Genomic DNA, 57,671 nt, shown 5'->3' on the forward strand with positions numbered 1-57,671 from the left:
CCTCAGTTTTGCTATTAACCTTATTGTTCCCACATCCCGCTAATGATCCTACAACCAAAGTTGACATCATAGCCATAGCAATAATTTTTTTAATTTTTACCATTTTTCTTCCCCCTTAATATTATAATGAAGATTTTAAAACTATTCATATATTATTTGACAAGCAAACGGTTTATGCAACCGTTTGCTTGTCCTTATTTTACTATTACTTTACTTATATGTCAAACACTTTTTTTAAATCTTTTTCTTTATATATATATTGCTAATAACCCATAATATCTTTCCATTTTCATTGATTGTATTATAGAACTTACACATCTTTTGTTATATAATAATAGTGTTATATTATTAGCGCCTATAAACATCTACTCTTATTTATTTAGTTACCATTAATGCAAACGCATGCACCATATTACAAATGATTATAACACAATGAATACGACTCATTTACAAGTATTTATTTTACTATTACTTTACATAATATTATGCAAGCTAAAATAAACCTACGAGGAGATTAAACTAATGAAAGATTTTGCATTTATATCTGATTTTGATGGAACACTTACTAAGAAAGATTTTTATAAGATATTATCAGAAGCCTACTTAAAAGAAGAATTTTTACCAATATTGGAATCATGGAAAAATGGAGAAATGAAAGATAGAGAATATTTAAGCTATGTTTTTAACAATGTAAAAAGAAATGAATCTGAAATTGATGAAGATATTTTAAATATTCCCTTTGACCCTTTTGCTAAAGAATTTATTGAAAAGGTCAAAGCTGCCGGCGGAGACTTTATTGTAATAAGTGCAGGCACAAGTTATTACATAGATAAAATATTAGCCAAATATAATATAGAAGGAGTAGATGTTTACTCCAACAAAGGAATTTATAAGGATAATGGAATTTACTTTGATTTAGATGAAAACGATGAATTTTATTCAGATCGATATGGCATAGATAAATTAATTGTGGTTGAAAAACTAAAAAAGAATTATAAAAAGATATTCTATGCTGGTGATAGTGGACCTGATCTTAAACCTGCATTAGTATCAGATGTAGTTTTTGCTAAGGGAAACCTTCCGGAACTGTTGAAAAAAGAAAATAAAGAATTTATAGAATTCAAGGATTTTTCAGAGATTTGGAATAAATTAAAAAAACATTTATAAGGAGGTAAAAATATGAAAGCAAACACTCACAGGATAAGTATTCCTACAATTCTAGAAGTAGGAAAAGGAAATATTAGTAACGTAGGAAACTTACTTAAAAAATCTATGTTTCAAAAGGTTTCAATATATTTCGGCGAAGGTATAGAGGATTTATTTGGAGATTCCATAAGATACTCTTTAAAAGAAGCCAATATTGAGATTTCAAATACAGAAACTATATCAGATATAAGCTTTGAAAAAATCAGTATAAAAGCTTTTGAAATACCCCACGATGTTGAGGCACTAATTGGAATCGGTGGTGGAAAAGCTATAGACGCAGTAAAATATATGAGCTTTTTAAAAAAAATGCCTTTCATTAGCATTCCAACTTCAACCTCTAATGACGGTTTTTCAAGCCCAGGTGCATCCCTTTTAGTTAGTGGAAAACGTATGTCCCTTTTAGCTAAAACGCCTTATGGCATAATTGTAGATATTGATGTAATTAAAGGAGCACCTGAAAAATTTATATACTCTGGAATTGGAGATTTAGTATCAAACATCACTGCTCTCTATGACTGGAAATTTGAAGAAGATCACGGGAAAGCAATTATGGATGACTTTGCAACCATGATTTCCAAGAAAGCTGTAAATAGTTTTGTACGGACTGAATTCAAGACTATAATGGATGATTTATTTTTAAAAGAGCTAGTTGATTCATTAACTTTAAATGGTATCGCTATGGAAATAGCAGGGGATAGTTCCCCTGCCTCAGGCTCTGAGCATCTAATTTCCCATGCTTTAGATAAAATTCTAGAGTTCCCACAGCTTCATGGCATACAAGTTGGTATGGCAACCTATATTATGTCTAAGATACAAAACCACAGATTTGAAAGAATCTCAAAGGTATTAAATGAAACAGGTTTTTTTGACTATGTTAAAACACTAAAAATGAAAAAAGAAGATTTTAAAAAGGCTATAGATATTGCACCTTCAATAAAACCTAGCAGGTACACTTATATTCATGTTAAAGAAAATAGGGAACTTGCAAAAAAATTTATTGATGAGGATGAAACATTAAATTCTATTTTAATATAAACAAAAGAGAAATTAATTTACTAATTAATTTCTCTTTTGCTTTTCTTTAAACAATACACCAAACAGAGTATGAATTCCCATTAACTGTGAAAATACCGTTACCATCATCAGCTATTTTGATTTTTCCTGGAACATTGCAAGTTATATCTATAAATATCTTACCCGAAAATTTTTCTCCAACAAACATCTTCTTAGAACCACCATTATATAAATTAGAAATTAAGGAAGCTAATCCATTTTCTCTTGTCCATCCAACAACATGTGCATCATCAAAATAATCATGCTGCCACCCATAAGCAAAATCTTTTCTAGCCTTTAATAACTTATCTAATTTATCTTTTAATGGAGCTATATTATTACTTGGCAAGCCATAATAATCCCCAAAGAAAACACAAGGTATCCCTTCTTGTCTTGTTAAAATGAAAGTATATGCTTGCAGTTTAAATGAATTGTCTACCCAAGACTCAAGAGATTGTCCAGGTTGAGTATCATGGTTATCCACAAATGTAACTGAATTTTGAGGATAACAACTTATTAAGGTATTTGACATTAACCCCCTTAAATCATAGTTTTCTTTTCCATTTGCTGCTGAACAAAAGTTATAATGAAGTGGTACATCAAAAACATTAAATATATGGTGAGTATTCTCAACATACTTTTTTAAAACTTTTAAATCACCACTCCAATATTCTCCTACTGTAAAAATCTCTTTTTTTGTAATCCTTCTTATATCATTGATCCACTTTGTAAAAAATTCATACTTTATATGTTTTATTGCATCTAACCTAAATCCATCAAGATTTGCTATCTCACTGTACCATAATCCCCACTTTAAGAGCTCTTCATATACTACAGGTGAACTAAAATCTAGATCTGTAAGCATAAGATAATCATAGTTTCCATTTTGTGTATCCACATCTGAATTCCAGCACTTACCATTCGAAGCAAACTCATATATGGCACTTTCTTTTTTATTCTCATCCCAATCTACCCCATCAAAATGTTCGGAGTTCCATTTAAAATCAGAGTACTTATTATTTCTTCCGGGGAAGGTAAACACAGTCCATGCCTTTATATCATATTCTTCAGATATTTTATTATTTCGATTTGTTGGCTCCACTTTAACTACCTTTACCCATTCAGTGGCATCTGCTCCCCCCTTTTGATTAACAACTATATCTGCTAATATCTGAATGTGGTTTTTGTGAGCCTCTGCTATTGCTTCTATGTATTGATCTTTTGTTCCATATTTAGTTCTAACGCTTCCCTTTTGATCAAATTCTCCAAGATCATATAAGTCATAAACACCATATCCCGTATCGTTAATGCCACCTGCACCTTTATAGGCTGGTGGTAACCAAAGTGTATTTATACCTACATCCCTTAATGCTTTACTTTGTTCTTTTAAAAAATTCCAGTGTTTACCATCTGTTGGCAGGTACCATTCGAAAAATTGCATTATAGTTCTATTCATATAAATCCACTCCTCTTATTTGTCACTTGGCAATATAAATGTTAATTTTAATATTTACACTTCTATATTATATAACTTTTTTCACAAAAAATTTATAGTAGCCAATTTATATATATATATATAAATTGGCTACTAAGCAAACCCTAATTCGATTTTCATTTTACTAATATTAATCTTTCCTTTCCATTGCAGTTCTACCAATTACACTAACACTGATCTTAAATTATTTTTGTTGACTATAATTGAAACAATTTGGATAATGTACTTATTTATTGAATCTTGAATCTTAAATCTTGAATCTTAAATCTTAAATCTTAAATCTTAAATCTTAAATCTTAAATCTTAAATCTTAAATCTTTTCAAACCCTTATAACTTCTTAAATCAAAAATTATTTTATAACCTAGATTATGAATTAGGATTTGCGGGAAGAATTATCTTCTTCTTGTATATATAATAACATAGAAAAACAATGTTGTAAAGATATATTTTGAATATTCAGATAATATTTTTATGTACTTTAAGAATCAATTATTCCCTTTAATTTCTGGAGTAAAAAGTTACTTTTACCCTCTGAGACAAATCCCATTATTTTAACTATATGAAGGGGTTCTTCACCTGCAGTAGACCACATAAGTTTCTCTTCAAAAAGCTTTTCAATAACATCTCCCAGCATTATGCCAAGCCCCGTAATACAATACACCCTCTTTTTCGGGTTCTTACAACCAGAATGGATAGTACAAATATCACAAGCTGTGCAGTGTCCTGCATTTAAGAAATCTATATCATATAAATCTGAAACTTTGTACCCTAAGGTATTCATAAAGCTGTAGAGTATTTTTTGAATCAGGTCCGTTTTACCTTGTACCGACGGAGCATCAACCTGTGATGTTTTGATTTTGCAAAACAATAATATAAATGTTTTATCTTTTAAAGCATCAGATGCTATAGGCGAAAACGGAGGGCACCCACCATTGGTATTGTAGTTTGTACATCCTTCCTTACACCACTGTCTTACCTTATCTATGTTTAAGGATAAGTCACTATAATTAAATGAATCATATTTAATCTCTAAATTGTAGTTATTATTTTCATATGAATAGTTTTTTGAAGTAGTTTGCATTGTACACCTCTTAAGTTTTATATTTAATAACTTATTATAACATAGCCTAGGACATGATAAAAAAATATTTAACATGACTATTTCGTAAAAAAGGAACAGTCATTAACAATTGATTTAATCATCAATTTATATTAGAATGTAATTAATAGCTTGTATTGCTTATATAAATAAGTAAAAGCAAGTAACTAGGAGGACATAAATGGTTAAAAGCATAATTTTCGATATTGGAAACGTATTATTACAATTTAAACCTCTAGATTACCTTAAAGCGATTTTTAATGATGATAAAATTGAAACCCTTGTTTACAAAGAAGTTTTTCAAAGTAATGAGTGGATTAATCTGGATAGAGGAATATTAACTCAAGACGATGCTATAAAGGCAATATCACAAAGGAATCCTAATTACAAAGTACATATTAAGAAATGCATGGATAACTGGATTGACATACTTACACCTATTGAAGGTACAGTACATATTGTAAATAAACTTAAAACAAATGGTTATAAATTATATCTCCTTTCAAATTTTCATTCCTTAGCCTTTGAAAATATTTATTCAAAGTATGATTTCTTTAAAAATTTTGATGGCGGAGTAATATCCTATAAAGAAAACCTTCTAAAGCCTGAAACCGAGATATACACTAAACTTCTAGATACCTATGGTTTAAAGGCAAAAGAATGTTTATTTATTGATGACACCTTATTAAATACACAGGCTGCAGATAGACTTGGTTTTAATACCATCCATTTTGACAATTGTGAAACACTAAAAAAAGACTTAAATAAATTTATTTAATGATGCCACCCCCATAAAAATTGGGAAAACATACTATATTAATAAATAGAAAGGACGGTACCTTAAATGAGACAATTAAAATTTAAAGCTTGGGAAAGTAGCAAACATCAGATGCATAAACTACAAGGTATGACTTTTGATGCAAAAAGTTCCATTCCGGCTGACCTAAAGCTTCCTGGTTTACCTTGGAGACCCATTCAAGAATATGAATTGCTACAATGGGTATATTTATCCGATAAAAATGGAGTTGACGTATACGAAGGCGATTATATTAAGATTTCATCCACTGTATACAATGTAGTTTGGGATGAGTGCATAGTGAATTTTATACTTCAAGAATTAGAAAACACTTCAACTCGTAGTATTATTGATGTAACACTGGGAGATATAGTTGGCAATAAATTTGAAAATGAAGATTTAAACAATAAATAATAAATCTACCACTGCTTGTTTTGATTATGCTATTTTATCCATAGATTTAATTGTATTTTTATTTATTAGCAGTGGTTTACATTTAATAATCCTGAATTCATCTTGTATGTCTAATGCATCAAATAAATCTTCCGTGTACTCTACAGGAAAATGTTATAAATAAACAAAAAAACTTATAACTAAAGTGTTATTACCTTCTTAATATATCCAACAAGTTCGTCTTCATTATCAAATGAATTTTCATAGGTCACCTTACTCCTCTCTATTACAAAAGCAGTTATACCTAAATCAATTGCAGTTCTTAACTTTTCTTCTGTACCACCTTGCACCCCACTATCTTTTAAAATAATTGCCTTAGCTTCATATTCTTTAATAAAACTACAATTTAAATCATAGCTAGTGGGGCCTTTAATTGCTATGATGTCCTCAACTGCAAGTCCTAGGGAAAAGTATTCCACCATAACTTCTATGGATGGAAGCACCCTATGAACTATTCTATTTTCTATGCCAAGGTCCATAAGTTTTTTTATATTTCTACTTCCTGTAGTGTTTAGTATGGTTCCTTTGATATTTGTAAGCGCTTCTAAAAGCTGTTCATACCCGCAAATTCTAACTATTTCCTTATGATTCACAAATTTATCAATAACAGAAGGTCTCTCATATCTAATATAATCAAGATTGTGTTCTGTACATAAATCCATTAGTGTCCTTGTAATTTGAGTTGCATACGGGTGTGAAGCATCCACTACTACACTTATATTATTTTCTTTAAAAGCTTTAGCTAGGCTTACTTTATCTAGTGGAGCCGTATTTAAAACCTTATATTTATAATCCTTTAAAAGTTCTCCCCCATAAGAGGTGGCGGTTGAAATAAAAATATCTTCTGTAAAACTATTTAGTAGAGATAATATTTTTTTACCTTCCGAGGTTCCCAAAAATAATGCTATCATATTACTCAGTGCCTGCAGAGGAATATCCTCTAGGAGTTATAAATTTACCATTTTTACTATAGCTTTGACTATTTCCTATAATAACTATGGAAAACATATCAACTACACTTTCATCAAAAGTACCTAATGTGAATATCCTAACTTCTTGTCCATCTCTTAGTGCATTTTTAACTACAGCTACTGGGGTTGTTTGTTTCCTATGTTCAGCAACTAAATCTATACATTCTCTTAAATACTGTGGTCTTCCCATACTCCTTGGATTATATAATGAAATTACAAAATCTCCTTCTGCTGCAAGTGAAACTCTCTTTTTTATTAAATCATAAGGAGTCATAAGATCGCTTAAACTAATATTACAATTATCATGCATTAGAGGAGCTCCAACCACTGATGCAGCTGCAGAAGACGCTGTAACTCCAGGAATTACTTCAACTTCCACATTGTCTATTGCATTTAACTGAAGTATTAATCCAGCCATGCCATATATACCTGCATCTCCTGTGCTTATTATGGAAACAATCTTATTTTCTGCCTCTTTTAATGCATGAGTGCATCTTACTTCTTCACCTTTCATACCAGTGGAATAAAGCTCTTTACCCTCTAAAAGTGGTTTCATAAAATCAATATATTTATTGTAACCTACTACAACTTGGCTTTCTTCTATAGCCTTAATTGCCTTTAATGTCATATGTTCAAGCCCACCTGGTCCTATGCCTATTACGTATAATTTCCCCACGTTATCCCTCCATATATTATTGCTATTTATTTTGTATTTCGCCTATGCAAATTGTCATGCCCTTGCAAGCTATCTTTTCTGTTAGGAGCGTACCCTTACTTAGTTCAACACAAGGTTCACAAACTGCTCGAACTCCAATAGTTTTTTCTACGAAATCACTTCCAGTATAATTGTGCTGAACTTTTTTAATTTCTTCTAACCTCCATATATTAAGTTCACTTTCAAAATATTTATTAAGTTCCAAAATAGCAACTTCATTTCTTTTTACCACTACAGTAGTTACAATTTTAATGGATCTAATATCTACATTATAATGATTTAATATGCTTAAAACACACTCTCTCATTTTAACTACCGAGAAGTTTTTTTTACATCCTATTCCAAGCACTATATTTCTTCTTATTAATTTCAGACTTTCCTTGAATCCTTCTGTAACTTTAAGATTCTTTTTATTAGTAACATATACAAGCCCTTCTGCCACTTCAGTACTTGCTTCATACCCCTTCGGAATAGCAATTTCGCTAGCTTCATCTATAAAGGCTATTTTGCCTCCAGCTACAAGCTTTGCTGCAATAATTTTTGCATTTTTCAAATCATCTATGACTAAATGGTTGTCTCTTGCAATGATATCTGGTGCTATAAGTCCAAGGTTATCCGTAGCCGTTGTAATTACAGGCAAAGCCTTTATACACTTTGCCACCTTTAAAGTGAGCTCATTTGCTCCCCCTAAATGCCCACTAACTAAGCTAATAACAAAAGAACCTGTTGAATCAATTACTAACACTGCTGGATCTGTAGCCTTGCTTTTCAAATATGGAGCTATAGCCCTAACTGCGATACCAGTAGAACTTATGAATATAATAGCTTCATAATCTTCCATGAGCTTCTTTGTTATATCACCTAAATTGAAATCAGATATATGATTTTTGGAAAAAGGGGTTATATTGAAAACCTCACTTAACCTTTCACTAATTTCATCTCCTTGATTTGTAACACTGACAACAGCAATATTCATATAGCCCTCACTATTTTCCTTCCCTAAACATATGAGTAAAACTTTTATCATAAAGTAGACTTTTCTCATATTCGCAATCTATGAAGTCTCCAACTAATATTTGTGCACACTTAGTTATATTTGCAGCCTTTACCTTTTCAGAAATATCATCTAAAGTTCCTATTATGCATCTCTCATCTTCCCATGTTGCTCTTTCTACCACAGCCACTGGAACATTTCTCCCATAACCGCGTCTAAGTTTTTCTACCACCTTGTCTATCATTCCTATGGATAAAAATATAGCCATAGAAGCTCCTATTTTAGCTAAATTCTCTAAATTTTCTCTTTCAGGCACTGGAGTTCTGCCTTCTACTCTAGTAAGTATAACTGTCTGCGTTACACCTGGCAGAGTGAACTCTTTTTTAATTGCTGAAGCAGCAGCGGAAAAAGAACTTACTCCAGGAATAACTTTAAAATCTATATTTAACTTATCTAGTTCATCCATTTGTTCTTTTATTGCTCCATAAATAGCTGGGTCTCCAGTATGAAGACGAACTACCATCTTGCCCGTATCTTCAGCCTTTTTCATAACTAGTAGTACATCCTCAAGTGTCATTGATGCTGAGTTATGCACTATAACGCCTTCCTTGCAAAATTCGATATGTTTATTAGTAACTAAGGACCCTGCATATACAACAACATCGCATTTAGTTAAAATATCTCTTCCTTTAACCGTTATTAAATCCACATCTCCAGGACCTGCTCCAATAAAATAAACCATAATTATTCCTCCACTCAATATCTATATTGTATTTAATTATTTTCTATTTGCTATAATCAATGACATATACTCTCTACTTTTTAGTATATCCTCTTTATTTCTTATAACCTCTTGGCCTTCTCGACCAGCTTTTTTCACATATACATAATCAAAGCCTTTTTCCTCAAGCACATTTATAACCTCTTCTTCTACTTTATAAACCTTCATAATAACTAAGAATTTTTCAGCTCCTATATTATGAATATTGCTTGCAGGCATAATAAGAAGCGGCTCATCTCCAATAACAAGAGGCTGCTTTGCAAGGCTTGCACAGGCACAAAATGAAGTAATTCCTGGAATAGTTTCAGTGTCAAATCCCTGCTCCTCTATATATTTTAAAAGGTAAATATATGTACTGTAAACAAAAGGATCGCCTATTGTTAGGAAGGCTACATTCTTTCCCTCTTTAAGTTTTTCCTCTATTGCTTTAAATGCTTCATATATCTTTTGTTCCTGTTCTTCTCCACCCATAGGAAAGTGTTTAATCATTATTTCAGAATCTTCTCTAATGTAATCCTCTGCCGTCTTATGTGCTATACTTTTCCCACCCTTTTTAGCACTAGGTGCAACAATTACATCACACATCTCTATAATTCTAACGGCCTTTAATGTTAAAAGTTCCTTGTCCCCTGGTCCAATCCCTACGCCATATAATTTGCCCATTTATTTCCTCCTAACTATTTTTCAGCTGTTACTATAAATATTGGATTGTTTGCAAAAAGCATAAAACTTTCTCCCTTTGTTTTGCTTATAGAAACTTGAGTGCAGCTTACAACAAAACCAATTTCTTTTAGCACTCTCATAGCAGTATATAAATTATCTATAGTTATAAAATTTAAAACCATTGTACCCTTTGCTTTTAGTTTTAAACTATACTCTCTAATTATTTTCTCAAGATTTCCGCCACTTCCTCCAATAAATATTGAATCAAAGCATCCGTTAATTTTACTTATAACCTCTAATGCCTCACCCTCTATAATAGTTAAGTTATCAGCTTTAAATTTTTCCACATTTTTATATAATACCTCTAATGCTTCCAAATCTTTTTCTATTCCCACAACTTTACCTTTACCACATTGTCTACTCATTTCTATTGTGACGGATCCACTGCCCGCTCCAATATCTAAGGCTAAGCTATCTTCCTTTAAATGAAGTTTTGCAACACTTAAAATTCTTACCTCTTGCTTAGTCATAGGGCAATTTCCTCTTATAAATTCATCATCTCTAATATAGTCCATTATTTTCACCTATAGCCTTTCAATTATGACCACGCATAAATCACTAAATTTAGTATCTATAAATTCTTCTGGCATTCCAACTGTTATTTTTTCATCAGGATAAGATAAATTTTCACCAATGTATACCATGGTTTTAATATTAGAATCGCTTAAGGATTTACAGATAACCTGTGGTGTATTTTTTTTATCAGTAAGCCAAATTGAAGTATTATTTTCTTTAACCCGCTGTATAAAATCTTCCTCTCTCCCATGAAGACTTGAGAGGTAACTGCCTTGCCAAGATTTATTTAATTTAGAAATTAAATATTGAAAGGAGCTAATACCAGGCACTACTTCAACGTTCCCACTATAACTCCTATTTATAAAATCTGTTATACCATAAAAAGAAGGATCTCCAGAAGCTACAATACTTATATACTTATCCATATTTTCTTCTGCATAAGATATAACTTCCGCAAGGCTCTTAACTATTTTCTTTTTTTCATAATCAAAGTCTATGCTTTTAAGAGCTCTTTCAAAGCCTAAAATAACGTCTGAATCCTTTAGTACCTGAACTGCTTTGGGTAAAATATAATCACTACTACCTGGTCCAAGACCAACTATAAAAAGCATGCTATCCTTCCTCTCTTAAGTCGCATATAGTACTCTAGGTGTGGTTGTTCCGACGAACATTGTTACTTCAGCTAGCACTTGTCCATAGCAGTATTGTCCCATTCTATTTTTAGCTTTTTTTGCTATTTCCTCGTATATCTCATTGTACCTATTACCTAAAAGCTTAACTGCGCCTTCAGTGGTTTTTTCTGCGTAAGTCTTTTGCACAAGTTCCCTAGGAGCACCTGCAAGTGCAAGTTCTAAGGCAATAACCTCTAATCTAACATCACAAGTCCTACTATGAGTATTAAAGCAACCAGCTGATATTTTGCTAAGCTTTCCTATATGACCAACTAATAAAACGCTATTAACCTCTTTCTCCATACAACTGTTTAGTGCAACCCCAATAAAGTTAGATATCATAACAATTTTATTCTTATTATGACCTAGTCTTATAGCCATTTCCTCACCTATATTACCAAACACAAATATTAAATCCACATGCCCAGAAGCAACCTTTTGGCAGATTTCAAGATGTATGGAATCTTTAATTGACTCCTCAGACATAGGGGTCACTATTCCCGTAGTACCTAGTATAGATAACCCTCCAATGATATTTAGCCGTGGATTAAAGGTTCTTTTAGCAACTTCTTCACCTCTAGGAACGGATATTGTTATTTCTACTCCCATTTTCTCTGGAAGCACACTTTTAACTTCTTTTTCTATCATAAGTCTAGGTACAGGATTTATAGCAGGTTCTCCATTTTTAACGTACAAACCTTCACCTCTTACTACCCCTACACCCTTGCCACCTTTTAACGTATATCCACCTTGTTTCTTTTCCGCTCTTGCCCATATTTCTAACCCATGGGTAACATCTGGATCATCTCCACCATCTTTTATAATGCAACACTCAACATAGTTCTCAAAAATATTGATTTTTTCTATAGTAAGCAAAAGTTCTATGCCTTTTGGTGTATCTATTTTAACTTCTTTAATGCCCACATTGTTGTACAACATATAAGTAGCGGCTTTTGCTGCAGCAGCAGCGCAAGAGCCTGTGGTATATCCGCATCTTAACTTTTTACCATTGCTGTTAACAAATATATTTAACATAACACAATCCCTCGCTTTAAACAGTACTCCACTGTTTTCTACCTCTTAATTAACATATAAAGAAGAGCATTTACTATGGACGCTGCAACTGAACTACCACCCTTACGGCCTCTTATGGTTATCATTGGTATTTCTAGTTTTTCTATTTCAATTTTTGACTCCTTTGCACCTACAAAGCCAATTGGAGCTGCCACAATAAATTTTGCTTTTGATTTACCCTGCATTATAAGCTCATTAAGCTTAAATAGTGCTGTTGGAGCATTTCCAAAGACAAAAAATTCAACACCTTCCTCCACTGCTTTTTCAAGGGCTGCCATAGATCTTGTAATTCTCTTTTCCAAAGCAATTTTTGCAACTTCTTCATTACTCACATAACAAACAACCTTACAATTTAATTCTGATAATGCTTTTTTATTTATACCTGCAAAAGCCATATTTGTATCAGTATAAATCGTAGCTCCATTTTTAAGAATTTTAAGGGCTGCATCTATTGCTCCTTCTCTTATGTAAACTAAGTCTTGATATTCAAAGTCTGCAGTTGTATGAATTACCCTCTTAATAATTTTTAATTCTTTTTCTAAAAAGTTATGAGTCTTCATTTCACTGCCTATTATTTCAAAACTTTTATTCTCAATATCCATGGGAACTTTAATATAATCTTTCATTTTATATCACCCTTAGTTATTTATTTTTAAATAAGAAATTTTCGAAAAACTCCATACAACCGAAAAAGTGAATATGTGCATACACAGCTTTGGTATTATTTTTAATATAACCACACTGCCACTCTTTAATAGCATCATTGTACATAGTTTTAGTTAGTTTAAATTCTTTTTTCTCATCAAGCTCTACATAGGATTTATGAAATTCATGACAGTTTATTTCCATATTCTTCTCTCCATTTTGAACATTAAGTTTTGCATATCCAAAGTTCTGAAGTTTTTTTGTCATATGTGACTCTCCACTAAAGAAACCAACTGTAGGAATTCCATCTATAGCTTCACTAAGATACATCAGCCCTCCACATTCGCAGTAGCAGCTCAGTCCGTTTAAAAGCGCAGTTTTAATGCTTAAAAGCATAGATCTATTGAGACTGAGCTCTTTTGCAAATACCTCAGGGTACCCTCCTCCAATATATAAAAAATCAATATCTTCAGGAAGTTTACTATCCACTAAGGGACTAAAGTAAATAATTTCTCCTAGCTCTCCTAGTAACTCTAAATTTTCTCTGTAATAAAAACTAAACGCATTATCTATTGCTACCGCTATTTTCATACCTTTGTTATGAACATGAAATTTATCCTCATATCCATTATTGTCTTTAAAACATTTTATTAATTGATCTAAATCAACGCTTTCTTCCATAAGTTGGCTACAAAGTGTAACTTTATAATCTAAATCTTTAATTTCACTACTTTGCACAAGTCCTAAATGTCTACTCTTTAAACTAAGCCTTTCATCTTTTGGTACATAACCAAACACCACTATATTACAGTATTTTTCTATAGAACATTTTAAAAGTTTGAAATAGCTTTCACTTATATTATTTAAAATAACTCCAACTATATTTGCATCCTCAAAATTCATAATTCCATTAATTTCAGCACATAGTGTTGCACACTGAGCCTTTGGAGATATTATTAACACAATTGGAAGATTTAAAGTTTTTGCTAAATGAGCTGTAGAGTACTCTGTGGTTATACCTTTACCATCATAAATCCCCATAACTCCTTCAATAACACCAAGTGATTTTTCACTTGAATCTTTGATTCCCCTGGTAAAGCTTGCCTTAACCCCTTCTTCTCCCATTAAAAATAAATCTAAATTTCTTGAAGGCTTAGCAGTAACATGACTATGAAATGCTGTATCAATATAATCAGGACCAACCTTATAGCCTTGAACCGAGTATCCTTTATTAATAAGAGCCTTCATAAGCCCAAGAGTTATTGTGGTCTTTCCACCTCCACTGCTATTTGAAGATATAACTATTGTTTTCATTTACTCACCTTTTTTGTTTTTCCAAGGCCTTCGTATTTATCTTCTATAACGTCTTTAATATGTTCTAAATATATTTCTTGAAATTTTGGAATTTCTCCTAGCCCATGCAAATATATATTAACTTTGATTCCACTATCTTGTAGAACCGTTTTCCAGGAATCCTTTTCATCACTTGCCATGTCATTTTTAGCATGATCTCCTGCAACGAGCATTAGAGGACTTAAATTAACTTCCTCTATTTTATCACTCTTAAGTTTTCTAATAACATCTTGGAGGGTTGGGTATCCTTCCACTGTTCCTAGATAAACGTTTTTATACCCATGATCATTGAATACACTTTGAAGACATGAGTAGCAAGCATTAGCATGATGTATTGTTCCATGCCCCATAAAAACCACAGCTTTATCTTTAGGTATAATCTGATCTATTGAATCCACTAAAATCCCATAATCATCAGGTCTTCCCTCTTCTTCACCTTTATAATACAAGGCTGGTCTGCCTAGTCTTATATTTTGAAAGGCATTTCTATTTTTAAACCTATGTACTACCCCTTTAACATAATCGTACTCGACGCCAGGTATTAGATGCAGTGGCTGAACTATAACCTCTGAATATCCCTGCTTCATTAACTTAGTCAAAGCTTCTTCTGGTGTATCGCAGGTAATTCCATCTCTCTCTTTAAGAACTTTTATTACCATATGAGATGTAAATGCGTATCTAACATCATAATCAGTAAAGGTTTCCCTTACTCTTTCCTGAATTCTTTCAATAGTTACACTCCTAGTATCTGCGTATGTTGTTCCAAAACTTACTACTAATATTGCACTTTTCATTTTTCACCCCTGCTATATTAAAATTTCCGCATAACATCCAAGAATTTCTCAATATCATCCTTGGTATGCTTTACACTTAAAAATAGTGATTCAAATTGTGAAGGAGCAATATATATTCCATTACTTATCATATGTTTAAAGAATTTCGCGAAAAGCGCAGTATCACATTTTTTTGCATTCTCATAACTTTTAACTTCGCAAAGCTTCGTAAAGAATATTGTAACCATGGATCCACATCTATTTACAACTATAGGAAGATTTTTTTCCACTGCTATTTTTTCTACACCAGTTTGAATCATAGCACCTAAGTCCTCAAGTTTTTCATAGTAACCAGGATTATCATAAAGGTCCTTTAGCGCTGCATATCCAGCTGCCATAACTACAGGATTTCCAGACATAGTTCCTGCTTGATACACTGGTCCCATAGGTGATAGCATTTCCATGATTTCTCTTCTTCCACCGTAAGCCCCACAAGGCAATCCTCCACCCATAATTTTTGCATAAGTTACAAGGTCAGGCACTATTCCATATAAACTGGCTGCGCCCTTATAAGCAACTCTAAAACCACTCATCACTTCGTCAAAAATTAGTAAACTTCCATTTTCCTTACAAATCTTATTTAACTCTTCTAAAAATGCTTTGCTAGCTGGTATAACTCCCATGTTTCCTGCTACCGGTTCAATTATTACGCAAGCAATATCATTTCCATACTTTTTAAAGATATTTTTAACACTTTCAATGTGGTTGTACTCTGCAACAAGAGTGTTTTTAATACTGTCTTCTGGCACCCCTGCACTTCCTGGTATCCCCTCAGTTAGAACACCTGAACCAGCACTTACTAAAAATCCATCAAAATGTCCATGATAACACCCAGCAAATTTAATTATTTTATTTCTTCCTGTATATCCTCTTGCAAGCTTAACTGCGCTCATGGTAGCCTCAGTTCCAGAGTTAACCATTCTTACCATGTCCAGTCCATCTAAAGTGGTGCACATATGTTTTGCAAGCTTTAGTTCAAGATTAGTAGGAGAACCAAAAGCTATGGCCTCCTCACAGGTTTCTTTAATTGCTTTTACAATGATTTCATTACAATGTCCCATCATCATAGGACCCCAAGCACAAACAAAATCTATATATTTGTTTCCATCCTCATCATATATGTAGGCACCCTTCCCGCTTTTGATTACAGGAGGATTTATATCCACATCTCTAAATGCCCTAACAGGACTGTTTACTCCACCAGGCATATATTTTTTCGACTCATTAAATATATCTAAATTACTCATTTGTATCCTCCCTAAGCCATTTGCTAGCTTCTAATGCATAATATGTGATAATCATATCCGCTCCTGCCCTTTTAATAGAAAGCAACATCTCTAGTGCAATAGCTTTTTCATTGATGAGTCCAAGCTTTGCACCTGCTTTAACCAAAGCATATTCACCACTAACGCTATAAGCAGCTATTGGAACATCACTTCTATCTCTAGCCCATCTTATAACATCTAAATAAGATAGTGCTGGTTTGATCATTACAATATCTGCGCCCTCTTCAATATCATATTGAATTTCTGTCATAGCTTCTCTAATGTTTGCAGGATCCATTTGGTAGGTTTTCCTATCTCCAAATTGTGGCGCTGAATTAGCTGCTTCTCTAAATGGGCCATAAAAAGCTGAGCAATATTTTGCGCTATAGCTCATAATAGGAATGCTATCATAACCATTTTTGTCAAGTAAATTTCTTATAGCTAGAACTCTGCCATCCATCATATCAGAAGGAGCTATCATATCCGCTCCAGCAACTGCGTGAGATAATGCAATCTCTGCAAGATACTTTAGTGATTTATCATTATTAACACCGCCCTTTTCAACAATTCCACAATGACCGTGACTTGTGTATTGACACATACACACATCTGTAATAACTAATAAATTACTTGTAATTTCCTTTATAACTCTAACAGCCCTTTGAACTATTCCATCAGAATCAAAAGCTGAAGAAGCTATTTCATCCTTATGCTCTGGTATTCCAAAAACCATTACTCCTCTAACTTTGCAATTCACTATCTCTTCTATAACCTCATGCAATCTATCCAATGAATAATGATAGCATCCAGGAAGGGAAGATATTTCTTCTTTTATATTTTCACCCTCAACTGCAAATATTGGATAAATAAAATCATTTGATGAAATTACTGTTTCTCTAACTAAATCTCTTGTAGCACTTTTACCTCTTAATCTTCTATTTCTATTAAACATATTAACCTCCTAATTTAACTCTAAAATTTTGCTTATAATTCCGTCTTCGCTATACTCCTTGCAAACAAATGGATTTATTCCATTTAGTTCTAATTCCTTAGCTGTTATAGGCCCAATTGCCACAGATTTTTTCTGCACTATAGCATCAAGTCCTACAAATTTAATCATATTTTTCACTGTGGAAGGGCTTGTAAATATAACTATATCCACATTTCCAAATGCATTTACATCTGTTAGTTGTCCACAGATTGGCTCATAAATATGAACCTTATCAACAATTGCACCATATTCCCTTAATTTATCAGAAAGATAAGCTCTAGAATGTTTTGAACATGGAATCAAAATTTTATCTTTTGGTTTAACCTTAGCACACAGTTTATCGAACAAATCCTCAGCTACAAACTCTTCTGCAATAGTATCTGGATTTATTCCTCTATTCTTTAAGCATCTTTCAGTTGCAGATCCAATCACTGCAATTTCCCCTTTTAAGCTTCTTATGTCAAGGTTGTTTCCCTTCATGTAATCAAAAAATATATTTACAGCGTTTACACTTGTAAATATTATGTGCTCATACTCACCTAACTTATTTTTTACACTATCAAGCTGAGTGTCACTGCTTTTTATTTTAATAGAATTTATCTCAGTTACTTCCGCACCCAAATCCACAAGTCTTTCATTTATAGATTTTGATTGTTCCACAGAACGAGTAGTACATATGTTAAGCCCAAATAGAGGCATTTTTTCATACCAATTCAAGTTTTCGCCTAGTGTGACTACCTCTCCAACAACTATAATACAAGGTGATGTAAATAATGCTTCCTTTACTTTTGATGCAATGTCCTCTAACGTCCCTACAACTTTTTTTTGTTTTGCTGTTGTTCCCCTCATTACTACTGCACAAGGAGTTTCTATAGATTTTCCTGAATTTATTAAATTCCTAGTAATACCGTAAAGATGATTTAGGCCCATTAGGAAAATTAAAGTACCATTAAGACTAGATACACCTTCCCAGTTGATATTTAACTTTTCTGCACTCATGCCTGTAAATACATGAAATCCTTGAGAAAGTCCTCTATGAGTAACTGGAATTCCAGCATAACTTAGCACGGAAATAGCAGAGGTAACTCCTGGGATAACTTCAAAATCAATTCCTTCTTTGCAAAGTCTTAACGCTTCTTCTCCTCCACGTCCAAATACATACGGGTCTCCACCTTTTACTCTTCCTACTATATAACCTTCCTTTGCAAGGGTTACTAACATTTCATTTATCTCATCTTGGCTTTTATAATGACACCCTGGCTCTTTACCACAATAGAAAACTTTACAACCCTCATCTAAATGTTTTAATGCATTTGCACCTGCCAGTCTGTCATACATTACCGCCGTACATTTTTTTAATACACGAACCGCTTTAAGCGTCATTAATTCTGGATCTCCAGGACCTGCACCTATTAGATATACTTTTCCCATATTTATCTCCTTTTCTTTTAATCTCTAGTTTACTGCTTAAACTAGAGATTTTATCCTAGTAAAATTTTTTCAGCTAACTCTTTGCCCAGCTCTAAATACCTTTCACTAGGCCCCGTTATATCTTTTTTCACAAGTTTTGCGTTTAAACCAAAAACCCCAACAATATGCATTATGTCTCCTTCGAGTTCTGCATAGGCAGCAATGGAAGAATCACACCCAGCTTCTAATCTTCTCATAAAACTTCTTTCTGCCTCCACGCAAATTCTTACCTCTCGGCAATCAAGACCTCTAAATATTTCTGCATGTGGGCTATTTGAAACAACTTCAACGCATAGAGCACCTTGTCCAACAGCTGGAACAACTTCACGCGGATCAAAATAATTTGTAATAACATTTTCTATATTTAACCTCTTCAGTCCCGCTGAAGCAAGTATTATTCCATCTAATCCTTCTCTTTCTATCTTATCTATTCTAGTTAAAACATCTCCCCTTATAGGAACCGTAACTATATCAGGCCTTAAAAGCTTAATTTGAGCAGATCTTCCATTGCTACTTGTCCCAATTTTAGCCCCATTTTTAAGTTCAAAAAAACTTATACCCTTTGGCGAAATAAACACGTCACGCACATCTTCTCTTGTAGGAGTAGCCGCTATTTCAAAAGCTTCATTTATCTCACACGGCACATCCTTCATACTGTGAACTGCAGCATCTGCCCTTCCTTCCATAAGGGAAAGCTCTATGTCCTTAACAAAAATCCCCTTGCCACCTATGTCATTAAGGGCAATGTCAAATCTTTTATCTCCCTCAGTTTCAACAATTAATTTTTCAGAGCATATATTGTATTTTTCCACAACTAAATTCATAATCCACTCTGCTTGAAAAAGGGCTAACTTACTCTTTCTTGTAGCAATTTTTAAATTCAAAATCTTCCCCTCCATAAAACATATTTAAAACACTTTCATGAACTCCCTTAGAATAAAAGAACATAAAATCTTCAGAACAAACAAAATCCATAAATTCATTTTTGTGTTCTAGTTTCTTTACTTTTTCTCTTAAATCGCTTACATACTCAGTAAAATCATCATAATCATTAAGTTTGTCTTCAATAGAATTTGCAATTAAAATTGAGGCTTTTGGATTTCCTGCCTTTGTATGAATACTAAATGATAAATTTTTCATTTGTCTTTGTATAGGATTTATAAAAAGTCCATCTTTAAAATTAGAACAATCTAAATATAATTTGTAATTTTTTTCACAATCCCCTTTAATATTTGCATTGTATGCCTTATCATCCACTGCAATTACAACTAAATGCATATGGTCTATATAACTTTTCTTATAAACGGCTTTTATTAACTCAACATTATAGAAGTTTCTTAAGTCATTAAAATTAGGATTAAATTCTTTTGATACCACCGTAACATTACATCCTTTTTCAGCAAAACTCTTACACTTTATAAAACCCGCTCTTCCGCCTCCAATAATTACTACTGAAATTTTATTAGAAAGAAGTGATATAAATGTATAATCTAATTCTTCGGATAAAATATCCTTTCTACTATTCTTAGACATTCATCAGCCCTTCCCTTCAATTGTTCTTCTTTAAGAACCTCAATTGCTCTATTAATGTAGGCATCAGAAGTACTTTTAAGTAGTGTCATAGCAAGTTTCTCATTGTCTTTTGAGTGTTGTTTATGCTTAAAACTCTCATATCTAGAATAATAAATCATTTCCCCTGATTTTAAAAGCTTCTTTATGTGAGGGCCTATTTCTCTAAGTTCCTGCCACTCTATGAAATCACCTACATATTTTTCAATTATATATTTGTTATTTTGCATTAGTTCACTTCTTTTTTTTCTATTTTCATCATCAATAGCGCTTATTTTATCTATATCATAAACCACAATGTTAGTCATAGTTAACACCTGCTGCTCCACATCTCTTGGAAGCGCAAGATCATATATTATAAGTTTTTTATCTGGAAGATCACTTTTTAATACCACAGGGTGAGGTGCTGAGGTACAACATATAATGCATTCTGCCTCACTATAATAATTATTTTTCGCATCAAAGCTTATTATTTTCACCCTGCTATCTATCACTTTAACATTTTCAACATTTCTTACTGCAATATAAAGCACGTCAAAATCACTGCTCAAAATATAATTTAAAGTTAATGCTCCTACATCCCCAAAGCCAAGAAGCATAAATCTTCGTATTCCACTATTTATAGCTTGCTTCACTACAATTGATGAAGATGATACTGGAATTTTATAAATTTTAGATTTATCCCTAAATTTTTTACCGCAAGTAATGGCAATCTGAAATAATTTCTGCAAATCACCATTCACTCCATGAACCTTTTCAGAGCCTTCACTTGCACGCTTAACTTGTCCTAAAATTTGGTCTTCTCCTAAAATTTTAGAATGGAACCCACAAACTACTTCCATCAAATGTTCGTAGGCTCTTTTCTCTTTGATGTGAAATGTATATTTTATAAGTTTTAAATCCCAATTTAAAATTCTAAAAATTTCTTCTACTATGGTGTCGTCATATTGTACTGAATTAAAATATATTTCAGTTCTATTGCAAGTACTTATTATAACTACCTCATCACAAATACTTAAGACACTTCTTGTACACTCCTCTAGATGCTTTGGTATAATTGAAAGTTTCTCTCTTATTTCAACTGTACTATCGCTATGTAATCCAATAAGCTGTATCATTTATTCATCTCCAAATTCACTCATATCTTATGGTAGTTTCTACCTGATGTCCACGTAGAAGTCTTTAATTAATTCTGCTTCCCGAAAGGTTGCCATGTTATTTATAGTATAAAGTGCTGCTTCTATTACATTAAACGCCAAAGCACATCCTGACCCTTCTCCAAGTCTCATATTTAGATTTAACATGGGGGTAAGGTTTAATTCCTTCATCATGTAAATAGCTCCTGGTTCTGCTGACAAATGAGAAGGAAACATGTACTCTCTCGACAGAGGATTAATCCTACAGGCACATAATGCAGCAGATGATGCTATAAATCCATCTATAACAATTGGAATCCTAAAGCTTGCTGCTGCTAAGAAACATCCACAAAGTGCAGCAATATCAAAACCTCCAACCTTAGCTAATACATCAAGTACATCATTTTTATCAGGGGAGTTTACTTTTATTGCTCTTCTAACTACACTCTTTTTATTTTCATATTGCGCCTGTGTAAGTCCCGATCCTTTTCCCACTACTAAATCTGAATCTATACCTGAAAGCACACTAAGCACTGCTGCTGAAGTTGTTGTATTCCCTATGCCCATTTCTCCAGTTCCCAAAAGATCATATCCTGATAAAGACAATCTTTTTACTGTTTCTATTCCAACCTCTATAGCCCTTATTGCCTCACCTCTAGTCATAGCAGGCCCAATTGCCATATTTTTAGTTCCATAAGCAATTTTTTTATTAATTATACCTTTATTATCAAAATCAGCATTAACTCCAACATCTACCACTGTTATTTCTGAATTTGCATAGGTTGCAAGTTTACACACCCCAGTTATATGTTTTGTAAAATTATTTGTGACAGTGGCTGTAGTATTTTGAGGGCATGCACTTACCCCTTCTTCTATTACTCCATTATCCGCACACATAATTATAATATTTTTCTTTCTTATACTATTAATTGTCTTTCCAGTAATACCTGTTAACTTAGCTGCAATTTCTTCTAATCCACCTAAACTTCCTATAGGCTTTGTAAGATTATCTATTCTTTCCCATGCCTTTAAAACACAATCACTATATAGCGGTTTTATACTTTCTATTGTTTCCTTTAACAGATTCATACATTTTTCCTCCATTTTTAAGTCAAAAAAAATAATACCCCTACCAAAAGATAGGGGTATAATAATCCTTATTATTTATAACAAATTAAAATTTAACAAAAAAAGGATACTTACGCCACTACCCTTCCCTCCGAAGGATTAGCCTAACTTATGGCAGGTCTCCTGACTTACGTGTCTCTCTCCTCCAACCTTCCCAGCTTTTTAGCCAGTGGTTAGGATTTGTCTACGTATACAGTAGCGGGGGCTGTAGCATTATTGCTTTCCCTTTTAAACATTTAGTACCATAAATTTTCTATTTAATTATAGATGAATTATAACTTAAATCAATTAAAAGTACAAGCTTATAATTATTATTTACAATTAACTATTGTCTTTAGAGCATATTTTTTATATCCAAGAATTGATGTTCCATAAGTCAATTCCCGTTTCATACTAATATTTTCGTTATAGATTATTCCTAGGAGATCTCCACTATGTGCACCAATAATCCCAATCCCACCAGTATTCATTTGTATTTTCTTAACGATTGGTAAAATATCATAATTTAATCTACATTGATTTCTAAATATACTTTCAGATGAAATCTTCGCTAACTTGTCTATATTTCCTTGGCTAATTGCGTGTTTTAAATTTGGGATAAGATCTTCTATATCTGCTAAATCAGATTTTACACTTCTATTAAATCCAACAGTATCAATAACCTTTTGACCCTCAAATACAAGCACATTAAATTCTAGATAACTACCTAAGCGCTCCTTAAATTTTCCGTTTTTATAGTCAAACAAAGTCATTTCAGGGAAAATTATACTATCTGTTGGCTCAATATTAACAGTATGATTAATTAGCTCCTGCTCGTTATATTCCCTTTTAAAAAGCTTTAGTAAGGACAAATAAAGAGCAGTTATGTCTGCAGTGCTACTGGCAAAACCTTTTCCAATTGGAATTTCAGATACAATTTTTATATCCAGTTCATCATAACTGCGTATATAGCCCCAACTTTCCAAAATGTTTTTCATAAATCTTTTACACTTTGGATATTTATTTCTATGAACTGGCAAATAGCTTTCAAAAACCATTACACTAGTATATAAATTAACAGGACAGGACAATATAAGTTCTTTTCCATATGCTCTCCCCTGTATTATTTCCCCTAGACTTCCAGGATATCTTTGTACTACCTTCATATATTTTTCTCCAATCTTATATAATAATGTCTAAATTATAGTTGTTGTTTAAATGTATATCAACAATTTTCTTAAATGATTTTATTGTTTGAGTTACAAAATATATTGTTGACACTAATAACTAACTGATGTAGAATCAAAATATAATTAAATAGTAAACTTATATAGGTTTAATCTTTATCGATTAATTAAAAGGGAATCAGGTTAAAATCCTGAACTATCTCGTAGCTGTAATAGATGAATTTAAGTACATTATGCCACTCGTAACCGGGGAAGGCGTCCTTAAATAATGATTCTTGAGTCAGAAGACCTGCCTATATTTTTGTACCACAAACTCTACGAGTGATAGGGGAGGTTCTTACAATTAAAATTTGTTTGTTGATTTTATATAACTAAACATATTTTTCAATCGTTTCCTTCTAACTTTTAGTTAGGAGGCTTTTTGTTTTGTAGATAAAACCATTACAATAGTTATTATTTTATATTATTCCAAGATACTTACATAAGGTGAAAAGGAGCTGTAAAATGGGCGAATGGATTGCAATTGATTTTTATGCTTATAATTCTAAAATTAGACACTGGAATTCTACTTTTAAAGTATCCTTTTCTGTTCTGACACTTATTCTTTGTATTGCATTTGAAACCCCCTATGTATCTATTATTGTCATTATTTCAATGGCTTACCTAACCATTGTAAAAGGAGGCCTCCCATCAAATGAATACTTGTCAATAATGGCTATTCCAATCGTCTTTATCCTCCTTAGCACTTTTACTATTGCTATTGATTTTTCAGTTCAGCCAATGGGTCAATATAACCTGTATCTTGGTTTCTGCTATGCGTTTACTTCTATGGCAAAGCTTAAGGAAATGGTATTTTTGATTCTGAAAGTTTTTGCAGCTATCAGTGCCCTACAGATGATGACACTGTCAACTCCATCATCTGAAATTATATATGTGCTTAGAAAGGCACATGTACCAAAACTTATTGTAGAACTTATGAACCTCATTTATCGTTACATTTTCATTTTAATAGACGTCTACACTAAAATGAAAAACTCCGCAGAATCCCGCCAGGGCTACTGTGATTTTAAAACTTCCTGTTATACATTTGGAAGCATTGCAAGCAATATGCTTGTTATTTCGCTTAAAAAGGCAAGCACATATTATGATGCTATGGAGTCTAGATGCTATGATGGAGACCTCATATTTTTGGAGGAAGATAAAAAAGTGGAAACAATACATCTTGCATCTGCGGTAGGATTCATATTTCTGTTGATTCTTATTTGGAACTTTACAAGATAGAAAGGAGTTATTATGGAAGACCCAATATTAAAGATAGAAGATCTTTACTACGTCTATGGAAATGGAAAGTCTGCACTAGATGGCATAAGTGTGGATATCCATGAAGGTGAGAAAATTGCTGTCATTGGCTCCAATGGATCTGGTAAGTCCACATTTTTTTTAAACATAAACGGTGTATTTACGCCAAAGCAAGGGAGAATCATTTACCGAGGTACACTCGTAAGTAAAAAGAATTTAAAGGGACTTCGAAAAAATATAGGAATCGTATTTCAGGATGCTGACAATCAAATAATCGCATCTACGGTCAGAGCAGAGGTTGGATTTGGACCGATGAATTTAAAACTCCCAAAAGAGGAAGTACTTAATCGAGTTGAGGAAGCACTAGCTTATATGAACATTTCAGAGTTTAAGGATCGTCCTCCACACTATTTAAGTGGTGGTGAAAAGAAGCGCGTCACCATTGCAGGTATCATTGCTATGAAATCGGAAATCATAATCTTTGATGAACCGACTGCCTCACTAGATCCCTTAAATACATTGATGTTAGAGGAAGTTTTGGACAAGCTTTTAGTAGAGGGTAAAACAATGCTGATATCCACCCATGATGTTGACTTTGCATACAGATGGGCTGAACGTATCCTTGTTTTCTGTAACGGAAAGATTATTGCAGATGGAACACCATTAGGAATCTTCCAAAATAAGGAGGTTCTAAAACAAGCGAATCTAAAACAGCCAACTATTATGGAAATCTATGAATTGCTTGTAGAAAAAAACTTGCTGCAAGATACTAAAACCTATCCCAAAAGCACCCAAGAGTTCAAGGTAATGCTTGAAAAATAGATAGTTTTATAGGCCTTTTAGCTTAGACTAATAAACTTAAGGAGGAAAGAAATGAAACAAAAAGAAAGGAAAGTTATTCTTATTGCGATTACTTTTGCAATAATATTTGGAACTCCTACCGTTGCAAACGCAATGCACATCATGGAAGGATACCTACCGCTAAAATACTGTATAATATGGGGTGCCATTTGTGTTCCATTCTTATTATCAGGTTACTTCTCCATTAAGAAAACCTTGTCTAGCAACCGTAAATCCATCACTATTCTTGCTATGTCAGGTGCATTTATTTTTGTGCTTTCATCTTTGAAAATTCCATCAGTAACCGGAAGTTGCTCACATATGACTGGTACCGGACTTGGTGCGATCTTATTCGGACCTATGGCTGTCAGCATTCTTGGCATTATTGTACTAATTTTTCAAGCAACCCTACTTGCTCATGGCGGACTTACAACGCTAGGCGCTAATACGTTTTCTATGGCTATTGCAGGACCGTTGCTATCGTATGCAATCTATAAAATATGCAAGAAAACGAAATTTAATAAATATATAGGCATATTTCTAGCGGCATCAATTGGTGATTTATTCACCTATTGTGTAACAAGTGTTGAGCTTGCGCTTGCATATCCTTCTTCTAGTGGTGGTATTGGAGCATCCGTAGCTAAATTCCTTGCAGTATTTGCACCGACACAGCTTCCGCTTGCAATTATTGAAGGTATTTTGACCGTTGTTATCATTATGGGTCTTGAAAAATATGCAAAATCTGATTTGACGGATATTGGATTCCTAGATAGAGGTGAAATTTAATGGCAAAGACAAAATATAAAGTTATCATTTTATTAACTATTGCAGTATTAATAGCCATTATTCCACTATTCATGTTAAAAGGCGCTGAATTTGGTGGCTCTGATGATGCAGGAAGTAAAGTAGTTTCCGAGATTACAGGTACTGATTATGAACCTTGGGCTACACCTGTTATGGAAACATTGATTGGTGGAGAGATACCAGGCGAAATTGAGAGCTTACTCTTTTGTGTACAAACAGGTATTGGAGTCGGTATTATTTTCTTTTTCCTTGGAAGATATGTAGAAAGAACTAAAAAAGAAAATCAGGAGAAAAAAACTGAAAAATCAGAATCTATTTAATGAGATAATAAATCAGTTGCCTCATTATGGAATTTATATCCATAATGAGGCTATTTTTTTCATATATATATATCAGTGCCTTACACTGATGTTATATTCTTTTTCGAGTTAGAACTATTATGGGGTTGTTTACACATATCGTCCAAAAGTTCAATAGAGATGCATCCTATCAATTAAGATAGGAAGTCATTCAGTTGATTAATTAGCAAATCAATTTCCGGAGGTTCTTTCTGCCCGGTTAAATCGAACCGTCCTCCAAGATTGATATGGATAGGTTAGGCTTACCGATGGTGCTGAATGGTTTAAAAGTTTTTGAATCCGACTGATATCTATGCCGGTTTGGTAAGCGTGATAACCGAAAGTTTTTCGCATAGTATGTGTGCCAATTGAATCAGTAATACCTACAGTCCGAGCTGCCGCATTAATAATCCGGTATGCCTGTACTCGACTTATGACTTGCCCTCCCTTTCTACTAGGGAACAGGGTCGATGCCACAGGCAAATTAGTTTCAGCTAGATATTCTTTAACTGCCTTAACACAGGTCTCCGAAAGAGGGAAATCTTTTTCTTTACCCGTCTTGACTTCCAAGATCCGAATACGATTCTGGCGATATACGTTGCTGACTTTTAGCTGCAGCAAATCAGAAATCCGTAAGCCGGAGTTAATTCCTAAAGTGAAAAGCAACCAGTCCCGAAGGCTTTGCGCTTTTAGCACTTTTTTCATAGCCGCTAGCTTTTTTTTATCGCGAATGGGTTCAACTGTCTTCAAAACTTATCGTCTCCCTTAATGTATCTCTATTGCTTATATTATATAAAAGAAGTACATTGAAATCAAGTTCTAAAATATTTTCATAATTCACAATGCCCATTAGTCTAGTAAAATCAAGGGTTAAGAGGGTTTTTGTGAATGTAACACAAGTGAGTTGTGTTACATTCAATATTAAGATTTAACTCTCTATTGAACTTTTGGACGATATGTGTAAACAACCCCCTATTCCTATACTTTTTATAATAATTTGAGTAATAATTAATATTACTATTGTAATCACGCTATACCCTATGCTTTTACCATTTTCCAACTACCGTCACCCTCTTAATAAAAATTTACATTAGTTACGCTCTATTTAACCATAAATTCACTAGGCCTTTTCCACCTTCAGCAATCACTCCTATACCCAAACCTATGCCAACTGCTGCCCAGCCTCCACTCGCTCCAAAAATAATTACTGCTGCAGTACTTCCTACATCAATTGCAGTCCTAGCCCATGCCTCTTCTGTAATATATTCTCCTGAAAAATTAGCTCTAACTGAATAAGTTAACGACACTAATGAATAAGTTATTAAAAAATTACTTACTTGTGGATAAGCACTTAATTTTATTGGAGTTACCACGCTACGTGAAACATTTGTAATTATAGTTGTAGTAGTTTGACCTATCGTTGCCACTGAAGCAGCTGCAAGACCTATAGAACTTACTACTCCTGCAACAGGACTTTCATAATTATAATTCTTTGCTTTAGGCTTTGCCTTAACGTTATGCTTCTTTTGATAATTAGACATATTTACCTTAGACATAGTTGCAAGTGATGCTTCTCTCATATCATCGGTTTCTACACCCGCTGTATATATTGGTCTAAAACCCGATGGATCCTTCAAAGTAGTAGGATTATTCTTGCAATATGCAAACCCATTAGCTCCAGTTAACTCTCCTACACTTCCAACAGTAATATCCGGATTTAAGAACCTTCCCCAGCTTGGATTATAATATCTACTCTGTAGATAATAAAGTCCAGTCTCGGTATCATACCTATACCCTCTATATCTATATGGATTCTTAACTCCTACACTAGATGCAAGTGTTCCTGTAATTGATATTAGTTTGCCCCAGGTATCATAAATATAGCCTACTACTTGTGTTCCAGTTTTGTCATAAAGTCCTATAATATCTCCCTGAACATTTCTTATATAGTAGTATTCTACACCATTTAAATTCATACTTACAAGGCTTCCAGAACTGCCATAAGTGTAATAAATTATATCAGTGAGGTTAGTTTCATGAATTACCATACTTCCTAAAAGATAATATTTAGTTGTTACTCCATCTACTGTTTTTACTGTTCTGATCCCTGCATCATTGTATTTATAACTTATATTTTTACCATTACCTATAATGGATTTTAATTGTCTTCCTTCTTCCCATATATAGGTGTACCCGTCATAGGTTAAAGGATTTCCTAAAGCATCATAAGTTATTGGTTTCCCATTGTAACTTATAAGTTTATCCTTCCACACAGTATTATAACTATAGGTAATTGTAGTATTGCTTCCTCCTCCATAAGGAATTTCTAGCTTACTCGTTAAGTTTCCGCCTACATCATAACTATAGATTATAGTTTTATTTAGTACTTGATTATCTTCCTGTATTAGCTCATTTAGCTCATTATAAAGATAGATGATGTTCATTATACCTTGAGTAACCTTTGAAATATTTCCATTGGCATCATATTCATAGGTAATAGGGACGCCATTATTGTTCTTAATAGAAGCTACTTTACTGGTAGTTGCATTTGTGTTTGTGCCAGGAACATAGGTATACTCCGTGGCATAACTAAAGATTTCTGTGTTTGTAGTTTTACTATTCATTCTGCCCAAAGCATCGTAGCTGTAATTTACTCTGCTATTGTAGTACATAGAAAGTATTTCATTTGCACTTAAAGCTGAGGAAGAATAACTGAATTTCTTAAATAACCCAGTTAAGGAATAAATGCCACTTATATTACTACCCACCGCCGTTTGCATTCCTGTAAAATCCTCAAAACTTGTTACATTAGCAGTGTATGCCTTACTATTTAAATATAATGTACAAGTTAAGTTACTTCCATCAAATTGCCACTTAGCTGCTGCAAAATTCCATTCATTTGAACCTACAGTTTCATCTGTAGTTATTACGTTTGTATATATTCCTGCATTATTTCTTACTGCAAGGTTAACCTTTTGATTTGCATCCACATAAACATTTAATAGCTCTCCACTTGTTCCTTCATTTACAAATATTATTCTTGAGCCTTGCCCATTTGCGCTAAACCATGATGTCATTGTTCCTGAGGTTTTGTTTATATCTAAATTATAAACACCAGGGACTATTTCTGTAGCCACTGGTGCTTATTCATAAGTTTTCTCTTTTCTTTATACAGTTTTCAAAATTTATTCCACTGAAAAACTTACTAAGAAGGAACGACTGAACTAGCTAACAATTGTTAATCTCAAACCTGATTCCTTAGCATAAACTGGAACCAGTTTTTTCTCGCTATTCTTTGACATAAACCACCAGATAAACAGGTAACATTGCGAAGGAAAAATGACTGAGCTTGCTTCTCTATTATTTTTTATTACTCATAATTGCCCACACATAAACAGAAATGGTAGTTGAAATCAACAAACCAATGGAAATCGGTATTAAAAGATAATTCACAACGAGCACATCTCTGGCTGGGGTTATATAAAGAATAATACCAGCTATTGATAATGCAATTATATTATATGCGAAAATTATATAATACTTATCTTTTCTTTCCCCTTTCTTCACTCTAATTATACTCCATACAAAATAAAGCACCCCAAACAAAAACACTCCCAGCACTACAATAAATGGAATATTATCTATTCCAATAAATCTTATTAGTGAAGCAATAATTAATCCTACTACTAATTTAATCATTACATTTTTATTTTTCATAATATTCCACATTATCTCCTTATACAAATTTGTTTAACCATTTAACTAATCATTATACACTCTTACCTTTATAACCTCACTAAATACTGTAACGACTACAACTGAAGTTATCATTCCAAATAAGCCTATCGGAGTAAATGCTAACCCTATTAAGGCAGCAGTACCTATCACATCTATAGCACTCCTTCCTAAAGCTTCCGAAGAATTATATCCACTATGATAATTATCATATACACTTACTCCTGTTAATGCTACGCCAATTAGTCCAGCTTTTGAAAAACCTCTAATACCTTTTACAATACCCTCTGCTTTCACAAGACCAGTAGGAAGTGCAGTTCCTCTCCGCACTGCTCTATTTACACCTAATTGCATATATTCAGGTAAAATCTCATCTACCACATTGCCAATATTTTTATCGGCTGCAGCAGAAAAAGTATTTGTTACTACCGAAAAAACTGTTGGGGACACTCTTTGTTTTTTTCGATACCTATTCATATTTACATTAGACATAGTATCAAGTGAAGCTTTTCTCATTTCACTAGTTTCTACACCCGCTGTATATATTGGTCTAAACCCCGATGGATCCTTCAAAGTAGTAGGATTATTCTTGCAATACATAAACACATTAGCTCCAGTTAACTCTCCTACACTTCCAATAGTAGCATCTGGATTTAAGAACCTTCCCCAGCTTGGGTTATAATACCTACTTTGCAGATAATAAAGTCCAGTCTCGATATCATACCTATACCCTCTGTATCTGTAAGGATTCTTAACTCCAACAGTAGATGCAAATGTTCCTGTAGTTGATGTTAGTTTACCCCAAGTATCATAAATATAGCTTACTACTTGTGTTCCGGTTTTATCATAAAGTCCTATGATATCTCCCTGCACATTTCTAATATAGTAATATTCTACACCATTTAAGTTCATACTTACAAGGCTTCCAGAACTGCCATAAGTGTAATAGATTATATCAGTGAGGTTAGTTTCATGAGTTACCATACTTCCTAATAGATAATATTTAGTTGTTACTCCATCTACTGTTTTTTCTGTTCTAATTCCTGAATCATTGTATTTATAGCTTATATTTTTACCATTACCTATAATGGTTTTTAATTGTCTTCCTTCTTCCCATGTATAGGTATAACCGTCATAAGTTAGAGGATTTCCTATAGCATCATAAGTTATTGGTTTCCCATTGTAACTTGTAAGTTTATCCTTCCACACAGCATTATAACTATAGGTAATTGTAGTATTGCTTGCTCCTCCATAAGGAATTTCTAGCTTACTCGTTAAATTTCCACCTACATCATAACTGTAGATTACAGTTTTATTCAGTACTTGGTTGTCTTCTTGTACCATCTCATTTAGCTCATTATAAAGATAGATGATGTTCATTATACCTTGAGTAATCTTTGAAATATTTCCATTGGCATCATATTCATAGGTAATAGGGACGCCATTATTGTTCTTAATAGAAGCTACTTTGCCGGTAGTTGAATTTGTGTTTGTTCCGGGAACATAGGTATACTCCGTGGCATAACTAAAGATTCCTGTGTTTGTAGTTTTACTATTCATTCTGCCCAAAGTGTCGTAACTGTAATTCACTCTGCTATTGTAGTACATAGAAAGTATTTCATTTTCACTTAAAGCTGAGGAAGAATAGCTAAATTTCTTAGATAACCCAGTTAAGGAATAACCACCACTTATATTACTACCCACTGCTGTTTGCATTCCTGTAAAATCCTCAAAACTTGTTACATTAGCAGTGTATGCCTTACTATTTAAATATAATGTACAAGTTAAGTTACTTCCATCAAATTGCCACTTAGCTGCTGCAAAATTCCATTCATTTGAACCTACAGTTTCATCTGTAGTTATCACATTTGTAAATATTCCTGCATTATTCATTAATGCAAGGTTAACCTTTTGATTTGCATCCACATAAACATTTAATAACTGACTTGATCCTTCACTTGCAAATATTATTCTTGAGCCTTGCCCATTTGTGCTAAACCATGATGTCATTGTTCCTGAGGTTTTGTTTATTCCTAAATTATAAACACCAGTAGCTATTTCTGTAACCACTGGTGTTTTTTTATTAGTTTTCTCATTATTTTATATAATTTCTAAAATTACAATCCTAGGGACATTGTGAAGAAACGACGATTGAGCAAGCTAGCAATTATTAGTCTGAAACCTGAGCCCTTCGTAGAAGCCGAAACCGGTATTTTTCGTCATCCTTTGACATATAACACCTGATAACAGGTAACATTGCGAAGGACAGTGACTGAGTTTTTTAATACTTCTTAGACTTATGCTCCTTACTATATTTACAAATTACATTTACTAATACTACTACTGCAAAGCTTAAAAATAAAATTCCTATTAGAGCTATAAATACATTTTTATATTTTGTAAAAATTTGTGGATACTTATTATCTAAAACAACTGCAATTATAAATACGCTAGCAAGTAATATTGATAATATTGCAATAGATAGCAATAATTTCTTTTCCTTTTTACTGCCTTTATACTTTAAAACGCTCAAAGTTACTACTATCATACATACTATCATTATAACTACAGTTACTTGAAATGGCATATTTTCTATACCTATACTTCTAATAACAGCACCTAATATAAATACTAATACAATTGCTAGCATATTATACTTTTTCATAACTTTTGTTTCACCCCATCCTTAGTTGTTTTTTTGATAAAGACTATAATTCTATAATTAGATTATTCATTTTCCCATATAAAGTATTTAAAACCCTCGGCAACAGTAGTCAATATAAGCCCCGCTCCCATTGTAATTCCAACTGCCGCCCACCCAACTGGTGTAATAAAACCAATTCCAATTACAATTGTGGAAACTATAACATCTATTCCACTTCTTCCCAAAGCTTCATCATCATTATACATATTATAATTTGACCACACAGAGTAGCCTGTAAATGCCACACCAACTAACCCAACCTTTTCAATTTTTCCTAATCCTCTTAGGGCAGATGCTCCTTTTATTGGTATTGCAGGTAGTGATTGACCAGTTCTTTCAGCCAATCTTCTAGCCGCTCTGTTCGCTGCAATAGGTATTGCATTAGGAACTTTAGATAGAATTAAACTAGCTCCTCCTTCACTCCCAGTCGCTGAAACACTTTTAACTACATTTACAATTTTACTTTTTATACTTGGATTTGAAGAACGATGCTGATAATTATACATATTTACCTTAGACATAGTAGCAAGTGAAGCTTTTCTCATTTCACTAGTTTCTACACCCGCTGTATATATTGGTCTAAAACCCGATGGATCCTTCAAAGTAGTAGGATTATTTTTGCAATACACAAACACATTTGCTCCAGTTAACTCTCCTACACTTCCAACAGTAATATCCGGATTTAAGAACCTTCCCCAGCTTGGATTATAATATCTACTCTGTAGATAATAAAGTCCAGTCTCGGTATCATACCTATACCCTCTATATCTATATGGATTCTTAACTCCTACACTAGATGCAAGTGTTCCTGTAATTGATATTAGTTTGCCCCAGGTATCATAAATATAGCCTACTACTTGTGTTCCAGTTTTGTCATAAAGTCCTATAATATCTCCCTGAACATTTCTTATATAGTAGTATTCTACACCATTTAAATTCATACTTACAAGGCTTCCAGAACTGCCATAAGTGTAATAAATTATATCAGTGAGGTTAGTTTCATGAATTACCATACTTCCTAAAAGATAATATTTAGTTGTTACTCCATCTAGGGGTCCTGTACACATATCGTCCAAAAGTTCAATAGCGATTCCGGCTACTCATTGAGCCAGTAATTACCCCAATATGTTAAGTAAAAGACCAATTTCTGGTGGTTCCTTCTGCCAGTTAGCTTGAACCTTCCTCCAAGATAATGTGTTGCACAGTGAAAGGAGACTTTTTTTCATTGCCTCTAGCTTTTTTATCACAGATTGGCTCAACTTTCGTTACAATTTACTATCTTCCTTTATGTATCTCTAACAGTTAATTTATAATAAATAAGTACATACCAAGCGATACTTAAAATTAATTCATGTTGTATAAGAACAACAACGCCAGTAGTACCAATACTTTAGGGATTCTTTCCGAATGTAACAGAATTACATTGTGTTACATTCAGCATTAGCATTTTTTTTGCTTTGACTCCTCTATTGAACTTTTGGACGATATGTGTAAACAACCCCAAGTAGCGATTTTGTATTTAAAATAGCCAATAAAAGAAATATTACAGTCAAAAAAATTCCTAAAGAAAAATTAAATAATTATTTAAAATTATGTAAATCCTGGAATGATGTTAATAAAAAATAGAAAGATAAATTATCTTTCTATTTTTGTACTGTTTTTTATTTATCTATTTCCCGTCTAACTTTGCTTACTAAATATTATTTAATTGTTTTTGTTGCTGCACTTTCTTTTTTAACTCGTGGAGTTGATGTTTTCTTCTTCAATTCTTCTAGTAGGGGTACAGGTAGTAATGGAACAGAAAACGGCTATAAGCATGTTAAAAAATGTATTTAAAATTTTAATACCTGTTTATCATCAATCTTAAGAATAAAAAAAGGCATTGCTGCCTTTTGGGTTGATGTACAATATAAGAAAGATGTGCATTAAACATATTTCTTTATGAATTAATTTTTTAGTACAATTTTAGTACTTTCATATTTATCTCTTATAATTTCTTTGGCTTCAGGGCATAGTTTATTCCAACTTCTTTCAATCTTTTCACTTACCCAATTTGCGCCTTCACTTACCTCCATTTTTCTTTTATAATATACAAGATGTAGTAGTGAAGGTATTTGGTCTATGTGAGCCATCGCATCGGCACTTGCAAGACATATTGATTCTTTAGTAGTTTTTTCAAGTGGTACACTTCCCCTATGTTGAATAATACAGTCTTTAATTATATTTATTCTTTCTTCTGGGTAATCAAATCCTTTTAAAATTTCTTCTGCTTCAATTGCCCCGTATATATGATGTTCTTTATACATTGATGAATCTTTTACACTTGCATAGTCATGTAGTAATGCTGATATCTCAACTATTTCTTTGTCTGCTCCTAATCTTTCAGCCAATAATTTTGCATATTTAACAACGATAGTAACATGATAAGTCCATCCTTCATATCCAAATACATTTGTATCTTTCTTACTTTGCTCCTCAACAATATTTGAAATGGATTGTATTAATTCTTCTGACATAAAAAAGCCTCCTATTTAATAGAACTTGACTATGTTTAATCATCCATTATGATAATTTCAAATTAGTTTTATTCAACACCTTCTATCTCTAACTTTAATTTATTAAAATATTCTTCCATAAAGTTAAGTCTTTCTTTGCCAATTTCTTTTGCTCTTTTGGTATATAACTTATCTGGAATTTTTTTAAATTTTACTTCATATTCAATAAAAGGTGTATGCTTTGAAACATCTTTTAACCTTCCATTTTCAACAGTATTAGCATTTAAATAGTTATTAAGTGATTCAGGAACTGTTAATCTTTGTCCGAATTGTCCTGCTAACATAAAAGTACGAGCAATACCACTTGCCCCAATAACATCCAGTTTATCTGAATCAAAAAGTATTTTTGCTTCTATTGTTTTAGGTTCATTTCCAGTTCTAAATCTATGCGATATAATGCAATGTTTTATCTTCTCTATTTTATCTTCTTCATACTCTAACTTTCTCAATATGTCCTCTGCAATTTCACTACCTAACACAGCATGGTCGATTTCTCCTGTTTTATCTTCACTCTCTTCTATTCTCGCAATATCATGCAACAATGCAGACGGAATCAGAACCTCCAAATCAACATCTTTCTCGTGTTTTGAAAGTGTTAAGCAGAAATTATAAACTCTAAATATATGGTCTAAATTATGGGCTGAACAAGTTAATTTGCTTTTAACAATTTCAATAATTTTTTTATGTGTTGTATCTATATTCATTAATGTTAACCCCCTATTGATTAAAATAGTTCTATAAATTATAATACCAAACATATGTTCTTATGTCAAATTATAGTTTGATGTTAAAATGAATTGCGCTCCGTAAAAGTGTACCTTTTTAAACGGTATATAGAGCGTTCAATATATTTAGTTTTTATATTTTTGAACGTTCGTATTAAACAATTGATATTTTCAAACATATCCTGTATTATTTTAATAAATATTATCTTAGAAAGAGGTTGTTTATATGTAAAATATTGCATACATACGGGTTTCATCAATTGAACAGCATACAGATAGGCAAGAAATAGCACTATGCGCATTTAAAATTAATAGATATTTTATTGAAAAAGTTAGTGGTAAAGATACTGAGAGAGCAGAGTTTAAAAAAATGATGGAATATGTTCGGGATGGTGATACTCTTTATATAGAAAGTATAAGTAGACTCGCAAGAAGCACTAAGGATTTACTTAATATTGTTGAACAACTAAAAATTAAAGGTGTAGAGCTTGTTAGTCTTAAAGAGAATATTGATACAAAAACACCTCAAGGTAAATTTATGCTTACTGTATTTGGTGCATTAGCAGAGCTTGAAAGAGAAAATACCTTACAAAGACAAAAGGAAGGTATTGACGCTGCTAAAAAAAGAGGTGTTCATTTTGGTAGACCTAACATAGAAAAGCCAAAAGAATTTGAAAGAATATATACTGATTGGAAATTAGGAAGTATAAAAGCTGTGCAGGCCTTTAATTTACTAAATCTTAAAAAAACAACATTTTATAAAATAGCTAAACAATATGAGAAAATAATAAAGTAAACTATTGATAAGGGGTTTTAAAATGCCAGTTGAGTTTTTAACTAAGGACCAAGAATTATTATATGGAAAATTCACAGAGAAACCATCATTAGAACAGTTAACAAAATATTTTTGGTTGGATGACGAAGATCTTAGGATTATTTTTCAGCATAGAAATGATTATAATCGCTTAGGATTTGCTATACAACTTGGAACGGTAAGATTCTTAGGAACTTTCTTATCTAATCCTATTAATATTCCTAAAAACGTAATTGTGTATGTTTCGCAACAGCTGAAAATTGCTGAGGAATCTATCTTGATGTATACTTCAAATAAAAACATTCAAAATCATAGAAAAGAAATATGTATATTATATGGATATCATGACTTTACAGAAGAACCATATCATTGGAGACTAGTGCGGTGGCTATATACAAGAGCCTGGATTACATCTGAGCGACCAAGTATACTTTTTGACCTTACAACTGCTAGATGCATTGAACAAAAAACTTTATTACCTGGTGTAACCGTTATGGCAAGACTTATTGCCCAAGTAAGAGATAGAGCCACTTCTCGTCTATTGAGTGAACTTTTAAAACTTCCTAATGAAAATCAAATAAAAATATTAGAAAGTCTTCTTTTAGTAGACGAAAAAGATAAAAAGTCTAAATTAGATGTGTTAAGACAACCACCAACAACTGTTTCAATTACAGGAATTATAAAAGCTATTGAACGTTTTGAAGAAATACACTCATTAGGTGCTGACAATTGGAATATCTCTAAAATACCAATGGGTAGAATAATTATACTTGCTAGATATGCAGCTACTGCAAAGATTCAAACAATAGCTCGTATGAGCTATGAAAGACGAAATGCTACAATAGTAGCATTTGCTATTATTTTTAATATAAGTGCTCAAGATGATATGATTGATGTAGTAGAACAATTTCTAACTGAACTATTTAAACGTTCTAACCGTAAAGAACAAAAAACTAGACTTAGAACTATTAAAGATTTAGATTTATCAGCAAGGCGGCTTAAAGAAGTATGTAGTTTACTCCTTGATGAAAATATTTCAGATATAGATATGCGTTTAGCTATATTTTCTATAATTTCAAAAGAAGACTTAAATAGAGCAGTACAGACAGTAGCTAAGCTAACCAATCCACCTGAACAAACTGTTGCTTTCGATGAATTATTTAGTAACTATGGTGTCGTTAGAAGATTTTTGCCTAAATTTTTGTTAGTTACACAGTTTAAAGCCACTTCAGCAGCACAATCCATATTAAATGCATGGAATTTTTTAAAAAATAATGAGAATAGAAAGGGGAAAAGTAAATATGCAAATGCTCCGTTAGATGGTATTTCAAAATCATGGAAAGACCCTATTATGAAATCTAAAAATAGAATAAGTTCTTGTGGTTATACATTTTGGGTCATAGAGCAGCTACTTGAAGCTTTAAAAAATCATGATATATATATTGAAAATAGTAACCGTTATGGAGACACAAGAACAAAGCTTTTACAGGGTAAAGTCTGGGAAACTCAACGACCTCATATATTGAGAACTCTTGATTGGAAATTCTCTGCTGAAGAATCACTAAAGCCATTATCAGAAGATTTAGATAAAGCTTATAGACAAACTGCTGAAAGGTGGAATGTTAATCCAAACGTAAAAATAGAAACTTTTGACGGAAAAGATAGGCTTATATTGTCACCACTTGATAAACTTGAAGAATCTAAATCACTAAAACAATTAAGAAAAAAAGTTCAGGCACTTATTCCTAATACTGATTTACCTGAACTTATACTTGAAGTTATTAGTTGGACGGGTATGACTGAAGCGTTTACTCATATAAGTGAAGGTAATTCAAGGGTTGAAGATCTTGATGTAAGTATATGCGCAGTTCTTATAGTTCAAGCATGTAATATCGGAATTGAAACTGTAGTACAAAGAGGGATTCCAGCTCTTGAATATGATAGGCTTAAATGGGTAGAACAAAACTATTTCCGCGCAGAAACGTTAACAAAAGCCAATGCTAAATTAGTAGAATATAATTCTAATTTAAAATTAGCTCAAATTTGGGGTGGTGGCGAAGTTGCATCAGCTGATGGACTACGCTTTGTAACTCCTGTTAAAACAACTACATCAAGAGCCAATTCTAAATATTTTGGAAGAGGACGTGGTGTAACCTACTATAACTTTGTAAGTGATCAATTTACAGGTTTTCATGGAATAGTTATTCCAGGAACATTAAGAGATTCTATGTATCTCATAGAAGGAATACTTGAGCAACAAACAATATTAAAACCTAAAGAAATAATGACAGATACTGCCGGGTATAGTGATATTGTATTTGGTCTATTTGGATTACTTGGCTATCAATTTAGTCCGCGTATTGCGGATATAGGAAGGTCTACATTCTGGAAACTTGATACTACTGCTGATTATGGAATACTAAATAAACTTGCAAAAGGTAAAATTCGCAAGGATATTATTGGCAGGTATTGGGATGATATGCTTAGAATTGCTGGTTCCTTAAAAATGGGAGTAGTAAGTCCAACTGAACTTATTCAAACATTACAACGTAATGGAAAACCAACAATGTTAGGGAAATCGATAGGAGAATTTGGACGTATTTATAAAACTCAATATTTGCTTACTTATGTTGATGATGAAGGATATCGTCGCAAAATATTAACACAATTAAATAGAGGAGAATCACGTCATAACCTTGCTAGAGCAGTGTTTTACGGTAAGAAAGGAGAATTACACCAAGCATATAGAGAAGGTCAGGAAGATCAACTAGGTGCGCTAGGACTTGTTGTTAATGCAATCATTGTGTGGAATACAAGATATATGGAATTAGCTATTGAAGATTTACGCAAATCCTATGAATGTGTATATGTTGATGATATAAAGAGGTTGTCACCACTAGGATATGAACATATTAATATCATGGGTAAATATTCATTTGAAATATCAGAAGAAATAAAAAAAGGTATGTTAAGATCTTTGCTTACTTTAGAAACTGAAATAGAATAAATTTAATATGGGAACAGTTACTAAGTATAGTGTATTATTAGCTATTACCATATTTTTACACGCTTATAGCCGTTTTCTGTTCCATTACTACCTGTACCCCTATATGCAGTTTTGCATATAACTGTGGTACTTCGGGATTATTTAGTTCAACACTGTATAAAAAAAATTGTACTGGAATTAGAGACGATTCATTGAAAGAAAACTTTGAAGCGTGGTCTCATGGTAATGGTCAACTTATACAGGGTTTATTAAATAGACGTAACGCTGAGTATAATATGTTTATGTATGGAAATTATACAGGAAATTTGTAGATCTATGTATATATGAATAATACACCCACCATTATCGTAAATAAATAATACAAATAAAAAACCATTGATATGATTTAATCATATCAATGGTTTTTTATTTGTATTAAGAGTAATTGTTTACCTACCCTAACTTATATTGATATAGCTGACATAGAGATAACATGCATTTGGTTTACAATTTTATAATAATCTCCTTTTTAATTATAAGAATACAGAAGGAGATTATTATGGAAAATAAATTAATGGATCTTATTTTAAAATATAAACAAGGAGATAAAGATAATATTCTAGAAATTATAAATGATTTTATGCCTTTGCTAAAAAAATATAGTAGAAAATTGTCATATGACGGAGCAGATTCCGATTTAATTATAGCGCTTATAAAAATAGTGGAAGCATACCCTATTTATAAAAATAACAAAGCCAGTAAGGAATGTGTAATTGTTTCGTATATAGCAACATCTATACGTCATGAATATATAAGATTATCAAAAAAAAATTATAAAATTACCATAAACGAAATGGAACTAAACGATAATATCTATTTAATTCAAAATAACAATAACAATGGAAGCATGCTATTTGTAAACGAATTATTGGACAAGCTCCCGATTAAACAGAAACGATTACTTAGATATTTATTTGTAAATGAGTTTACCGAAGCAGAATTAGCTTTAAAATTTGCTGTATCGAGGCAATATATTAATAAGGTAAAGAGAAAAGCCTTAAGTAGCCTGAAACAATATGTTTGATACTAAAATTAATAATAAAAGGAGGTGAAATTTATGGGAACAGATATTGTTAAAATAGCTTCATCCCAAGGAATATGGGCTACACTCTCTGTTTTCCTTGTCTTTTATATTTTGAAAACACAAGAAAAACGAGATATAAAACAAGATGAAAGAGAACAAAACTATCAAAATATAGTTTCAAAACTCACTAACAAATTTAATATTGTAGACACCATAAAAAAAGATTTACAGGAAATTAAAGAGTATATGATTCAAAAAAAAAATATCTAAATTTCCAATTAATCATATTATTTTATTAATAATTAGCTATTACAATTAATAATAAGGAAGGAGTTTGTATAAAATGATAAAGGAATTATTTCAAATAAAAAAATTAATAACATTGTTGCTTACTCTAGTCTTTTGTTATCTAGCTGTTATTAGAATAATCACATCTGATCAATACCTTACGGTATTTAGTTTAGTAATTGCTTTTTATTTCGGACAGTCCACTGTTAGACAAGCTGTTTCAGAAAGCTCTGAACGAACAGTTAACCCTGTTGCAGATAGTACAAAAATAATGAATGATATTAAATAGTAATACCTTTTTAATTGCCTTGAAATTAAAAGGAGTTGTAAATTTATTTACGACTCTTTTATGATGCAATTTAAGTCCCCTATGTGGCTTTAAATATTTAATTCACAATAACTAAAATTTATAAATATGTTTATACAGGTTTACAATTACAACTATTTTTTCTTTGTATTGTATGTAAATAAAAAAAGAAAAGAGGTTGTATAAAATGGATTTAATGGTTCAAAGTGTTCAAAAATGGGTAAATGCTACTTATAAAGGTAACTCAGGCTACACGCCTGTAACAGAAGATGGCATAACAGGGGGTACAACAGAAGCTGCTTTAATAACTGCTCTACAAATTGAAATAGGCATTTCATCACCCGATGGTGTTTTTGGACCATCAACGAAATTAGCATGCCCGACATTACCAAGTACAGGTGCTCCAAAGAATATAATTTATATAATCCAAGGGGCGCTATATTGTAAGGGATATAATCCAAATGGACTTGATGGGGGATATGGCAATGGCGTTATAACTGCTATAAAGAAGTTTCAGTCTGATGCTGGACTTACAACTCAAGATGGTATTACAAGCCCTATGATTTTTCAAGCACTATTAAATACCGATGCATTTGTATTAATTTCAAATGGAGATTCGAATATTCGAACCGTTCAGAAAAATCTTAATCGAGATTATAATAGTATAATTGGATTAATGCCTTGTGACGGTGTATATTCGCGTTCAACCAATGTAGCTTTAATAAAGGCATTACAACATGAACAAGGAAATTCGCCTGATGGTATATGGGGTGTAAATACCATGAATGCATGTCCAACAGTTCCTGGAAGTAATTCCACTCAAAAATTCATACTACTTCTTCAATATGCCTTATATTGTAACGGTTTTGATCCAAATGGTTTTGATGGTTTATTTGGCGCCGGACTTGAAACAGCGATAACAAATTTTCAATATTTTTCAGGCCTAACTGCAGATGGTTATTCAGGTGGTCAAACCTGGGCATCACTTTTAGTTAGTACTGGAGATAACACTAGGAGAGGTACAGCTTGTGATTGTGCTACAACTATCACATCAGAAAAAGCTGCAACCCTTAAAAATAATGGTTATGAAATAGTTGGAAGATATCTAACCGGAAACTATAAAATGACGTCAACTGAGTTACAAACTATATTTGCTAGTGGACTCAAGGTTTTCCCAATATATGAAACATCTGGAACCTATTTATCTGATTTCTCAACAGGTCAAGGAATATTAGATGCAAACTTAGCTATAAATGCTTCAAGGGATTTAGGTTTTGATTCTGAAACAATAATCTATTTTGCAGTTGACTACGATGCAATTGATTCTGATATTGATAGTAATATTATGGACTACTTTAAAGCAATTAATGACGAATTTAATAAACTTATTTTTACGAAATACAAAATAGGAATCTATGGTCCTAGGAATGTATGCAGTCGAATTAAAGCAGTCGGATATTCTAATAGTAGTTTTGTATGTGATATGTCTACTGGATTTAGTGGAAATCTTGGCTACTCTCTTCCAAATGATTGGGCTTTTGATCAAATAGCTACTATTACTATTGGAAGTGGGACTGGAGCAATAGAAATTGATAATAATATATGTTCTGGTAAGGATATTGGAGTTTCAAAAACAAATATTAATGCATTAATATTTCAATCAGCGAGAAAAAAAGGCTTAGATGATAATGGGTATCCAGCAGACGATATGAAGATAAATGATTTTACAAAAGATGAATTACTTGCAATCAACTCAGTATTTCAGTATCAACTTGATGAATCCAATGATCCAGAAATTCTTTTTAGCGAGTGGAAGGACATGTCAACATCTTTATTTTCACAAGGGGAAATGGAAGATGTTATTTTAGACATGATTAATCACTTTAAGAGCGGAGAAGGAACCGATTATAGAAACTCCGTATTAACAAAAAATGTAAGCGATCATGAATCAACAATAACTTTTATCGCACAAGTTAAAGATGCTTTAATCAATGAATTAGTTAAAAATGGTGGCAATTTATTAGCCTTAGAGTATAATATAATGAATAGTAATAATCCACTATATAGTTATCTCAAAGCTAATGCAAATCTTCCAGTATTTAATTTGCCAGGGGATATTCTCGGAGGACTTACAATAACTATAAATGATACATGGGGTAATAACGTAGAAGTAAGAAATTATTCAGTTGATGATAATATATTTAGAGGAACTTTACATTTTAATATTTATGATCATTTTGGTTTAGACCTACCAGATGTTGAAAAAATATATGTTGATTTAGCAGGTTTTAGATCTTGGTTCGTATTACAGCATTATGATCAATATATTGGAAAATATAAACCGTTTGCAACAGTGATGGAAATTGATGTTCCGTTTGAAGGGATATTGTTTTAAAAAGATAATATGGCAAGGAATGAAGATAGTATTAGAAAGACTTAAAGTGAAACTTTAAGTCTTTCTGTTTATCGTAAAATAAATTGATAAAGGAGAAAAATATGAACATCAAGAAATTCAAAAAATACATATCTTTTTTAATAATTATACTTGGAATATTTTTGTGCGGTTACATATATTTCATAAATAATACTGAGTATAAACCACCTTACTGTTATTCGGGTAGTACAGTAGGTTATTTTAATGATGAACATAATGGTACTAAATTGGGGAAGAGTGATTGGGATATTCAATACATTGTTGAGCCTTTGGACCAAAGTAATTTTTCTTCACCCAGATTGTTTAATAATAATGGTAAATTAAATGTACTAGACTCCTACAAAATGAACATCACAGGGATATCTTCAAATGATACCCCTTATCAGGGAAAGGTTTATTTACATTATAATGGAGATAATTCTAACTTAATTGAGCAAATCTCAAAAACACAGATTGCTATTAATTGGGGATTAGCAGGTGACCCCTTCACAACAAGTGGATTTTATGATGTAGAAACTAGTGGGTTACTGGACAGTTCAAAACAAATTATCTACGATTATCTTCCCAATGATAACTTTACACCTCATAAGATTGCTACAATGTATTTTGAACTTCAATTAACATTATTGGATGATACGAAGGTCAGATATTTTGGTTATATTTCAGCAGGGCCAAAAAGTATTTTTAATTTTGAATATCTAATGAAACGACATTTCTGATAATTATTCAGGGTTAATCTTTATAATAATAAAAAATATATTTGGAGTAAGGCAAAATTTATGTGCTACAGCTATAAGACAATATATGCCTCTAAATATGGGTAGGGCAACGATTTATATGATTGCCCTACCCATATATGAGTTTTCATAATTATGTAGAGCTTGATAGCGCAATAATTAAAGCTATAGAAGAAAAGGTAAACCAGCCGTTGATTTTAAAACTATTGAGGAGGTTGTGCCCTGAGATGCATTTGTAATTTTAAGGAAAATACAAGTTAAGATATTTATTACCAAAAGAGTCTTTTATCAAAACATTCTGACTTAAAATTAATACTGGTATAACCATTTTGGTAATAAATATATTAACTTATAAAATCCGCGTTTCGCGAGCACTATCCCTATATCACAAAATTTTAAAATTAAACTAAATAAACACATAAAAATATTAACGAAAGTAACACAATGGTAATTGTGTTACTTTCACTTTGGGGGTATTGCCCATTCCTTATTTTTTCGAATTTGAATGTAACATAATGAGTTAAATTGCTACGTTCAATGTACTACAAATGATTGAAGCAGCTCCGCCTTAAATGCTCTCTTCATATTTATTAATTAATTTATAGAATGTAGTTTTCTTTAATTACAGTATTTTCATAAAAGTGTATAGGCATCAAAACGTGTAAATTATACTCTCTAACTGGTGTCCAATGGTAACCGCAGCTAAAATATGATGATAATTATAAGTAATCATAACAAAAAAGGCTATCACCTTGTTAGTGTGCCTTTTGTGAAGATTGTGAATAACCCTTTTATATTTATCAATTCAAAACAGTGTTCATTTAAAAAACATCTTTGTACCCACATCTTCCTTATCTTTTTATTTTCTTAATTTAAAAAAATTACTTTCACTATTTTTTACTAAACAGATGGTATTGTCAATAGAAATCACTAAATTACCATCCTCTTTTAATTGTTTTATATGTTTTTTATCTATAATTAGTTTATCTAGTTTACCTTTTATTGTATACACCCCTATAAGCTTGTTTTCTAAATTTTTATCATAAATATTATAAAAGTATAAGTCACTTGGGAGTGCAGACTGTTTTTTACATACTATATACAATCTACTCTTCTTGCTAATATTTAAACTATATTTTGATATGTTATTGGTACTCCAATATATAGATAAGCTTGCTGTGAACATAAAGATGATAAGTACAAGACCTACAAATGTAGAAAATGTTTTGTTTACCAAAAAAAACTTTTCATAATAAAGTTTTATAAATAGTAATAATATAGAAAAAAATAATACTGCAATAAAGTAAGATACTGCACCTTTTAGTGTTAAATCAATAAAGTTAATATTGTTTAAAATTATAAACAATATTAACAATAAAAAAATAGAAAATATTATATTTTTATTGTTCATAATTTCTCCTAAATAAATATATTTTTTTAAAATCATTTGTTGATTAATAGATAAAATTTTTATATACCAATTTTATCTCATTTATATAAATTATAGTTAGTTCACGATTTCTAACGATTGTTCATTTATCGTATTTTTAAGACAGATGAACAATATAAGAAAGATGCGACTTATAAACGCCTAAAGATTATCTTAATAATATTCATACTAAAAGGTCAATTTTTTTTCTGTATCTTAATCCTAAAGAAAATAAAGCTCTCACAAATAGCATAAAAAATCAAAACAATAATCCCTATTGGCATTTCATTGATAATCTGTCCTGTTTTTTGATTCCCCATATAAATAAGATGAATTGCAGGTAATGCTCCCAATAATCCTCCCCAAAACCTGTCTTTGCTTAAAAAGATACCCGCAGCTAAAAACAAAAGCAACCAAATTATGACAACAGGCGAAATAGCCCCAACGTTACCGATTGCTAACAAACCATAAAGAACTGTAAAAATAATTACTGGTATATAAAACACTATTTTTTTCATCTGAATCCTCCTCTAAATATAATTAATTGATACGCAACTTTTAACGACTGTGAAACAACTCTAAGTAAGTTATACCATTATATACAACAATTAACTACTTTTCAGGATATTTGATCGGTAAATTCTGGTATCTAACCTAATAATCAATCCATAATAAAAAAAGAAGGTATCTTATTTACCCTCTTCATACTGATTAATTAATTTATAAAATGTAGTTTTCTTTAAACCTAATATTTTCATAACATTAACACCACATATATCACCATCTTGCATCATTTTATAATATCTTTCCCATAGCTTAGGATACTCTATAGACTTACGTCCTTTGTACTTACCTTCCGTTACTGCAATTGCTATGCCTTCCATCTGTCTATCCTTTAGGTAGTCACGTTCAAGTTGTGCAACTGCTCCGAATATAGTTAACATAAACATGCCTGTTGGTGTGGTAGTGTCTATTGCTTCTTTAAGAGATACAAATATAACACCTTTATTATTCAATTTTTCTATTAATTCTATAAGATCTTTTGTATTCCTTGCAAATCTACTAATACTATCTACAACTAATTTATCACCACTTTTTAGTGTAGCCATCATATTATTTAATACTGGTCTGTCTGTTACATTCTTACCACTGACCTTCTCAATATAAACATGATCCAATGGAACATGATATTCTTTAGCTTTTACCTCTTGTCTAATTGTATTTTGTTCTTTACTTGATATCCTAATATAAAAATATGTTTTTCTCATATATAAACACCTCATTAGATAATTATATATAACAGTTCGTTTAAAGTCAATATCTTTGACGAACTGTTTTAAGGCATTTTTTTCACCATATAATGCCACTTTGAAGGCTATTCGTTAACGTTCGTCTGCGGTATACTCCAAACGAACGCTTTGTTAATTTAATCAAAATCAAAACTAATTATAAAAATAAGTTGATCTATAAATTCATCAACTTTTTATGCTCCAATATTTTTCATACTAACAGAATCTAAATTTTTATAAGATTTAAATCCACACCCCCTGTAGGGAGCATCAGCAAAAATGATACTGTAAATATTCTTGAAAATATATATGCCACCCAGAAATAATTAAGGGTGGCATATAGACCAATTCAAAGGGTATGTTGCTTGTAAAACCTAGTTATTCCAATGTTGTTTTACATATTATTCCACTTGCGTTATAAGTCTCCTCATAACATCTCTTAATTTCACTTCAATAATATTTTCTGGAGCTATGATTATAACTAATCTTATTGCATTATCTGATTTATCCCATTCGTAAGACTTAATGTCCATAATAGCACCCTCTGGAACATATTCTTCAATATCCATTGCGATTTCTTCTGCCAGCGAAAGATATTCTTCAAATAATTCATCTTCAGTCAATTCATTTAAATTACAATCTTCTTCCATTAAGTCATTTAAGATATCTATTGTTACACTTAAATTGAAAGCTAATGTGTCCTCTCTCTTTGTACCTTTGCTCATGTCTTTAAGAACTTTAAATTCTGTATTCTCTTCAATTGTTTTTTTTATATCATTACTATCTACCATTTCATTATTAAATTCTACATACATATTTATATCTCCTTTTGGTGCCCCCCCTTTAGTGCCACCCACGTGGCAAGTGGCATCTATATTATTTTATTTCTAGAAATCAACTTACTTATAGTTGAAGGTGCTGCATTAAGGAAATCTGCTATTTCTTTCAAAGAATAGCATTGTTCTAGCGCACTTTTTATAATCACAAGCTTTACAGAAGTTAAGCAAGGCTTTCTATTTACATTTCTAATAGATAATAGCATATTTTCATCTATATTGAGATTCACAATTATTTCATCTAATGTAGTACGTTTTGGTTTTGCAATATTGCAGTTGTCATTATTATTATTATTTAAAAAGAATGCTTCTTCCATGTTTAATTCTTGTTTTATTATTTCATAATCTTTGTCATTATCACTTGTATGACCAATTGTACTGACCAATTTAAAATACTTTTCATGGGATAACTTTTTACAATTTCCTAGCATATTTAATATAAAGTCTATATTAACATGCGATTTTATGTAATGATTATAAAAATAATGACTACTCCATCTATACTCATTTATATCATTACATATATGTGCTTTCACAGGATTTCTATGTATATACCGTAAAAGCCAGATTAAATAAGCGTCTGTCTCAACTAATTTACATCTATATCTGCTATCAAATGCGTGTCCTGTTCTACCTAATTTTGTATTAACATATTTACCCAGTAGATTATTAATGAAAAACATAATAGTACTTATATCTGTCTTGTTAGTCTTTATTAAAAAATGATAGTGATTATCCATAATCACATATGCAAGAAGCTCATAGTCAAATTTCTTATTATACTCTTTTAGATACTTCAAAATAAAAGTTTTTATATTATCATCTTCAAATATAAATTCCTTGTTATTTCCTCTCTGATAAATGTGATAAACTGCCCCTTCATATATAACAATGTTCTTCCTTGACATTTAGTTCACTCCCATATACTTTTTATCTAAAATATTAACATCTAGATAAAAAAATATACACTTATACAAGTTGTAAACTACAACTTGCCACTTGCCACGTGGGTGGCACCACTGAAAATCTCCAACAGTTCCTCTTTTGTAAGTTTTCCTAAAACATTGCTATTTTTAAGTTCCCCTGTAATTACACTGTCTATTAAATCTTTTTTATCCTCTTGAAGAAGAATTATTTTTTCTTCTATGGTTCCCTTGGCAACTAACTTAATTACTTCTACTACATTCCTCTGGCCAATTCTATGAGCTCTATCTGTTGCTTGATCCTCTACTGCGGGGTTCCACCAAGGGTCAAAATGAATAACTAGGTTTGCCGAGGTTAAGTTGAGACCTGTCCCCCCTGCCTTTAGTGAGATTAAAAACACTTTAGTATCAGGGCTCTCATTAAATTCATCTACCAATTTAATTCTATCTTGTGATTTTGTTTTACCATCCAAGTAAAGATAGGGTATTCCTTTAATCTTTAAATTTTCTCCTATTTTTTTAAGTGCAGATGTAAATTGAGAAAATAGTAACACCTTTCCATCTGAATCTATATGTTTCTCAATAAGCTCTATTGCTACTTTTAGCTTTCCACTTCCACCTTTGTAATCATCTATTACAAGTGATGGATCTAAACAAATTTGTCTGAGTCTTGTTAAATACGAAAAAACTTGTATTCTACCATCGTCATTTTTCATTTTGTCCCTGACAGTTTTGATATAAGATTTATATACAGCCTTTTGAGTGGCTGTCATTTCAACTATAAATTTCTTTTCTATTTTATCTGGTAATTCTTTCATTACTTCCTTTTTAGTTCTTCTTAAAAGAAATGGTTTAATGAGTAATTTAAGTTCTTCTAAATCCCCTTTCCTTGTAATTATATATTTAGATTCAAAAACTTCTTTAGAATATAAATAATCCGGCATTATAAAATCAAAAATAGACCACAGTTCCGTTAAATTATTTTCCATAGGAGTGCCCGTTAACGCAAATTTCACGTGCGCTTTAACTTCTTTTATGACTTTTGTGTTTTGCGTTAAATAATTTTTTATGTTTTGAGCTTCATCTATAATACAATTATCAAAAACAACATCTTTGTACTTATCTATGTCCATTCTTAAAGTTCCATAAGTCGTTAATATTACATCATAATCCTTTAAATTTTCTATTACTTTATGTCTATTCTTCTTTTCTCCATGCACAATAGCCACCTTTAAACTAGGTGCGAATTTCTGAAGTTCTGCCTTCCAATTATAAATAAGGGATGTTGGACTTGCAATAATAGTTTTTTTATTTTCCTGTGATAATAAAAAAGCTATAATTTGAATTGTTTTACCAAGACCCATTTCATCTGCGAGTATCCCTCCAAACCCTAATGAACACAATCTTTTAAGCCATCTAAAACCATCAATTTGATATTCTCTAAGTGTGGCCTTTAAGTTTATCGGTACACTTATATCCCTGTTATTTATATCAAGTAATATATCTTCTATATTTTTTAACACTTCAGTACCTTTTATAAAGCCGATTTTACTGTTTTTTATCTTGTCATTTAAATATAAGGCCTTATTTTTGTCTATTTGTATTGAACCTGTTTCCATTTTTTCATCAGAATTTAATATTAATATTAAATCTAAAAAGCTCTTAACTCCCTCATCTTCAAAATCAAGGAAATTATTATTCCTTGTTTTATAACATGTTTTTTTTAGCTTGAAATCTGAAAGAAGACTATTTAATTCCGTATTTTCAACGTTATTTATACCGTAAGAAAACTCATAGTAACCATCCTTTTCTTCCACCATAGCATAAGTAGCCCTGTTATCATATATTTCTCGGTGTTTAAAACTCTCCCCAAAGGTAACATTTCCTAGGCAATATAAACTTTTACCACTCTTACACAAGATGTTAAATAGTTCTGTATCCCCACCTGTAAAGATAAGCATCTCATCTTTTCTTTTAAAGCTATATTTTTCAACTTCCATAAGGATTTTCTGTTCTTCACTATAATTTCTTATAAGTGTATTTTTATTTTTATCAGCCGATGAAATGTTAATTTCCTCGTCACCATAATTCACTTTTACATCGCAATAAATATTATTTTCTATCTCATATATGTAAAACTCAGGTTTTATGAATTTAGCTGCAAAAGCTTTTACCTCTTCACTAATATGAATATCACTTGAAATACTACTTAAAAACGGAACAAGTTTGTTATAGTTCTCAATTCCCCTTAGGTATAGAATTTCACCCTTTACACTTAATTTTTTGTACATTGGAACATATTTTAGAGTTTGATCTTTTGATGGTAGATAAATCTTCCAATTAAACAAATATACATCATTCTTATCATTTAAAGATACTGGAAATTGCTTATGAGTTGTTAAAACAAAATATTTATCTCTAATTTTCAATGTAAAGTTCAGCGGTAAATTCTGCTGTAAAATAGGAGCTTCGAACTCAAATCCATCATAGTTAAACTTAGTTTTCTTATCTTTAATAGATGATAAACAAACTCTTAAGTCCCTAGGGTCAATTCTTGCTTTTTCATTATCTGCTGCGTAATGCCCTTCATAATAAGTTGGCCCCTTAGAAACTTTACGAATAAGTTTTACAATATTATTTGTTCCATGCTTATTTGAATCATTGTCTTTAATCACTTCTAGTTTTCTGCCTTCCATAGCAGTATTTTGGGCAGTTAAGTTAAAAAACCTATAGGCTGTAGCTGTTAAATGACTACACATAAATAAATAGTCTGCACTTGGACGTGCTTTAAAATCTTCACAAGTACAGTTTACCCCTTCTAGCCTTTTCTTTAATAAATTTATTTTTATATGAGTATTAAATTCACTGGATTTTGTTTCACTACTAACCAAGCCATAAACATGATATATATTATCTATTTTTTTGCCATTAATCTTAGTAACTAGACCATTATTTACAGCCTTTTGCCCTTCACTTCTCATACGATCTGAAGATGATTTAAATACTATACACTCTAACTCTTTTATTTTCAAAAAATCACCTCCATTTATATTGTACCATATGCAATGTAAGTTACATATTATATTCGATATTATAGAAAAACCCTAATTCTATGTTTTAAATCATAAAGTGTATTTTATTTATTCATGAGGTTCCCGTACATGTCTCAGATTGCATGTTAAAAGTAATAATTCCCATGAAGAGAAAAATGTGATATACTACCTTTACAATAATTTCCCATTTAAGAATTAGCATAGAAAATAAAATATAGGCATACACATACATTAATACGCTACCCCTATATTTTAAGAATCCGACATAAATTATTATACTGAAACTTATAATTAGGAGATGATTATTATAATTGAATTTTTGAAAGTAAAACGAAGAAAATTTATAATTGGATTTATGCTGCTTACCATATTGGTAGCTTCAACAGTTTTTGTTGGCTTTTCAAGAAAAAATATTACTGTGGTTGTAGATGGTAATCCAATTAAACTAGTAACTTACCAAAAAACTTTTGACCAAGCATTAAAGAAAGCCAATATAAGCATAGCCCTAAAAGATAAACTTGATAAAGCTTTAGATTCAAAAATAGTTAACAACGATATTATAACTATAAATCGAGCAGTATCTCTCAATGTATTAGTAGACAATGAAGAGCTTAGTATAACCTCTTCTGAAAAAGATGTTGCACAAATGTTAAACACAGAAAAAATAGTTTTAAGTCCTAATGATAAAGTTTTGCCATCACTAAAAACCAATATAACCAAAGGAATGGATGTTATCATAACAAGGGTTAAAACAGAAACATTAGAAGAAAAAAAACCTATAGATTTTAAAACAGTTATTACAAAGGATAAGACTGTATTAAAATCTCAAAAGAAGATTTCACAAAACGGAGTAAAAGGCGAAAAAAATATTAGCATAGATGTGACTTATGAAAACGGTAAAGAAGTAGCTAGAAAAGTTGTTAAAGAAACTATAGTTAAAAAACCTAAGAATAAAATAATAGTTCAGGGTACCATGTCACCAAAAACCATTTCCAGAGGAGACCTTCCCGAAATATCTACAAAAGCTGTTAATGTATCCGCTACTAACATTTCTGGAAAGACTTTTAGCATGAAAGCTACTGCCTATTGGGCGTTTAATGGAGTAAACAATACTTATACTGCTTCTGGAAGAAAGGCTGTAAGAAGTCCAAATGGCTTTAGTACCATAGCCGTAGACCCTAGGATTATACCTCTAGGAACAAAATTGTATGTTGCCGGTTATGGAAATGCCATAGCAGCTGACAAAGGTTCTGGGATAAAAGGAAACTATATAGATGTTTATTTTAATACGCGTGAGGAAGCTATTAATTGGGGTGTTAAATACTTAAAAGTAACTATCCTAGATTAATATTTTAAAACATCTTATATACCATCTACAACAAAACTGCCACAGATATAATATCTGTGGCAGTTTTGTTGTGTGTAATACGAATTTGTATTTATCTGTAGGTTTCACCATTATTTTCTTATTATGTTATAATATGTATTGAAGATTGTTTACTCAACTTATGCAAGGGGGAAGAAATATGGCATTATATGTATCATCAATAGTTAAGAATTTCGGTGAAAAAACCGCAGTAGATAATATCTCTTTTAAAATAGAAAAACCAGGTGTATTTGGTTTACTTGGCACAAATGGAGCAGGAAAAACTACTACTATAAGGATGATTTTGGGAATTCTTGAAAAGGATAATGGAACTATCGAATGGAATGGTGGACCTTTCACAAGAGAAAGCGTAAAATTCGGATATTTGCCAGAGGAAAGAGGATTATATCCTAAGGCTAAGATAGTAGACCAGCTTTCATACTTTGGAAAACTTAGAGGTATGGATGGAAAGTCAGTTAAAAAATCCATAAACTATTGGGTTGATAGGCTTAAAGTATCTGAATACTTAAGCTCTACGGCAGAAAAACTATCCAAAGGTAATCAGCAGAAAATCCAATTGATAACAGCACTTTTACACGATCCTGAATTAATTATTCTAGACGAACCTCTAAGTGGTCTTGATCCAGTTAATGCTGATTTGTTCAAAGATATAATATATGAATTAATTGAAAAGAATAAATTTATTATAATGTCTAATCATCAAATGCAAGCTATTGAAGAATATTGCCAAGATCTTATAATATTAAAAAATGGTCAAAGCGTTCTTCATGGTAATTTAAAGGAAATAAAGGCTAGTTATGGAAGAACAAATCTTACTGTAAATTGTAAGCAAGAAATTGGTGATCTTATCAAATATCAAAACTTGAATATCATATCCAAAACTGCCACTGGCTATGAACTTAAAATTAAGTATGATGAGGAAGGCTATGCCCTTCTCCAAAAAATCTTAGCGTCAAAAATCAGGCTTGATAAATTTGAAATCCGTGAACCCTCGCTCCATGAAATATTCATTGAAAAGGTTGGTGAACAATAATGAAAGAATTTCTTACCGTTTTAGGTTATACTTTTAAGGAAAACTCAAAGAAAAAGACATTTATAATTTCAACTGCAATTACACTTATTTTAACTGTTTTGGTAGTTAGTTTACCAGCTATAATAAAAAACTTTGACAATAGTGAAAAAAATAAAACACAAATTTCTGATAATAACAAAGAAGAACCTAAAGGAATTGTATATGTGGTTGATTCTAAGGCTATTTTAAAGGGAAATTTAGATAAACTTGATAAAACCTTTGTAGAATACGAATTCAAGTCTGAGACCTCTGATAATATAGATTTGATTAAAAATAAAATTAAGGAAGACGAAAAAAATGTTCTACTTATCTTTGATGAGAAAAACGGTGTACCTACTTTTGATTATTTAGTTAAACAATCTGGTAGTGGCTTAGATCCCAGTGAAATTAGTAGCCTTATAAAAAACATTTTCGCAACCGACTTATTAACCGAAGCTGATGTATCTGATACTGTATCACAAATGGTACAAAGTGATGTTTCCTATAATGTTAATGAACTAGGAAAAGGGAAAATGAATAGCTATATTTCAAGTATTGTTGTAAGTATGCTATTATTTTTTGCAATCTATTTTTATGGTTATGGAGTAGCAATGTCAGTTGCTTCTGAAAAGACTTCAAGAGTAATGGAGCTTCTTGTAACCTCCACAAAACCATCGAAAATAATACTTGGGAAAAGTGCTGCTATGGGGCTCCTTGGATTAATCCAATTATTCCTGGTGGTCTTTACCGGTTTAATAACCTATAAATTAACTTTCCCTGAAAATTTTAAAATTGCGGATCAAGCAATTAACTTTTCTAGTTTCACCCCTTTTAGCCTTGTGATGATAGTTGTATACTTCATATTAGGCTATTCCCTTTATGCTATGATGAACGCTGTAGCGGGGGCTACTGTTAGTAAAGCAGAAGATGTTAATTCAGCTCTTATGCCTATATCCATGATATCTATAGCAGGATTTTATGCGGGAAGTTTTTCACTTCCCGTACCAAATGGAATTGTATCAATAGTATCATCTATCATTCCTTTCTCATCACCATTTTCAATGCCTGGTAGACTTTTAGCTACAGAAGTTCCTGCTTGGCAAATTGCAGCCTCTCTATTCTCTTTGGTGATAACTTTTGTTTTCATAGCTTGGATTTCTATAAAAATATATTCCTCTGCTATACTTCATTATGGCAACCGTTTGAAATTTAAAGATCTAATAAAACAAAAATAAACCAATGAAACAGGGACAGTTAATAATTTAATTATTAACTGTCCCTTCATTTTCAGTGAAATTTATTATCTATTTACTAGAATTATATTATTAACTTATCCCAAGTCATATTTCCAACTATTCCATCTCTTTTTAAACCATTTTTGTTTTGATAGATAATCACTGAATTTCTAGTAACATTTCCGAATATTCCATCCACAACTATGCCGAGTTTACTCTGCAAAAATCTTACTGCAATTCCTATTGAACCTACTTTTAGAAGTGGTTTTGAAAGCACAGAATTTATCGCACTTAAAGTATTTGTTCCAGCAATTCCATCAACGGCTAGTCCTAAAACCGATTGACAAACTTTTATAGCAAATATACTGTTAGTACCTATAATTCCATCTTCGCTTAACTTCAAACCATTTTCACCTTTAAACCCCAGTCTATTTATAGATTTTTGTAAAGAAACATTATTATTATTATTATTATTATTATTATTATTATTATTACCACCAACAACTACTTGATTAAACGTTAATCCTAAATACGAAAATATTCCTTTCACAATTGAGAGTGCTATTTTTTCTTGAAAGTTATAATTTAATAATGCATCTTCCTCTACAGCATTAGAAATAAATGCAGTTTCAACTAAAATAGCTGGCATATAAGTCAACCTCAAAACTCCGAAATTCGCCGTCTTAGTCCCACGATTTGCTAATCTGGTAGCCT

At 31.8% G+C, this 57,671-nt stretch carries 56 protein-coding genes and 2 riboswitches (1 of these 58 running past the window's edge); of the genes, 20 read left to right on the forward strand and 36 right to left on the reverse strand.

Annotation, left to right across the window (positions count from 1 at the left end; all coding sequences use genetic code 11):
- Positions 1-522: 522 nt before the first annotated feature.
- Positions 523-1,167, forward strand: coding sequence for an MtnX-like HAD-IB family phosphatase (locus ACREWB_RS16180; RefSeq protein WP_431548497.1), 645 nt, complete (start codon positions 523-525; stop codon positions 1,165-1,167).
- A gap of 12 nt (positions 1,168-1,179) precedes the next feature.
- Complete coding sequence (locus ACREWB_RS16185) at positions 1,180-2,241, forward strand: iron-containing alcohol dehydrogenase family protein (protein ID WP_431548498.1); 1,062 nt, start codon at positions 1,180-1,182, stop codon at positions 2,239-2,241.
- Between the two features lie 46 nt (positions 2,242-2,287).
- On the opposite strand, the gene ACREWB_RS16190 is transcribed toward ACREWB_RS16185, so the two are convergent.
- Together ACREWB_RS16190 and ACREWB_RS16195 are read right to left on the reverse strand one after the other, a co-directional pair.
- Complete coding sequence (locus ACREWB_RS16190; protein WP_431548499.1) at positions 2,288-3,715, reverse strand: alpha-amylase; 1,428 nt, start codon at positions 3,713-3,715, stop codon at positions 2,288-2,290.
- 518 nt (positions 3,716-4,233) lie between these two features.
- Positions 4,234-4,836 (reverse strand): DUF2284 domain-containing protein, encoded by a 603-nt coding sequence (locus ACREWB_RS16195; RefSeq protein ID WP_431548500.1) that lies wholly within the window; start codon positions 4,834-4,836, stop codon positions 4,234-4,236.
- Between the two features lie 199 nt (positions 4,837-5,035).
- Between ACREWB_RS16195 and ACREWB_RS16200 the strand changes: the two genes are divergently transcribed.
- Positions 5,036-5,632 carry an HAD family hydrolase gene (locus ACREWB_RS16200; RefSeq protein ID WP_431548501.1) on the forward strand — a complete coding sequence of 199 codons (597 nt, stop codon included), beginning with the start codon at positions 5,036-5,038 and terminating at the stop codon, positions 5,630-5,632.
- A 66-nt stretch (positions 5,633-5,698) separates the two neighbouring features.
- Complete coding sequence (locus tag ACREWB_RS16205; protein WP_431548502.1) at positions 5,699-6,064, forward strand: YopX family protein; 366 nt, start codon at positions 5,699-5,701, stop codon at positions 6,062-6,064.
- 179 nt (positions 6,065-6,243) lie between these two features.
- On the opposite strand, the gene ACREWB_RS16210 is transcribed toward ACREWB_RS16205, so the two are convergent.
- From ACREWB_RS16210 to ACREWB_RS16300, 19 genes are all read right to left on the reverse strand, one after another.
- Positions 6,244-7,014 carry a cobalt-precorrin-6A reductase gene (locus ACREWB_RS16210; protein WP_431548503.1) on the reverse strand — a complete coding sequence of 257 codons (771 nt, stop codon included), beginning with the start codon at positions 7,012-7,014 and terminating at the stop codon, positions 6,244-6,246.
- 1 nt (position 7,015) lies between these two features.
- Entirely contained in the window at positions 7,016-7,750 is a 735-nt protein-coding gene (cobJ, locus tag ACREWB_RS16215) for a precorrin-3B C(17)-methyltransferase (RefSeq protein WP_431548504.1), read from the reverse strand.
- Between the two features lie 22 nt (positions 7,751-7,772).
- A complete protein-coding gene (gene cbiG, locus ACREWB_RS16220) occupies positions 7,773-8,816 on the reverse strand; it encodes a cobalt-precorrin 5A hydrolase (protein ID WP_431548505.1) in 1,044 nt (347 codons plus the stop codon).
- On the reverse strand, positions 8,776-9,525 hold the full coding sequence (gene cobM / locus ACREWB_RS16225) for a precorrin-4 C(11)-methyltransferase (protein WP_431548506.1): 750 nt from the start codon (positions 9,523-9,525) through the stop codon (positions 8,776-8,778). Before cobM ends, cbiG begins: the two co-directional genes overlap by 41 nt.
- Positions 9,526-9,561: 36 nt before the next feature.
- Positions 9,562-10,227 carry a cobalt-factor II C(20)-methyltransferase gene (locus tag ACREWB_RS16230; RefSeq protein WP_431548507.1) on the reverse strand — a complete coding sequence of 222 codons (666 nt, stop codon included), beginning with the start codon at positions 10,225-10,227 and terminating at the stop codon, positions 9,562-9,564.
- Between the two features lie 14 nt (positions 10,228-10,241).
- Positions 10,242-10,802, reverse strand: coding sequence for a precorrin-6Y C5,15-methyltransferase (decarboxylating) subunit CbiT (gene cbiT, locus ACREWB_RS16235; protein WP_431548508.1), 561 nt, complete (start codon positions 10,800-10,802; stop codon positions 10,242-10,244).
- Positions 10,803-10,811: 9 nt separating this feature from the next.
- Positions 10,812-11,414, reverse strand: coding sequence for a precorrin-6y C5,15-methyltransferase (decarboxylating) subunit CbiE (gene cbiE / locus ACREWB_RS16240; protein WP_431548509.1), 603 nt, complete (start codon positions 11,412-11,414; stop codon positions 10,812-10,814).
- Positions 11,415-11,429: 15 nt separating this feature from the next.
- Positions 11,430-12,509, reverse strand: a complete 1,080-nt coding sequence (gene cbiD / locus ACREWB_RS16245) for a cobalt-precorrin-5B (C(1))-methyltransferase CbiD (protein ID WP_431548510.1) — start codon at positions 12,507-12,509, stop codon at positions 11,430-11,432.
- A gap of 38 nt (positions 12,510-12,547) precedes the next feature.
- Positions 12,548-13,174, reverse strand: a complete 627-nt coding sequence (locus tag ACREWB_RS16250; RefSeq protein ID WP_431548511.1) for a precorrin-8X methylmutase — start codon at positions 13,172-13,174, stop codon at positions 12,548-12,550.
- 16 nt (positions 13,175-13,190) lie between these two features.
- Positions 13,191-14,507, reverse strand: a complete 1,317-nt coding sequence (locus ACREWB_RS16255) for a cobyrinic acid a,c-diamide synthase CobB (RefSeq protein ID WP_431548512.1) — start codon at positions 14,505-14,507, stop codon at positions 13,191-13,193.
- Positions 14,504-15,340 (reverse strand): sirohydrochlorin cobaltochelatase, encoded by an 837-nt coding sequence (locus ACREWB_RS16260; RefSeq protein ID WP_431548513.1) that lies wholly within the window; start codon positions 15,338-15,340, stop codon positions 14,504-14,506. The genes ACREWB_RS16255 and ACREWB_RS16260 overlap by 4 nt, the downstream gene beginning before the upstream one ends.
- A gap of 17 nt (positions 15,341-15,357) precedes the next feature.
- Positions 15,358-16,626: a glutamate-1-semialdehyde 2,1-aminomutase gene (gene hemL / locus ACREWB_RS16265; protein ID WP_431548514.1), complete on the reverse strand. Its 1,269-nt coding sequence runs from the start codon at positions 16,624-16,626 to the stop codon at positions 15,358-15,360.
- The gene (gene hemB, locus ACREWB_RS16270; RefSeq protein WP_431548515.1) at positions 16,619-17,596 is read right to left on the reverse strand and encodes a porphobilinogen synthase; all 978 of its coding nucleotides are present in this window, start codon (positions 17,594-17,596) and stop codon (positions 16,619-16,621) included. Before hemB ends, hemL begins: the two co-directional genes overlap by 8 nt.
- Before the next feature lie 9 nt (positions 17,597-17,605).
- Positions 17,606-19,066, reverse strand: coding sequence for a uroporphyrinogen-III C-methyltransferase (gene cobA, locus ACREWB_RS16275; protein WP_431548516.1), 1,461 nt, complete (start codon positions 19,064-19,066; stop codon positions 17,606-17,608).
- Positions 19,067-19,116: 50 nt separating this feature from the next.
- Entirely contained in the window at positions 19,117-19,989 is an 873-nt protein-coding gene (gene hemC / locus ACREWB_RS16280) for a hydroxymethylbilane synthase (protein ID WP_431548517.1), read from the reverse strand.
- Positions 19,958-20,638, reverse strand: coding sequence for an NAD(P)-dependent oxidoreductase (locus ACREWB_RS16285; protein WP_431548518.1), 681 nt, complete (start codon positions 20,636-20,638; stop codon positions 19,958-19,960). The genes hemC and ACREWB_RS16285 overlap by 32 nt, the downstream gene beginning before the upstream one ends.
- Positions 20,596-21,792 carry a glutamyl-tRNA reductase gene (gene hemA / locus ACREWB_RS16290; protein ID WP_431548519.1) on the reverse strand — a complete coding sequence of 399 codons (1,197 nt, stop codon included), beginning with the start codon at positions 21,790-21,792 and terminating at the stop codon, positions 20,596-20,598. The genes ACREWB_RS16285 and hemA overlap by 43 nt, the downstream gene beginning before the upstream one ends.
- A 39-nt stretch (positions 21,793-21,831) precedes the next feature.
- Entirely contained in the window at positions 21,832-22,899 is a 1,068-nt protein-coding gene (gene cobT / locus ACREWB_RS16295) for a nicotinate-nucleotide--dimethylbenzimidazole phosphoribosyltransferase (protein ID WP_431548520.1), read from the reverse strand.
- Between the two features lie 135 nt (positions 22,900-23,034).
- A riboswitch (cobalamin riboswitch) is annotated at positions 23,035-23,200 on the reverse strand.
- A 49-nt stretch (positions 23,201-23,249) separates the two neighbouring features.
- Positions 23,250-24,083 carry a GHMP family kinase ATP-binding protein gene (locus tag ACREWB_RS16300; protein ID WP_431548521.1) on the reverse strand — a complete coding sequence of 278 codons (834 nt, stop codon included), beginning with the start codon at positions 24,081-24,083 and terminating at the stop codon, positions 23,250-23,252.
- 149 nt (positions 24,084-24,232) lie between these two features.
- Positions 24,233-24,415: riboswitch (cobalamin riboswitch) on the forward strand.
- Between the two features lie 193 nt (positions 24,416-24,608).
- Between ACREWB_RS16300 and cbiQ the strand changes: the two genes are divergently transcribed.
- Genes cbiQ through ACREWB_RS16320 form a run of 4 tightly spaced genes read left to right on the forward strand, consistent with a single transcriptional unit; the run spans position 24,609 to position 27,367 of the window.
- Positions 24,609-25,385 carry a cobalt ECF transporter T component CbiQ gene (gene cbiQ / locus ACREWB_RS16305; RefSeq protein ID WP_431548522.1) on the forward strand — a complete coding sequence of 259 codons (777 nt, stop codon included), beginning with the start codon at positions 24,609-24,611 and terminating at the stop codon, positions 25,383-25,385.
- 12 nt (positions 25,386-25,397) lie between these two features.
- The gene (locus ACREWB_RS16310) at positions 25,398-26,225 is read left to right on the forward strand and encodes an energy-coupling factor ABC transporter ATP-binding protein (protein WP_431548523.1); all 828 of its coding nucleotides are present in this window, start codon (positions 25,398-25,400) and stop codon (positions 26,223-26,225) included.
- A 51-nt stretch (positions 26,226-26,276) separates the two neighbouring features.
- Positions 26,277-27,029 (forward strand): energy-coupling factor ABC transporter permease, encoded by a 753-nt coding sequence (locus tag ACREWB_RS16315; RefSeq protein ID WP_431548524.1) that lies wholly within the window; start codon positions 26,277-26,279, stop codon positions 27,027-27,029.
- Positions 27,029-27,367 carry an energy-coupling factor ABC transporter substrate-binding protein gene (locus ACREWB_RS16320; protein WP_431548525.1) on the forward strand — a complete coding sequence of 113 codons (339 nt, stop codon included), beginning with the start codon at positions 27,029-27,031 and terminating at the stop codon, positions 27,365-27,367. Before ACREWB_RS16315 ends, ACREWB_RS16320 begins: the two co-directional genes overlap by 1 nt.
- A gap of 210 nt (positions 27,368-27,577) precedes the next feature.
- On the opposite strand, the gene ACREWB_RS16325 is transcribed toward ACREWB_RS16320, so the two are convergent.
- The 6 genes from ACREWB_RS16325 to ACREWB_RS16350 form a co-directional block, all read right to left on the reverse strand.
- The gene (locus tag ACREWB_RS16325; protein ID WP_431548526.1) at positions 27,578-28,135 is read right to left on the reverse strand and encodes a site-specific integrase; all 558 of its coding nucleotides are present in this window, start codon (positions 28,133-28,135) and stop codon (positions 27,578-27,580) included.
- Positions 28,136-28,479: 344 nt separating this feature from the next.
- Positions 28,480-30,522 carry an RHS repeat-associated core domain-containing protein gene (locus tag ACREWB_RS16330; protein ID WP_431548527.1) on the reverse strand — a complete coding sequence of 681 codons (2,043 nt, stop codon included), beginning with the start codon at positions 30,520-30,522 and terminating at the stop codon, positions 28,480-28,482.
- A 223-nt stretch (positions 30,523-30,745) separates the two neighbouring features.
- On the reverse strand, positions 30,746-31,102 hold the full coding sequence (locus ACREWB_RS16335) for a hypothetical protein (protein WP_431548528.1): 357 nt from the start codon (positions 31,100-31,102) through the stop codon (positions 30,746-30,748).
- A gap of 45 nt (positions 31,103-31,147) precedes the next feature.
- Entirely contained in the window at positions 31,148-33,190 is a 2,043-nt protein-coding gene (locus ACREWB_RS16340; protein WP_431548529.1) for an RHS repeat-associated core domain-containing protein, read from the reverse strand.
- A 211-nt stretch (positions 33,191-33,401) separates the two neighbouring features.
- The gene (locus ACREWB_RS16345; RefSeq protein WP_431548530.1) at positions 33,402-33,785 is read right to left on the reverse strand and encodes a hypothetical protein; all 384 of its coding nucleotides are present in this window, start codon (positions 33,783-33,785) and stop codon (positions 33,402-33,404) included.
- A gap of 62 nt (positions 33,786-33,847) precedes the next feature.
- Complete coding sequence (locus tag ACREWB_RS16350) at positions 33,848-34,891, reverse strand: RHS repeat-associated core domain-containing protein (RefSeq protein ID WP_431548842.1); 1,044 nt, start codon at positions 34,889-34,891, stop codon at positions 33,848-33,850.
- A 619-nt stretch (positions 34,892-35,510) separates the two neighbouring features.
- On the opposite strand from ACREWB_RS16350, the gene ACREWB_RS16355 reads away from it, so the two are divergent.
- A complete protein-coding gene (locus ACREWB_RS16355; RefSeq protein WP_431548531.1) occupies positions 35,511-35,660 on the forward strand; it encodes a hypothetical protein in 150 nt (49 codons plus the stop codon).
- Between the two features lie 110 nt (positions 35,661-35,770).
- Here ACREWB_RS16355 and ACREWB_RS16360 read toward each other — a convergent pair whose 3' ends face one another.
- Both ACREWB_RS16360 and ACREWB_RS16365 read right to left on the reverse strand, forming a co-directional pair.
- Positions 35,771-36,340: an HD domain-containing protein gene (locus tag ACREWB_RS16360; RefSeq protein WP_431548532.1), complete on the reverse strand. Its 570-nt coding sequence runs from the start codon at positions 36,338-36,340 to the stop codon at positions 35,771-35,773.
- 68 nt (positions 36,341-36,408) lie between these two features.
- Positions 36,409-37,083, reverse strand: a complete 675-nt coding sequence (locus ACREWB_RS16365) for an HD domain-containing protein (RefSeq protein WP_431548533.1) — start codon at positions 37,081-37,083, stop codon at positions 36,409-36,411.
- Positions 37,084-37,348: 265 nt separating this feature from the next.
- Here ACREWB_RS16365 and ACREWB_RS16370 point away from each other — a divergent pair, with 265 nt between their 5' ends.
- The 8 genes from ACREWB_RS16370 to ACREWB_RS16405 all read left to right on the forward strand — a co-directional run bounded on the left by ACREWB_RS16370 (position 37,349) and on the right by ACREWB_RS16405 (position 45,736).
- Positions 37,349-37,900, forward strand: coding sequence for a recombinase family protein (locus tag ACREWB_RS16370; RefSeq protein WP_431548843.1), 552 nt, complete (start codon positions 37,349-37,351; stop codon positions 37,898-37,900).
- Positions 37,901-37,922: 22 nt separating this feature from the next.
- The gene (locus ACREWB_RS16375; RefSeq protein WP_431548534.1) at positions 37,923-40,925 is read left to right on the forward strand and encodes a Tn3 family transposase; all 3,003 of its coding nucleotides are present in this window, start codon (positions 37,923-37,925) and stop codon (positions 40,923-40,925) included.
- 101 nt (positions 40,926-41,026) lie between these two features.
- Positions 41,027-41,236, forward strand: a complete 210-nt coding sequence (locus tag ACREWB_RS16380) for a glycoside hydrolase family protein (RefSeq protein ID WP_431548844.1) — start codon at positions 41,027-41,029, stop codon at positions 41,234-41,236.
- 227 nt (positions 41,237-41,463) lie between these two features.
- On the forward strand, positions 41,464-41,988 hold the full coding sequence (locus ACREWB_RS16385; RefSeq protein ID WP_431548535.1) for a sigma-70 family RNA polymerase sigma factor: 525 nt from the start codon (positions 41,464-41,466) through the stop codon (positions 41,986-41,988).
- A gap of 33 nt (positions 41,989-42,021) precedes the next feature.
- Positions 42,022-42,258 carry a BhlA/UviB family holin-like peptide gene (locus tag ACREWB_RS16390; RefSeq protein ID WP_431548536.1) on the forward strand — a complete coding sequence of 79 codons (237 nt, stop codon included), beginning with the start codon at positions 42,022-42,024 and terminating at the stop codon, positions 42,256-42,258.
- A gap of 73 nt (positions 42,259-42,331) precedes the next feature.
- Positions 42,332-42,565, forward strand: a complete 234-nt coding sequence (locus tag ACREWB_RS16395) for a hypothetical protein (protein ID WP_431548845.1) — start codon at positions 42,332-42,334, stop codon at positions 42,563-42,565.
- A gap of 205 nt (positions 42,566-42,770) precedes the next feature.
- On the forward strand, positions 42,771-44,978 hold the full coding sequence (locus ACREWB_RS16400) for a DUF3289 family protein (RefSeq protein ID WP_431548537.1): 2,208 nt from the start codon (positions 42,771-42,773) through the stop codon (positions 44,976-44,978).
- 101 nt (positions 44,979-45,079) lie between these two features.
- The gene (locus ACREWB_RS16405) at positions 45,080-45,736 is read left to right on the forward strand and encodes a hypothetical protein (protein ID WP_431548538.1); all 657 of its coding nucleotides are present in this window, start codon (positions 45,080-45,082) and stop codon (positions 45,734-45,736) included.
- An 877-nt stretch (positions 45,737-46,613) separates the two neighbouring features.
- On the opposite strand, the gene ACREWB_RS16410 is transcribed toward ACREWB_RS16405, so the two are convergent.
- From ACREWB_RS16410 to ACREWB_RS16435, 6 genes are all read right to left on the reverse strand, one after another.
- Positions 46,614-47,165: a hypothetical protein gene (locus tag ACREWB_RS16410; RefSeq protein WP_431548539.1), complete on the reverse strand. Its 552-nt coding sequence runs from the start codon at positions 47,163-47,165 to the stop codon at positions 46,614-46,616.
- Positions 47,166-47,380: 215 nt separating this feature from the next.
- Positions 47,381-47,701 carry a hypothetical protein gene (locus ACREWB_RS16415; protein WP_431548540.1) on the reverse strand — a complete coding sequence of 107 codons (321 nt, stop codon included), beginning with the start codon at positions 47,699-47,701 and terminating at the stop codon, positions 47,381-47,383.
- 171 nt (positions 47,702-47,872) lie between these two features.
- Positions 47,873-48,451, reverse strand: a complete 579-nt coding sequence (locus ACREWB_RS16420; protein WP_431548541.1) for a recombinase family protein — start codon at positions 48,449-48,451, stop codon at positions 47,873-47,875.
- Between the two features lie 422 nt (positions 48,452-48,873).
- The gene (locus ACREWB_RS16425) at positions 48,874-49,287 is read right to left on the reverse strand and encodes a hypothetical protein (RefSeq protein ID WP_431548542.1); all 414 of its coding nucleotides are present in this window, start codon (positions 49,285-49,287) and stop codon (positions 48,874-48,876) included.
- A gap of 56 nt (positions 49,288-49,343) precedes the next feature.
- Entirely contained in the window at positions 49,344-50,216 is an 873-nt protein-coding gene (locus tag ACREWB_RS16430; RefSeq protein WP_431548543.1) for a transposase, read from the reverse strand.
- 77 nt (positions 50,217-50,293) lie between these two features.
- Positions 50,294-53,263: a DEAD/DEAH box helicase gene (locus ACREWB_RS16435; protein ID WP_431548544.1), complete on the reverse strand. Its 2,970-nt coding sequence runs from the start codon at positions 53,261-53,263 to the stop codon at positions 50,294-50,296.
- 340 nt (positions 53,264-53,603) lie between these two features.
- Between ACREWB_RS16435 and ACREWB_RS16440 the strand changes: the two genes are divergently transcribed.
- The 3 genes from ACREWB_RS16440 to ACREWB_RS16450 all read left to right on the forward strand — a co-directional run bounded on the left by ACREWB_RS16440 (position 53,604) and on the right by ACREWB_RS16450 (position 56,957).
- Positions 53,604-54,632 carry a resuscitation-promoting factor gene (locus tag ACREWB_RS16440; protein WP_431548545.1) on the forward strand — a complete coding sequence of 343 codons (1,029 nt, stop codon included), beginning with the start codon at positions 53,604-53,606 and terminating at the stop codon, positions 54,630-54,632.
- A gap of 178 nt (positions 54,633-54,810) precedes the next feature.
- The gene (locus ACREWB_RS16445; protein WP_431548546.1) at positions 54,811-55,704 is read left to right on the forward strand and encodes an ABC transporter ATP-binding protein; all 894 of its coding nucleotides are present in this window, start codon (positions 54,811-54,813) and stop codon (positions 55,702-55,704) included.
- On the forward strand, positions 55,704-56,957 hold the full coding sequence (locus ACREWB_RS16450; protein WP_431548547.1) for an ABC transporter permease: 1,254 nt from the start codon (positions 55,704-55,706) through the stop codon (positions 56,955-56,957). The genes ACREWB_RS16445 and ACREWB_RS16450 overlap by 1 nt, the downstream gene beginning before the upstream one ends.
- An 82-nt stretch (positions 56,958-57,039) precedes the next feature.
- Here ACREWB_RS16450 and ACREWB_RS16455 read toward each other — a convergent pair whose 3' ends face one another.
- Positions 57,040-57,671: the 3' portion of an N-acetylmuramoyl-L-alanine amidase gene (locus ACREWB_RS16455; protein ID WP_431548548.1), read on the reverse strand. It continues 349 nt past the right edge of the window; the window shows 632 of its 981 coding nt (coding positions 350-981); its start codon lies off the right edge, out of view; the stop codon is at positions 57,040-57,042.

The organism is Clostridium sp. (assembly GCF_050717635.1).
Lineage (GTDB): Bacteria > Bacillota > Clostridia > Clostridiales > Clostridiaceae > Clostridium_AD.

What these genes read in the sequence shown, in the direction of transcription:
- ACREWB_RS16210 (WP_431548503.1), bottom strand. Translation starts at nt 7,014, where the DNA reads ATGATAGCATTATTTTTGGGAACCTCGGAAGGTAAAAAAATATTATCT.
- cbiE (WP_431548509.1), bottom strand. Translation starts at nt 11,414, where the DNA reads ATGCTTTTTATAGTTGGTCTTGGACCAGGTAGTAGTGATTATATTTTA.
- ACREWB_RS16195 (WP_431548500.1), bottom strand. Translation starts at nt 4,836, where the DNA reads ATGCAAACTACTTCAAAAAACTATTCATATGAAAATAATAACTACAAT.
- hemL (WP_431548514.1), bottom strand. Translation starts at nt 16,626, where the DNA reads ATGAGTAATTTAGATATATTTAATGAGTCGAAAAAATATATGCCTGGT.
- ACREWB_RS16390 (WP_431548536.1), top strand. Translation starts at nt 42,022, where the DNA reads ATGGGAACAGATATTGTTAAAATAGCTTCATCCCAAGGAATATGGGCT.
- ACREWB_RS16415 (WP_431548540.1), bottom strand. Translation starts at nt 47,701, where the DNA reads ATGAAAAAAATAGTGTTTTATATACCAGTAATTATTTTTACAGTTCTT.
- ACREWB_RS16410 (WP_431548539.1), bottom strand. Translation starts at nt 47,165, where the DNA reads ATGAACAATAAAAATATAATATTTTCTATTTTTTTATTGTTAATATTG.
- ACREWB_RS16255 (WP_431548512.1), bottom strand. Translation starts at nt 14,507, where the DNA reads ATGAAAACAATAGTTATATCTTCAAATAGCAGTGGAGGTGGAAAGACC.
- cobM (WP_431548506.1), bottom strand. Translation starts at nt 9,525, where the DNA reads ATGGTTTATTTTATTGGAGCAGGTCCTGGAGATGTGGATTTAATAACG.
- ACREWB_RS16200 (WP_431548501.1), top strand. Translation starts at nt 5,036, where the DNA reads ATGGTTAAAAGCATAATTTTCGATATTGGAAACGTATTATTACAATTT.
- hemA (WP_431548519.1), bottom strand. Translation starts at nt 21,792, where the DNA reads ATGATACAGCTTATTGGATTACATAGCGATAGTACAGTTGAAATAAGA.
- ACREWB_RS16450 (WP_431548547.1), top strand. Translation starts at nt 55,704, where the DNA reads ATGAAAGAATTTCTTACCGTTTTAGGTTATACTTTTAAGGAAAACTCA.
- ACREWB_RS16345 (WP_431548530.1), bottom strand. Translation starts at nt 33,785, where the DNA reads ATGAAAAAGTATAATATGCTAGCAATTGTATTAGTATTTATATTAGGT.
- ACREWB_RS16375 (WP_431548534.1), top strand. Translation starts at nt 37,923, where the DNA reads ATGCCAGTTGAGTTTTTAACTAAGGACCAAGAATTATTATATGGAAAA.
- ACREWB_RS16445 (WP_431548546.1), top strand. Translation starts at nt 54,811, where the DNA reads ATGGCATTATATGTATCATCAATAGTTAAGAATTTCGGTGAAAAAACC.
- cbiD (WP_431548510.1), bottom strand. Translation starts at nt 12,509, where the DNA reads ATGTTAAATATATTTGTTAACAGCAATGGTAAAAAGTTAAGATGCGGA.
- ACREWB_RS16430 (WP_431548543.1), bottom strand. Translation starts at nt 50,216, where the DNA reads ATGTCAAGGAAGAACATTGTTATATATGAAGGGGCAGTTTATCACATT.
- cbiT (WP_431548508.1), bottom strand. Translation starts at nt 10,802, where the DNA reads ATGGACTATATTAGAGATGATGAATTTATAAGAGGAAATTGCCCTATG.
- ACREWB_RS16260 (WP_431548513.1), bottom strand. Translation starts at nt 15,340, where the DNA reads ATGAAAAGTGCAATATTAGTAGTAAGTTTTGGAACAACATACGCAGAT.
- ACREWB_RS16425 (WP_431548542.1), bottom strand. Translation starts at nt 49,287, where the DNA reads ATGTATGTAGAATTTAATAATGAAATGGTAGATAGTAATGATATAAAA.
- ACREWB_RS16315 (WP_431548524.1), top strand. Translation starts at nt 26,277, where the DNA reads ATGAAACAAAAAGAAAGGAAAGTTATTCTTATTGCGATTACTTTTGCA.
- ACREWB_RS16395 (WP_431548845.1), top strand. Translation starts at nt 42,332, where the DNA reads ATGATAAAGGAATTATTTCAAATAAAAAAATTAATAACATTGTTGCTT.
- ACREWB_RS16300 (WP_431548521.1), bottom strand. Translation starts at nt 24,083, where the DNA reads ATGAAGGTAGTACAAAGATATCCTGGAAGTCTAGGGGAAATAATACAG.
- cbiG (WP_431548505.1), bottom strand. Translation starts at nt 8,816, where the DNA reads ATGATAAAAGTTTTACTCATATGTTTAGGGAAGGAAAATAGTGAGGGC.
- hemB (WP_431548515.1), bottom strand. Translation starts at nt 17,596, where the DNA reads ATGTTTAATAGAAATAGAAGATTAAGAGGTAAAAGTGCTACAAGAGAT.
- cobT (WP_431548520.1), bottom strand. Translation starts at nt 22,899, where the DNA reads ATGAATCTGTTAAAGGAAACAATAGAAAGTATAAAACCGCTATATAGT.
- ACREWB_RS16185 (WP_431548498.1), top strand. Translation starts at nt 1,180, where the DNA reads ATGAAAGCAAACACTCACAGGATAAGTATTCCTACAATTCTAGAAGTA.
- ACREWB_RS16405 (WP_431548538.1), top strand. Translation starts at nt 45,080, where the DNA reads ATGAACATCAAGAAATTCAAAAAATACATATCTTTTTTAATAATTATA.
- ACREWB_RS16350 (WP_431548842.1), bottom strand. Translation starts at nt 34,891, where the DNA reads ATGTGTACAGGACCCCTAGATGGAGTAACAACTAAATATTATCTTTTA.
- cobA (WP_431548516.1), bottom strand. Translation starts at nt 19,066, where the DNA reads ATGGGAAAAGTATATCTAATAGGTGCAGGTCCTGGAGATCCAGAATTA.
- ACREWB_RS16420 (WP_431548541.1), bottom strand. Translation starts at nt 48,451, where the DNA reads ATGAGAAAAACATATTTTTATATTAGGATATCAAGTAAAGAACAAAAT.
- ACREWB_RS16335 (WP_431548528.1), bottom strand. Translation starts at nt 31,102, where the DNA reads ATGAAAAATAAAAATGTAATGATTAAATTAGTAGTAGGATTAATTATT.
- ACREWB_RS16180 (WP_431548497.1), top strand. Translation starts at nt 523, where the DNA reads ATGAAAGATTTTGCATTTATATCTGATTTTGATGGAACACTTACTAAG.
- ACREWB_RS16205 (WP_431548502.1), top strand. Translation starts at nt 5,699, where the DNA reads ATGAGACAATTAAAATTTAAAGCTTGGGAAAGTAGCAAACATCAGATG.
- ACREWB_RS16385 (WP_431548535.1), top strand. Translation starts at nt 41,464, where the DNA reads ATGGAAAATAAATTAATGGATCTTATTTTAAAATATAAACAAGGAGAT.
- ACREWB_RS16230 (WP_431548507.1), bottom strand. Translation starts at nt 10,227, where the DNA reads ATGGGCAAATTATATGGCGTAGGGATTGGACCAGGGGACAAGGAACTT.
- ACREWB_RS16320 (WP_431548525.1), top strand. Translation starts at nt 27,029, where the DNA reads ATGGCAAAGACAAAATATAAAGTTATCATTTTATTAACTATTGCAGTA.
- ACREWB_RS16250 (WP_431548511.1), bottom strand. Translation starts at nt 13,174, where the DNA reads ATGAAAGATTATATTAAAGTTCCCATGGATATTGAGAATAAAAGTTTT.
- ACREWB_RS16310 (WP_431548523.1), top strand. Translation starts at nt 25,398, where the DNA reads ATGGAAGACCCAATATTAAAGATAGAAGATCTTTACTACGTCTATGGA.
- cbiQ (WP_431548522.1), top strand. Translation starts at nt 24,609, where the DNA reads ATGGGCGAATGGATTGCAATTGATTTTTATGCTTATAATTCTAAAATT.
- ACREWB_RS16400 (WP_431548537.1), top strand. Translation starts at nt 42,771, where the DNA reads ATGGATTTAATGGTTCAAAGTGTTCAAAAATGGGTAAATGCTACTTAT.
- ACREWB_RS16360 (WP_431548532.1), bottom strand. Translation starts at nt 36,340, where the DNA reads ATGTCAGAAGAATTAATACAATCCATTTCAAATATTGTTGAGGAGCAA.
- ACREWB_RS16365 (WP_431548533.1), bottom strand. Translation starts at nt 37,083, where the DNA reads ATGAATATAGATACAACACATAAAAAAATTATTGAAATTGTTAAAAGC.
- ACREWB_RS16285 (WP_431548518.1), bottom strand. Translation starts at nt 20,638, where the DNA reads ATGTCTAAGAATAGTAGAAAGGATATTTTATCCGAAGAATTAGATTAT.
- ACREWB_RS16190 (WP_431548499.1), bottom strand. Translation starts at nt 3,715, where the DNA reads ATGAATAGAACTATAATGCAATTTTTCGAATGGTACCTGCCAACAGAT.